The sequence below is a fragment of the Cellulosimicrobium sp. BMG9.22 genome (assembly GCF_059159975.1).
In genome coordinates, this window is sequence record NZ_JBZGBY010000010.1 from 57,396 (window position 1) to 115,066 (window position 57,671).

Annotated in this window: 45 protein-coding genes (2 of these 45 cut by a window edge); 23 read left to right on the forward strand and 22 right to left on the reverse strand. The window is 74.4% G+C overall.

Annotation, left to right across the window (positions count from 1 at the left end; genetic code table 11):
* Together AC4H2H_RS09260 and AC4H2H_RS09265 are read right to left on the reverse strand one after the other, a co-directional pair.
* On the reverse strand, nt 1-708 hold the 5' portion of the coding sequence (locus tag AC4H2H_RS09260) for a sensor histidine kinase (protein ID WP_494370518.1). It extends 624 nt beyond the left edge of the window; the window shows 708 of its 1,332 coding nt (coding positions 1-708); the start codon lies at nt 706-708; the stop codon falls past the left edge of the window.
* 41 nt (nt 709-749) lie between these two features.
* Nucleotides 750-1,433: a response regulator transcription factor gene (locus AC4H2H_RS09265; protein WP_494370519.1), complete on the reverse strand. Its 684-nt coding sequence runs from the start codon at nt 1,431-1,433 to the stop codon at nt 750-752.
* 105 nt (nt 1,434-1,538) lie between these two features.
* Here AC4H2H_RS09265 and AC4H2H_RS09270 point away from each other — a divergent pair, with 105 nt between their 5' ends.
* On the forward strand, nt 1,539-3,059 hold the full coding sequence (locus tag AC4H2H_RS09270) for a sensor histidine kinase (protein ID WP_494370520.1): 1,521 nt from the start codon (nt 1,539-1,541) through the stop codon (nt 3,057-3,059).
* 43 nt (nt 3,060-3,102) lie between these two features.
* Complete coding sequence (locus AC4H2H_RS09275; RefSeq protein ID WP_494370521.1) at nt 3,103-3,819, forward strand: response regulator; 717 nt, start codon at nt 3,103-3,105, stop codon at nt 3,817-3,819.
* Between the two features lie 149 nt (nt 3,820-3,968).
* Here the strand turns inward: AC4H2H_RS09275 and AC4H2H_RS09280 are convergent, their stop codons facing one another.
* Nucleotides 3,969-4,916 (reverse strand): hypothetical protein, encoded by a 948-nt coding sequence (locus tag AC4H2H_RS09280; RefSeq protein ID WP_494370522.1) that lies wholly within the window; start codon nt 4,914-4,916, stop codon nt 3,969-3,971.
* Between the two features lie 414 nt (nt 4,917-5,330).
* Here AC4H2H_RS09280 and AC4H2H_RS09285 point away from each other — a divergent pair, with 414 nt between their 5' ends.
* The 3 genes from AC4H2H_RS09285 (at nt 5,331) to AC4H2H_RS09295 (ending at nt 13,064) form a co-directional block, all read left to right on the forward strand.
* Complete coding sequence (locus tag AC4H2H_RS09285) at nt 5,331-6,179, forward strand: ABC transporter ATP-binding protein (protein ID WP_494370523.1); 849 nt, start codon at nt 5,331-5,333, stop codon at nt 6,177-6,179.
* On the forward strand, nt 6,179-8,737 hold the full coding sequence (locus AC4H2H_RS09290) for an ABC transporter permease (RefSeq protein ID WP_494370524.1): 2,559 nt from the start codon (nt 6,179-6,181) through the stop codon (nt 8,735-8,737). The genes AC4H2H_RS09285 and AC4H2H_RS09290 overlap by 1 nt, the downstream gene beginning before the upstream one ends.
* A 121-nt stretch (nt 8,738-8,858) precedes the next feature.
* Nucleotides 8,859-13,064 (forward strand): FtsK/SpoIIIE domain-containing protein, encoded by a 4,206-nt coding sequence (locus AC4H2H_RS09295; protein WP_494370525.1) that lies wholly within the window; start codon nt 8,859-8,861, stop codon nt 13,062-13,064.
* 16 nt (nt 13,065-13,080) lie between these two features.
* Here AC4H2H_RS09295 and AC4H2H_RS09300 read toward each other — a convergent pair whose 3' ends face one another.
* Entirely contained in the window at nt 13,081-13,542 is a 462-nt protein-coding gene (locus AC4H2H_RS09300) for a hypothetical protein (RefSeq protein ID WP_494370526.1), read from the reverse strand.
* Between the two features lie 240 nt (nt 13,543-13,782).
* Here AC4H2H_RS09300 and AC4H2H_RS09305 point away from each other — a divergent pair, with 240 nt between their 5' ends.
* Nucleotides 13,783-14,031 carry a WhiB family transcriptional regulator gene (locus AC4H2H_RS09305; RefSeq protein WP_021481972.1) on the forward strand — a complete coding sequence of 83 codons (249 nt, stop codon included), beginning with the start codon at nt 13,783-13,785 and terminating at the stop codon, nt 14,029-14,031.
* A 114-nt stretch (nt 14,032-14,145) separates the two neighbouring features.
* On the opposite strand, the gene AC4H2H_RS09310 is transcribed toward AC4H2H_RS09305, so the two are convergent.
* The gene (locus tag AC4H2H_RS09310) at nt 14,146-15,627 is read right to left on the reverse strand and encodes a sensor histidine kinase (RefSeq protein ID WP_494370562.1); all 1,482 of its coding nucleotides are present in this window, start codon (nt 15,625-15,627) and stop codon (nt 14,146-14,148) included.
* Between the two features lie 135 nt (nt 15,628-15,762).
* On the opposite strand from AC4H2H_RS09310, the gene AC4H2H_RS09315 reads away from it, so the two are divergent.
* The 6 genes from AC4H2H_RS09315 (at nt 15,763) to AC4H2H_RS09340 (ending at nt 22,716) form a co-directional block, all read left to right on the forward strand.
* Nucleotides 15,763-16,263 carry a DUF2505 domain-containing protein gene (locus AC4H2H_RS09315; RefSeq protein WP_494370527.1) on the forward strand — a complete coding sequence of 167 codons (501 nt, stop codon included), beginning with the start codon at nt 15,763-15,765 and terminating at the stop codon, nt 16,261-16,263.
* Nucleotides 16,264-16,513: 250 nt separating this feature from the next.
* Nucleotides 16,514-17,848 (forward strand): ABC transporter substrate-binding protein, encoded by a 1,335-nt coding sequence (locus AC4H2H_RS09320; RefSeq protein WP_494370528.1) that lies wholly within the window; start codon nt 16,514-16,516, stop codon nt 17,846-17,848.
* A gap of 91 nt (nt 17,849-17,939) precedes the next feature.
* Nucleotides 17,940-19,073 (forward strand): carbohydrate ABC transporter permease, encoded by a 1,134-nt coding sequence (locus AC4H2H_RS09325; RefSeq protein ID WP_494370529.1) that lies wholly within the window; start codon nt 17,940-17,942, stop codon nt 19,071-19,073.
* Nucleotides 19,070-19,990, forward strand: coding sequence for a carbohydrate ABC transporter permease (locus AC4H2H_RS09330; RefSeq protein WP_494370530.1), 921 nt, complete (start codon nt 19,070-19,072; stop codon nt 19,988-19,990). Before AC4H2H_RS09325 ends, AC4H2H_RS09330 begins: the two co-directional genes overlap by 4 nt.
* 103 nt (nt 19,991-20,093) lie before the next feature.
* Complete coding sequence (locus AC4H2H_RS09335; protein WP_494370531.1) at nt 20,094-21,641, forward strand: glycoside hydrolase family 1 protein; 1,548 nt, start codon at nt 20,094-20,096, stop codon at nt 21,639-21,641.
* A gap of 58 nt (nt 21,642-21,699) precedes the next feature.
* Nucleotides 21,700-22,716: a LacI family DNA-binding transcriptional regulator gene (locus AC4H2H_RS09340; RefSeq protein ID WP_494370532.1), complete on the forward strand. Its 1,017-nt coding sequence runs from the start codon at nt 21,700-21,702 to the stop codon at nt 22,714-22,716.
* A 137-nt stretch (nt 22,717-22,853) separates the two neighbouring features.
* On the opposite strand, the gene AC4H2H_RS09345 is transcribed toward AC4H2H_RS09340, so the two are convergent.
* Nucleotides 22,854-26,546, reverse strand: coding sequence for a proline dehydrogenase family protein (locus AC4H2H_RS09345; RefSeq protein ID WP_494370533.1), 3,693 nt, complete (start codon nt 26,544-26,546; stop codon nt 22,854-22,856).
* Between the two features lie 53 nt (nt 26,547-26,599).
* Here AC4H2H_RS09345 and AC4H2H_RS09350 point away from each other — a divergent pair, with 53 nt between their 5' ends.
* The 3 genes from AC4H2H_RS09350 (at nt 26,600) to AC4H2H_RS09360 (ending at nt 29,633) form a co-directional block, all read left to right on the forward strand.
* Entirely contained in the window at nt 26,600-27,346 is a 747-nt protein-coding gene (locus AC4H2H_RS09350) for a helix-turn-helix transcriptional regulator (RefSeq protein ID WP_494370534.1), read from the forward strand.
* A 47-nt stretch (nt 27,347-27,393) separates the two neighbouring features.
* The gene (locus tag AC4H2H_RS09355) at nt 27,394-28,209 is read left to right on the forward strand and encodes an aldo/keto reductase (protein ID WP_494370535.1); all 816 of its coding nucleotides are present in this window, start codon (nt 27,394-27,396) and stop codon (nt 28,207-28,209) included.
* 164 nt (nt 28,210-28,373) lie between these two features.
* Nucleotides 28,374-29,633, forward strand: a complete 1,260-nt coding sequence (locus tag AC4H2H_RS09360) for a Glu/Leu/Phe/Val family dehydrogenase (protein ID WP_494370563.1) — start codon at nt 28,374-28,376, stop codon at nt 29,631-29,633.
* Nucleotides 29,634-29,706: 73 nt separating this feature from the next.
* Here the strand turns inward: AC4H2H_RS09360 and AC4H2H_RS09365 are convergent, their stop codons facing one another.
* The 9 genes from AC4H2H_RS09365 to AC4H2H_RS09405 form a co-directional block, all read right to left on the reverse strand.
* Nucleotides 29,707-30,543, reverse strand: a complete 837-nt coding sequence (locus AC4H2H_RS09365) for a TspO-related membrane protein (protein ID WP_494370536.1) — start codon at nt 30,541-30,543, stop codon at nt 29,707-29,709.
* A gap of 143 nt (nt 30,544-30,686) precedes the next feature.
* Complete coding sequence (hemQ, locus tag AC4H2H_RS09370) at nt 30,687-31,421, reverse strand: hydrogen peroxide-dependent heme synthase (protein ID WP_494370537.1); 735 nt, start codon at nt 31,419-31,421, stop codon at nt 30,687-30,689.
* A gap of 31 nt (nt 31,422-31,452) precedes the next feature.
* Nucleotides 31,453-32,670, reverse strand: coding sequence for a ferrochelatase (locus AC4H2H_RS09375; RefSeq protein WP_494370538.1), 1,218 nt, complete (start codon nt 32,668-32,670; stop codon nt 31,453-31,455).
* Nucleotides 32,671-33,022: 352 nt separating this feature from the next.
* Nucleotides 33,023-34,087 (reverse strand): carbohydrate ABC transporter permease, encoded by a 1,065-nt coding sequence (locus tag AC4H2H_RS09380; protein WP_494370539.1) that lies wholly within the window; start codon nt 34,085-34,087, stop codon nt 33,023-33,025.
* The gene (locus tag AC4H2H_RS09385; RefSeq protein ID WP_494370540.1) at nt 34,084-35,049 is read right to left on the reverse strand and encodes a carbohydrate ABC transporter permease; all 966 of its coding nucleotides are present in this window, start codon (nt 35,047-35,049) and stop codon (nt 34,084-34,086) included. The genes AC4H2H_RS09380 and AC4H2H_RS09385 overlap by 4 nt, the downstream gene beginning before the upstream one ends.
* A 121-nt stretch (nt 35,050-35,170) precedes the next feature.
* Nucleotides 35,171-36,565 (reverse strand): ABC transporter substrate-binding protein, encoded by a 1,395-nt coding sequence (locus AC4H2H_RS09390; protein WP_494370541.1) that lies wholly within the window; start codon nt 36,563-36,565, stop codon nt 35,171-35,173.
* A gap of 102 nt (nt 36,566-36,667) precedes the next feature.
* Entirely contained in the window at nt 36,668-38,350 is a 1,683-nt protein-coding gene (locus tag AC4H2H_RS09395) for a glycoside hydrolase family 13 protein (RefSeq protein ID WP_494370564.1), read from the reverse strand.
* A gap of 476 nt (nt 38,351-38,826) precedes the next feature.
* On the reverse strand, nt 38,827-39,858 hold the full coding sequence (locus AC4H2H_RS09400; RefSeq protein ID WP_494370542.1) for a LacI family DNA-binding transcriptional regulator: 1,032 nt from the start codon (nt 39,856-39,858) through the stop codon (nt 38,827-38,829).
* A 66-nt stretch (nt 39,859-39,924) separates the two neighbouring features.
* On the reverse strand, nt 39,925-40,746 hold the full coding sequence (locus AC4H2H_RS09405) for a Rossmann-fold NAD(P)-binding domain-containing protein (protein WP_494370543.1): 822 nt from the start codon (nt 40,744-40,746) through the stop codon (nt 39,925-39,927).
* Nucleotides 40,747-40,828: 82 nt separating this feature from the next.
* On the opposite strand from AC4H2H_RS09405, the gene AC4H2H_RS09410 reads away from it, so the two are divergent.
* Nucleotides 40,829-41,776 carry an AraC family transcriptional regulator gene (locus AC4H2H_RS09410; protein WP_494370544.1) on the forward strand — a complete coding sequence of 316 codons (948 nt, stop codon included), beginning with the start codon at nt 40,829-40,831 and terminating at the stop codon, nt 41,774-41,776.
* 35 nt (nt 41,777-41,811) lie between these two features.
* On the opposite strand, the gene AC4H2H_RS09415 is transcribed toward AC4H2H_RS09410, so the two are convergent.
* Nucleotides 41,812-44,142: a glycoside hydrolase family 65 protein gene (locus AC4H2H_RS09415; protein WP_494370545.1), complete on the reverse strand. Its 2,331-nt coding sequence runs from the start codon at nt 44,140-44,142 to the stop codon at nt 41,812-41,814.
* 94 nt (nt 44,143-44,236) lie between these two features.
* Here AC4H2H_RS09415 and AC4H2H_RS09420 point away from each other — a divergent pair, with 94 nt between their 5' ends.
* From AC4H2H_RS09420 to AC4H2H_RS09440, 5 genes are all read left to right on the forward strand, one after another.
* The gene (locus tag AC4H2H_RS09420; RefSeq protein ID WP_494370546.1) at nt 44,237-46,237 is read left to right on the forward strand and encodes a beta-N-acetylhexosaminidase; all 2,001 of its coding nucleotides are present in this window, start codon (nt 44,237-44,239) and stop codon (nt 46,235-46,237) included.
* Nucleotides 46,234-47,898 (forward strand): N-acyl-D-amino-acid deacylase family protein, encoded by a 1,665-nt coding sequence (locus tag AC4H2H_RS09425; RefSeq protein ID WP_494370547.1) that lies wholly within the window; start codon nt 46,234-46,236, stop codon nt 47,896-47,898. Before AC4H2H_RS09420 ends, AC4H2H_RS09425 begins: the two co-directional genes overlap by 4 nt.
* Entirely contained in the window at nt 47,895-49,319 is a 1,425-nt protein-coding gene (locus tag AC4H2H_RS09430) for an alanine racemase (protein WP_494370548.1), read from the forward strand. Before AC4H2H_RS09425 ends, AC4H2H_RS09430 begins: the two co-directional genes overlap by 4 nt.
* A gap of 52 nt (nt 49,320-49,371) precedes the next feature.
* Nucleotides 49,372-49,779, forward strand: coding sequence for a RidA family protein (locus AC4H2H_RS09435; protein ID WP_494370549.1), 408 nt, complete (start codon nt 49,372-49,374; stop codon nt 49,777-49,779).
* A gap of 80 nt (nt 49,780-49,859) precedes the next feature.
* Nucleotides 49,860-51,071: an AAA family ATPase gene (locus tag AC4H2H_RS09440; RefSeq protein WP_494370550.1), complete on the forward strand. Its 1,212-nt coding sequence runs from the start codon at nt 49,860-49,862 to the stop codon at nt 51,069-51,071.
* Between the two features lie 7 nt (nt 51,072-51,078).
* On the opposite strand, the gene AC4H2H_RS09445 is transcribed toward AC4H2H_RS09440, so the two are convergent.
* Entirely contained in the window at nt 51,079-51,933 is an 855-nt protein-coding gene (locus tag AC4H2H_RS09445; RefSeq protein WP_494370551.1) for a helix-turn-helix transcriptional regulator, read from the reverse strand.
* Nucleotides 51,934-52,054: 121 nt separating this feature from the next.
* On the opposite strand from AC4H2H_RS09445, the gene AC4H2H_RS09450 reads away from it, so the two are divergent.
* Nucleotides 52,055-52,801: an SDR family NAD(P)-dependent oxidoreductase gene (locus AC4H2H_RS09450; RefSeq protein ID WP_494370552.1), complete on the forward strand. Its 747-nt coding sequence runs from the start codon at nt 52,055-52,057 to the stop codon at nt 52,799-52,801.
* 41 nt (nt 52,802-52,842) lie between these two features.
* Here the strand turns inward: AC4H2H_RS09450 and AC4H2H_RS09455 are convergent, their stop codons facing one another.
* From AC4H2H_RS09455 to AC4H2H_RS09465, 3 genes are all read right to left on the reverse strand, one after another.
* On the reverse strand, nt 52,843-54,075 hold the full coding sequence (locus tag AC4H2H_RS09455) for a glycerate kinase (RefSeq protein ID WP_494370553.1): 1,233 nt from the start codon (nt 54,073-54,075) through the stop codon (nt 52,843-52,845).
* A gap of 76 nt (nt 54,076-54,151) precedes the next feature.
* Complete coding sequence (locus tag AC4H2H_RS09460; protein WP_494370554.1) at nt 54,152-54,703, reverse strand: MarR family winged helix-turn-helix transcriptional regulator; 552 nt, start codon at nt 54,701-54,703, stop codon at nt 54,152-54,154.
* Between the two features lie 59 nt (nt 54,704-54,762).
* On the reverse strand, nt 54,763-55,524 hold the full coding sequence (locus AC4H2H_RS09465; protein ID WP_483773899.1) for an isoprenyl transferase: 762 nt from the start codon (nt 55,522-55,524) through the stop codon (nt 54,763-54,765).
* A 278-nt stretch (nt 55,525-55,802) separates the two neighbouring features.
* Here AC4H2H_RS09465 and trhA point away from each other — a divergent pair, with 278 nt between their 5' ends.
* Nucleotides 55,803-56,546, forward strand: coding sequence for a PAQR family membrane homeostasis protein TrhA (gene trhA / locus AC4H2H_RS09470; RefSeq protein ID WP_494370555.1), 744 nt, complete (start codon nt 55,803-55,805; stop codon nt 56,544-56,546).
* Between the two features lie 231 nt (nt 56,547-56,777).
* Here trhA and AC4H2H_RS09475 read toward each other — a convergent pair whose 3' ends face one another.
* Nucleotides 56,778-57,584 (reverse strand): carbon-nitrogen hydrolase family protein, encoded by an 807-nt coding sequence (locus AC4H2H_RS09475; protein ID WP_494370556.1) that lies wholly within the window; start codon nt 57,582-57,584, stop codon nt 56,778-56,780.
* A 2-nt stretch (nt 57,585-57,586) separates the two neighbouring features.
* On the reverse strand, nt 57,587-57,671 hold the 3' end of the coding sequence (locus AC4H2H_RS09480) for a hypothetical protein (RefSeq protein ID WP_494370557.1). 353 nt of this gene lie beyond the right edge of the window; only the last 85 of its 438 coding nucleotides appear in the window; the start codon falls outside the window, past its right edge — the gene reads right to left on this strand; the stop codon is at nt 57,587-57,589.

The following is a 57,671-nucleotide window of genomic DNA, read 5'->3' on the forward strand; positions in this document are numbered from 1 at the left end:
GGCCATGGAGATCTCCTCCAGGCGCATGCTCAGCGCGGTCAGCGGCGTGCGGAGCTGGTGCGACGCGTCCGACGCGAACTGGCGCTCGGCCGCGAGCCGCCCCGCGAGACGGTCGGAGCTGCGCGCGAGCTCGGCCGCGACGAGATCGATCTCCTCGACCCCGGACGGCTCGAGGCGCGGGCGCACCTGGCCCGACCCGAGCTGTTCGGCCGACGCGGCGAGGTACACGAGCGGCGCCGAGATGCGGTTCGCCTGCCACACCGCCATGGCGATCCCGGCGCCGAACGCCACCACCGAGGCGGCCACGACGAGCACCACGACCTGCGAGGCACGCAGGTAGGCGTCCCAGTACGACACCTCGAGCACGACGACCGCGCCGGACTCCGAGTGGGTGGCGCTCCGGATCTCCCGCCCGGAGATCTCGTCGCCCGCCGAGAGGGTGCTCCCGTCAGGCAGCTGCACGTACACGTGCGCGGCCGGGTCGCTCGCCCGGGGCTGCACGGCGTCCTCGATGACGTAGTCGGGGATCTCGTCCCCCGCCTCGATCCGCGCGTCGATGCTGCGCGACAGGCGGTCGACGCGCGACTGCACGTCGTCGACCTCACCCCGGAGCACGAACTGGGCGCCGTAGAAGGCGAGCGGGAAGCCGAGCAGGATGACGGCGACGGCCACCGCCGCCACCGTGGCCTGCAGCATCCGACGCCGCACGCTGCTCCTCGCTCCCCGTGCCCTGGACCCGACGGTGCCGGTCAGCCCTCGCCGGTCTCGAACCGGAAGCCCAGCCCTCGGACCGTGGAGATGTAGCGCGGCGCGTTGGCGTCGTCGCCGAGCTTGCGGCGCAGCCACGACACGTGCATGTCGAGGGTCTTCGTCGACCCCACCGGCTCCGAGCCCCACACGTCGCGCATGAGCGCGTCGCGCACGACCACGGACCCGGCGCTCGCGACGAGCACGCGCAGCAGCTCGAACTCCTTGGTGGTCAGGTGCAGCTCGCGCTCGCCCTGGAACGCGCGGTGCGCCGAGACGTCGATGCGGACGTCCTGCGCGGCCAACTCCTCCTCGTCGCCCTGCTCGCCGTGCGAGCGGCGCAGCAGCGCCCGCACACGCGCGAGCAGCTCGGCGAGGCGGAAGGGCTTGGTGACGTAGTCGTCGGCGCCCGCGTCGAGACCCACGACGAGGTCGACCTCGTCGGCCCGGGCGGTGAGCACGAGGACCGGTGTGGTGAGACCCTTGTGACGGATCTCGCGCGCCACGTCGAGCCCGTCCATGTCCGGTAGGCCCAGATCGAGCACCACGATGTCGGCCCCGCTCGCGGAGTCGATCGCTCCTTGACCAGTTCCTTGGACGACGACGTTGTAACCCTCACGTGTCAGTGCGCGGGCCAAAGGTTCGGCAATCGCCGGGTCGTCCTCCGCTAGCAGTACGTGGGTCATTCGCTCATGCTAGGGCATCACTACGACTTCGGTCCTATCGTGTCGCGCCGACTCTGCGACCGTGGTCGGACGCCCCGCGGGCGCCCTCTGCCTAGGCTGGAGCGCATGGGATGGTACGAGCGGCTCGGGCAGTGGTCCGACCAGCACCGGTTCGGTGTGGACCTCACCGTGACGCTCGTGCTCGCCGTCGTGTTCGTGCCCGCGTCGGCGGCCTTCTCCTCCGCCGGGGCGGGCGGCGTCGCGACCAGCTCGGGGTGGGCGGCGTTCTGGGCGGCGCTGGTCCTCGCGCCGCTGCCGTGGCGACGCGCGCGACCCGTCGCGTCCGCCGTCGCGGTGTACGCCGTCGCTCTTGCGCACCTGCTCGCCGGCTATCTCGTCATCTTCCCCGCCGACTTCGCCGTGCTGCTCGCCCTGTACTCCGTGACCGTCTACGGGCCCCGGTGGGCGCACCGCACCGCCATCGCGTCCTCGCTCGTCGGGGCCGTCGTGCTGGGCATCGCGCTCGGGCTGCTCTCGGGGCGGCTCGCGGACCTCGCCGTCAGCGTCTTCTTCACGTCCGCGTTCGGCGGCATGACGTTCCTCGCCGCCTGGGCGTTCGGGCTCGTCCGGCGGTCCCGGCGCGAGACGATCTCCGCGCTCGTCGACCGGGCGGAGCGCCTCGAGATCGAGCGCGACCAGCAGGCGCAGATCGCGACCGCCGCCGAGCGGGCTCGCATCGCGCGCGAGATGCACGACATCGTCGCGCACTCCCTGTCGGTCATCATCGCGCAGGCCGACGGCGGCCGGTACGCGGCGACCGCCGACCCGGACGCCGCGACGCGCGCGCTGTCGACGGTCTCCGAGACCGGCCGCGCGGCGCTCGCGGACATGCGCCGGCTGCTCGGCGTGCTGCGCTCCGAGCCCCCGCGTCAGGTGCCGCCCACCGGCGTCGACGGACCGGCTCGACCCGCTGCCACCCAGCCGCCCGGTACCGGCACGACGTCCCTCGACCCCCGGCGCACGCACCAGCCGACGACCGTGCCGAGCGGCGCCCCGGAGGTGCTCGAGCGCGCCCCGCAGCCCGACACGGCCGACCTCGAGTCGCTCGTCGCACAGGTGCGCGACAGCGGCATGCGCGTGTCCTTCGTGCGTGTCGGGCAGCCACGAGCACTGCCTCCCGGCGTCGGGCTGACGGTGTACCGCGTGTGCCAGGAGGCGCTGACGAACGTGCTCAAGCACGCCGGCCCCGGCCCGGCGGTGACCGTCTCGGTGCGGTGGGGCGCCACGACGCTGGACCTCGAGGTCGAGGACGACGGGCGCGGCGCGGCCGCGGCACCCGACTCCCGGCCCGACTCCCGTCCGTCGGGCTACGGCGTCCTCGGCATGCGGGAGCGCGCCGCGCTGTTCGGGGGCACGGTCCAGGTCGGGCCGCGCGCGGGCGGCGGGTTCCGCGTGCACCTGCGTCTCCCCGTGCCGCCCGTGCGGACCGCGCCCGCCGTCGTCGCACCGACCGCGCCCCTGCCGGCGCGCCCGCCCGGGCCGGGCACGTGGCCGGGCGGCCCGTACCCGCCCAGGCCGACCGCGCCGTCGGGCAGGATGGGGCCGGGCCGGGCACCCGGGACCACGCCGCCGCCACCACCGGCCTGACCGCGCACCACCCGCACCACGACCGCTCGACCGACGGGACACCATGACCGACGCCCTGCCCCTGCCCGCACCCGACGCCCCGGTGCGCGTCGCGCTCGTCGACGACCAGCAGCTCGTCCGCGCCGGCTTCCGCATGGTGATCGACTCCCAGCCCGACCTCACGGTCACGGTCGAGGCGGGCGACGGGCTCCAGGCCCTGCGTCTCCTCGCCGACCACCCGGTGGACGTCGTGCTCATGGACGTGCGGATGCCACACCTGGACGGCCTGCAGACGACGGCGCGCCTCACGGCCGCGGCGACGGACGGCGGGCACGTACCGAAGGTCATCGTCCTGACGACGTTCGACCTCGACGAGTACGTGCTCGAGGCGATCCGCTCGGGCGCGAGCGGCTTCCTCCTCAAGGACGCGCCGCCCGAGGAGATGCTCGCGGCGATCCGCACCGTGCACCGGGGTGACGCCGTCATCGCGCCGTCGTCGACGCGGCGCCTGCTCGAGCACCTCGTCACGGCGCTGCCGCCGGAACAGGTCGCGGACTCCCCCGCCCACGCCGCGGTCGCGGCCCTGACCGAGCGCGAGCGCGAGGTGCTCGTGCTCATGGCGCGCGGCCGGTCCAACACGGAGATCGGCAGCGACCTGTTCGTCGCGGAGGCGACGGTCAAGACCCACGTCGGGCGCATCCTCGCCAAGCTGGGCGCGCGCGACCGCGTCCAGGCCGTCGTCACGGCGTACGAGACGGGCCTGGTCCGCCCGGGTTCCTAGGGCCACCGAAAGTTGTCAGCGCGCGACGGCTCCCAGCATCCGCTCAGTGCTGACAGCTCTGCGCGGCCGAGAGTTGTCAGCACTCCACGGGGCTCCACGTCAGTCCAGCGCTGACAGCTCCCGACGTTGCCCGACGGCGGACGCGGGAGTCAGGCCGCGAGCGCCAGTTCCGCGAGGTGACGCCGGACGATCGCGAGCACACGCTCCGGGTCCTGCCGCGCCGCCATCGCGGGGAGCCGGAGCCGGACCGTCCGTGAGTCGGCGCCGAGCTCGGCGTCGCGCAGCAAGTCGTCGTACCACCGCCTGCTCTCCAGGTGTCCCACGCCGTCGATCTCGACGACGAGCCGCCGCCCGTTCGGCAGGCGCCACTCGACGTCGAGGAAGCGCCACCGCCCTCGCGCGTCGCGCCGTCGTGCCTGACGTACGGGTTCCGGCAGGCCGGCCGCCCGGCACAGGCGGACGAAGTCGATCTCGGCGAGCGAGTCGGCTCCGCCGACGATGTCGACGAGGGCGTGCTGCAGCGTCCTTCGATGCCGCACGGCGCCCACCTCGTCGAGCTTCTCGAGCAGACGCTCCGGGGTCGTCAGGCGTTGCTGCACGACCGCCGAGACGAGACCCGCCGCCGTCCGCCACGACGGCTGCCACGCCGCGGCGTCGACCGCCGCTCGCTCGACACAGTGGACCGGCAGCCCGACGAGCGCGCCGACGTCGTCCGTCGCCGCCCGCCGCGACTCGTGCACGACCAGCCACGGGTGCCGGGCGGCGCGCTCCCCCCTCGCGATGACGAGGTGCACAGGGTCCCTGGACCAGCCCTCCAGCCCGTGCAGCTCGAGCGCGGTCCACGCCCCGATCGCCGCGTGCGGTGGCGCGCCGAGCACAGCGACCCAGCACCGGGCGGACCGGGTGAGCGGACCGCGGTGGAGCACGAGCACGTCCCGGCTCACCCGAGCCCAGCGGCGTGCTCGCACCTGGTTGTCGACGGCGTCGCTCGTCACACCGAGAAGCGTGAGCTGGCGGCGCGCGACGACACCGTGCTGCCTCGTGGCCTGGGTCCGCAGCCCGACCACCGCGTCCAGGAAGTCTGCCCGTCCGGTCATGCGCCGAGGGTGCCGGGAGCCGACCGCGGGGTCGATCGGCGGGTCCCGTGCTGTGGACGTGACCACCCGGGGTCGGTCCTGTGGACGGCGAGAACCCGTGCGTCGCCGTCGTCCCGGAGCAGTTGTCAGCACTCCACGGACCTGAGGACTCGTCGGATGCTGACAACTCTGGACCCGTGAGAGCTGTCAGCGGCCCAGGGGCCTCGGGGTCCGTGGGGTGCTGACACGTCAGCCCGGGGCGCGGGGCGGCTACGACCACGGGATGACCCGCTCGGCGCACAGGACCCGACCGTCGCCGGACGCGGCGGGGCCGTGTCGCTCCGTAGCGTCGTCCATGATCCCTCGGCACGCCCCGGCCCACCGAAGCGCGCCGCACGACTCCCGATGACGAACCGATGACGAACCGGAGATGACGTGGACACGACCGTGTACCGACCCACCGACCCAGCGCCCGACGGCGGCACCCCCGCCGGACCGCCCGCGGTGCGGGCCCGCTCGCTGCGCAAGACCTACGGCAAGGGCGAGGCCGCGGTGCACGCCCTGGACGGCGTGGACGTCGACTTCGAGCGCGGGCACTTCACCGCGATCATGGGGCCGTCGGGCTCGGGGAAGTCGACGCTCATGCACCTGCTCGCCGGTCTGGACACCGCGACGAGCGGGCACGCCTTCATCGGCGAGACCGAGGTCACGGGGCTGGACGACAACGCCCTCACGCAGCTCCGCCGCGACCGCGTGGGCTTCGTGTTCCAGTCCTTCAACCTGCTGCCCATGTTCACCGCGGAGCAGAACATCACGCTGCCCGTCGAGCTCGCGGGCGGCACCGTCGACCGTGCATGGTTCGACACGCTCGTGAACACCCTCGGGCTCGAGGCGCGCCTGACCCACCGGCCGAGCGAGCTGTCGGGCGGCCAGCAGCAGCGCGTCGCGATCGCGCGCGCCCTCATCGCCGGGCCGGAGGTCGTCTTCGCGGACGAGCCCACGGGCAACCTCGACTCGCGCTCGGGCGCCGAGGTGCTGAGCTTCCTGCGCCGCTCCGTCCGGGAGCTGGGCCGCACGATCATCATGGTCACGCACGACCCGACGGCCGCCGCGTACGCGGACCGCGTCGTGCTCATCGCCGACGGTCGCATCGCGGGCGACATCGCCGACCCGACGCCCGAGTCGGTGCTCGCCGGCCTCGACGCGCTGCGCACGCTCGAGACGCCGGGCGCGGACGACACCGCGTCGGCCGCGGGTGCGGCGTCCGGGCAGGTGCGCGCCTGATGCTCCGTCTCACCCTGGCGCAGATGCGCCGCAGCATCGGCCGCCTCGTCGCGGCCGGCGTCGCGATCGTCATCGGGACGGCGTTCGTCACGGCGACGCTCATCGCGGGCAACGTCATCACCCAGACCACCAACGACTCGATCGCCGCGCAGTTCGCGGACGCGGACCTCGTCGTGTCCGCCCCGGACGAGCTCACGGCCACCGACGTCGACGCCCTGCGCGAGGTCCCGGGCGTCGACGCGGTCGACGCGGTCCAGTTCACCTACCTCGACCTCTCGCACGGCGCGAAGCGCGTGTTCCAGATGGGCATCCCCGCGCCGTCCGACCCACGTTTCGAGGCGCTCGAGGTCGTCGAGGGCGCGATGCCGTCGGCACCCGGGCAGGTCTCCCTCCCGACGGCCGTGGCCGAGCGGCTCGGCGTCGGGACCGGCGACACGGTGACGAGCTCGCGCAACGTGTGGGACGACTCCGCACCCGACGGCGGCGCGTACGAGGAGGTCCGCGACGAGCTGACGGTCGTCGGCACGACCGACGACCCGTACGGCGCCTACGCCCAGATGGGCGGGGCCGTCGTCGTGACGGCCGAGGACGTCGCCGCCTGGGAGGCCGCGCAGGCGACGCCGGACGACCCCGGCAGCACGTACTCGGCGGCGATGGTCGGGCTCGCGCCGGGCACCGACCTCGAGACGGCACGCACGGAGCTCGTCGCCGTGTCGCCGGACGAGGCGCAGGCGGTGACCCCGGACGAGCACGCCCAGGCACAGGCCCAGAGGATGACCGGCGGCCAGGACGTCTTCACGTACGTCATCCTGGGCTTCGCCGCGGTCGCGCTCCTCGTCGCCGCGCTCGTCATCGCGAACACGTTCCAGGTCCTGGTCGCCCAGCGCACGCGCACGCTCGCCCTGCTGCGCGCCGTGGGAGCGAGCAAGAGCCAGCTCTCGCGGTCGGTACTCTCCGAGGCGACCATCCTCGGCGTCACGGCGTCCGTCGGCGGCGTCCTCCTCGGCGGTCTCCTCACGCAGCTCGCGCTCCTCGTCGCCCGGGGCGCCGACCTCGGCGTGCCGGTCCCGGCGACCATCACCGTGACGCCCGCGGTCGTCGCGGTGCCGCTGCTCGTCGGCACGCTCGTCACCGTCGTCGCGTCGCTCGCCCCGGCGCGCGCCGCGACCCGGGTCGCGCCGCTCGAGGCCCTGCGCCCCGCGGACGCGCCGAGCGTCGCGCGCGGCGGCGGTCGCGTCCGCCTCGTGCTCGCGACCCTGCTCACCGTGGGCGGCGTGGCGCTGCTCGCCGGCGGCATCCTCCTGGGCGCGAACGGGAGCCCGGAGGTCGGGCTCCTCGCCGGGGTCGCGGGCGGTGGCCTGTCCTTCGTGGGCGTCCTGGTCGGCGCGGTCTTCTGGCTGCCGGCGGTGGTCGCGCTGGTCGGGCGCCTGCTCGCAGGCTCGGGCTCGACGGCGCGGCTCGCGACCGCGAACACCCTGCGCAACCCGCGCCGCACCACCGCGACGAGCACCGCGCTGCTCATCGGCGTCACGCTCGTCGCGATGATGTCGACCGGTGCCGCGAGCGCCCGCACGAGCCTCGACTCCGCGCTCGACGACCAGTACCCGGTCGACGTCCTCGTCGCGACGGACACCTTCGGGTCGACGGGCGACGCAGTGCCCGGGGACGTCGTGCGCGCCGTGTCGGGGACGGAGGGCGTGGCACGTGTCGTGGAGCTCTCCGCCGTGCCCGTGACGCTGCCCGACGGCGCCGAGATCACGGCGCACGGCGTCGACCCCGACCAGGCGCGCGACGTCGTGCGCTCGCCGGAGATCCTGGAGCCGTTCACGACGGGCACGGTCATGGTGCCCGAGCTCGACGCCGAGAGCTGGGGCGTCGCCGAGGGAGAGACCCTCGAGCTCACGGGGCCGGACGGCGCGACGATCGAGGTCACCGCGCACGTCGGTGCCATCGGCGACGGCTGGCTCCTCGCCGTGGACGACACCCGGACGCTCGCGCCCGGGGCCGCCGTGTCCCGGCTGTGGGTCGGGCTCGACGACACGGGCGACGCCACGCAGGTCGTCCCGGCCATCCAGGACGCGATCGTCGAGTCGGACACGCCCGTCGAGGTGGCCGGCATCGCGGTCGAGCGCGCGGCGATGCAGAGCGTCATCGACACGATCCTCGGCGTGATCGTGGGCCTCCTGGCGGTCGCGGTGGTCATCGCGCTGATCGGCGTGGCGAACACGCTGTCGCTGTCGGTGATCGAGCGGCGCCGCGAGTCGGCGACGCTGCGCGCGATCGGCCTCAGCCGGTCGCAGCTGCGGTGGATGCTCGCGATCGAGGGCATGCTCATCGCGGGCGTGGGCGCGGTCCTCGGCATCGTGCTCGGCGTGCTGTACGGGTGGGCCGGCGCTGCGACGGCGCTGAGCATCATGGGCGACGTCTCGCTCGCGGTGCCCTGGCGGGACGTGGCGCTCGTGCTGGTCGTCGCGCTCGTCGCGGGGCTCGTAGCGTCGGTCGTCCCGGGCCGGACGGCGGCGCGCACGTCCCCGGTCGAGGCGCTGGCCGTCGACTGAGACGAACGACGCCAGGCGGGAGACCGCCGGACGCGTGACGGCGCCCCTGTGGACACGACGTTGTCCACAGGGGCGCCGTCGTCTCGTGCGCCCGACGTCCGCCGTCGGGCAGGATCGCCGCGTGCCGCCCGCGCCGTCGTCCCCCGCCCCCGTCCTCGCCGGACCCGTCCTCCCCGCGCCCGTCCTCCCCGCGCCCGGGGCCGTGCCCGGGGCCGTGCGCGGGGCCGTGCGCGTGACGCTCCATCCGGGCACCGACGTCCTGCTCGACGCCGGCACGCGCCTCGGCGACGTGCGCGCGGCGCTCGCGGAGCTCGCGTGCCGGCCGGAGCTCCTCACCGTCCCGCTCCTCGTCGACGGTGTCCCGGTCGACGACGACCACCGGTGCGGCACCCGGCCGATCCTTCCCGGCGCGACGATCGCGGCGGCCTCGCCCGGCCGCCGCCGACCCGGCGCCGACGTGCTCGCCGCCCCGTGGCACGTCGCGGTCGTCTCCGGACCCGACGCCGGGAGGCTCGTCCCGGTGCCGGGTGCGGACGACCCACGCGCCCCGACGTCGCGCACGGCGTGGTCAGGGTCGAGGGCGCACGGCCGGATCGCCGTCGACGACCTCGACGTCCGCCGGGTCCGCACCCGTCGTGGGTCGAGGTTCCTGGTCCGTGCCCCGCGCGGCACCCGGCGCGTGCGCGAGGAGGGCGCCCGGGTCGCGGGGCGGCGCGGACGCCGCGTCGCGTCGTGGCGCCCGGTCCGGTGGCGCCCCGGGCGCACCCTCGTCACCCCGGACGCGGCGTACGTGCTGCGTCCGCGTCCGGCGCTCGAGCACGCCCCGCGCCCGCAGCACCACGCCGGCCCGGCGCGTACCACCGCGGCGGACGATCCCGGCCGGTCGTGGACGACCCAGGTCACGACGGCGCTCATGCCCGCGGTCGCGTCGCTCGCGCTCGCCGTGACGTTCCGTCAGCCCTTGTACGCGCTGCTCGCGCTCACGGGGCCGCTCGCCCTGCTCGTCCCCGCGCTCGTCGAGGCGCGACGGCGGCGCGCGGCCCGGCGGTCCGCGGAGCGCTCCGGGGGCAGGAGGGGCAGCACCGCCTCCGGCGTCGACACCGGCGATCCCGGCGGAGCGGGCGGCGCGACGGCCGGCGAGGCGGGCGACGCACCCGCGGACCCGCTGCACCCGCGGCCCGTCGACGTCCTCACCTGGGCGACGGTGGCGCATCGCGCTCCGGCCCCGCGCCGGGCGCAGGCGGACCCGCGCTCGGGACCGCGAGCGGGCGCGTCGGCGCTCGTCGACGACGCCGCACCGGTCGGGGTGCCGCTCCCGGACGGGTGCGTGGCCGTCGTCGGACCGCGTCCGGCGGCCCTCGGCGCGGCCCGCGCGGTGCTCGCGGAGCTGCTCGTCGAGGGCGCGACGGTCACGGTCCGCCACGCCCCGTCCGCTGCGGCGGAGTGGTCGTGGTGCCGCTGGCTCCCCGGTTCCGGGACCGTGCAGCGGATCGGCGCCGAGGAACCGGCACGTGCCGACGCGGACGTGCTCGTCGTCGACGGCGAGACGGCGCCCGGCGAGCTGGCGGGCGCGTGGGAGCGGCTCGGCCCGGCCGGGACGCGCCTCGTCCTCGTGACCGACGACCGGGCCCGTGTGCCGGCGTGGTGCCGCACGGTGCTCGACGTCTCGGGCCCGACGGCGGTGCTCACGGGCGCGGACGGCGTGCGCACGTCGCGCCCGCACGTCGGCGTGAGCACCGTGTGGGCGGACGGGCTCGCGCGTCACCTGGCAGCGGCCGCGCACCTCGGTCGCCTGGGTGGACGCGCCCGGACCGACCCGGACCCGGCGGACCCGACCACGCCGACGCTGCCCGCCGACGTGTCGCTCGGCGCGCTGCTCGGAACCCCCGACGAGGACGTCGCCGACTGGGTGGCCGCGCGCTGGGGCGACGCCGCACGCCGCGACGGTCGTGCGCTGCGCTGCCCGCTCGGCGTCGGCGCCGACGGCACGACCGTCACCGTCGACCTCGTCGCCGACGGGCCGCACGTGCTCGTCGCGGGCACCACCGGCGCCGGGAAGTCCGAGCTCCTGCAGACCCTCGTGACGGGGCTCGCGCTCGGCCGGTCACCCACCGAGCTCACGTTCGCGCTCGTCGACTTCAAGGGCGGGGCGAGCTTCGGCGCGTGCGGCGACCTGCCGCACGTCGTCGGCCAGGTGACCGACCTCGACCCGGGCCTCGCCGGGCGCGCGCTCGCCGGGCTGCGCGCCGAGCTGCACCGGCGCGAGCGCGTCCTCGCCGGTCTCGGCGCGGCGAGCGTGGTCGACCTCCCCGCAGGTCGGCTGCCGCGCCTCGTCGTCGTGGTCGACGAGTTCCGCGCGCTCGCGGACGACCTGCCCGAATTCCTCCCGGGCCTGCTGCGGATCGCCGCGCAGGGCCGGTCGCTCGGAGTCCACCTCGTCCTCGCGACACAGCGGCCGACCGGCGCCGTGAGCGCCGACGTGCGCGCCAACATCACCCTGCGGCTCGCGCTGCGGGTCGTCGACGTCGCGGACTCGCGCGACGTCGTCGAGTCCCCGCACGCCGCCCTCGTCCCGGCCTCGACGCCCGGCCGGCTCGTCCTGCGCCGCGGCGCCGAGCCGCCTGTCGCGCTGCAGTGTGCGCGGGCCTCGGCGCCCGCCCCGGACCGCGCGGCGGGCGTCCGTCTCGCCCCCGCGTGGGGCAGCGCGCCCCGCGCTGCCGACGCGCCGCCCCGCCCCGACCGGACGGGCGACGCCCTCGCGCGGGTCGTGGCCGCCGCCCGCGAGGTCGCCGAGCGGTCGGGGCTGCCGCGCCTCGCGCCACCGTGGCTGCCGGCGCTGCCCACACAGGTCTCACCGGACGACCTCCCGGACACCGACGACGGCTCGGCCCTGCCCGTCGCCCTCGGCGACGTGCCCGCGGACCAGCGCCGCGTCGTCGTGCGCTGGGACCCCCGCGACGGGCACCTCGCCGTCCTCGGCCGCGCACGCTCGGGGCGCACGACGGCGCTGCGCACGGTCGCGCACGCCGCCCTCGCGCGGGGCTGGACCGTGCACGCCGTCGGTCCCGGGCTCGCCGGTCTCGCCGCGCACCCCGGCACGGGAACCGTGGTCGATCGCGCGGACCCTCGTCGCCTCGCACGCCTCCTGCGCCTCCTGGCGGGGCACGACGACGGTCAGGAGCGACCCGACGGCCTCGGGACCGGGCCCCGGACGCTCGTCGTCGTGGACGACGTCGAGGCCGTGCGCGGCGCGCTCGCCGCGCTCGCGGGAGGCGCCGGCGCGGACCTGCTGGCCGACGCGCTCGCCGACTCCGGTGCCGCGTTCGCGGTCGCGGGCAGCGGCCCGACGGTCGCCGGGCTGGCCTCGCTGGTGGGGGTGCGCGCGGTGCTGACGTCGCGCGACCGTCACGACGACGTGTCGCTCGGGGTACCGACGGCGCTCGCCGGGCAGGGCGGCCCCGCCGGTCGCGCGGTGTGGCTCGGCCCCGACGAACCGGTCGTGTGCCAGGTCGCGCTCGCCGAGAGGCTGCCGCCGGGTGTGCCGAGAGCGGACGCGCGAGACGCGGAGAGCGGTGCGGGGCACGGCCGCTTCCCGGTCCGGCTCGTCCGCCTGCCCGACCGCGTCGACGCGGACGCGCCGGACCCGGACGACGGCCGGGCCGCACGGTCCCCTGGCCTGTTGGTCGCCGTCGGCCGCGGCGGGGACCACGCCGGGATCCTGACGCTCGACGTGTCGCGGGGAGCGCTCGTCGCCGGGCCGCCGGGCAGCGGACGGACGAACGCGCTCACCGTGCTCGCCCGCCACGCCGCCGCGGCGGGCGTGCTGCGCGGCGTCGTGGCCCGGGACGACGCGCTCGTCGCGCTGGCCGGTCCGGGCGTCAGCATCGTCACCCGGCACTCGCCCGTCGAGGTCGGGGCGTTCCTCGAGGCGCTCGCGGCGCGGCCGGGGGCGCCCCCGGCCGGGCCCGCGCACCGGACCGAGGGCCCGGACCGACCCGACCGGACGGACGTCGTCGTCGTGGACGACCTCGACCTGCTCGGCCAGCTGTGCGTGCTCGAGTCCGACCGGCTGGGCGCGCTGTGCCGCGACGGGCTGGTCCTCCTCGCCGCCGCGACGACCGCGGCGGCGGCGATGGCGCTGCGCGGACCGCTCGCCGACCTGCGCGGGGCGCGGGCGGGAGTCGTCCTGGCACCGGGAGAGCGCGGCAGCTCCGAGGTGTTCGGGCACGGCCTCGGGTGGCTCACGGACCCGGGCCGGCCACGGCCGGGACGAGGCGTCGTCGTCCAGGGTGGGCGGATCGCGCCCGTGCAGGTCACCGCCGGGTGAGCCCCCTGAGCGCGCGTCAGCCCGGCGAGCGGGAGTCGCGCGTCGTCGCCTCGACCACGGGACGCAGCATGAGCAGGACGAGGACCACGACGGCGAGGACCAGGCCCACCACCACCCACGGCGTCACGCCGACCTGGAGCGAGCTGATCGCCACGACCCCCTGGAGCACCTGCCACGTCGCGACGGGCGAGCGCGACCAACGCTGCCCTCGCACCAGGCCGCGCAGGCTCGCCACGAGGATCGCGGCGACGCCGAGCGCGAACACGACGAGGAAGAGGCTCACACCGAGCGACTGCGACCCCCCGGACACGAGCTCGGCGAGGATCACGACGGCTCCCGCCACGAGCGCGACGACCTCGAGCCCGACCCCGATCAGGAGGGCCGTGAGGGCGGTCGGGCGCGGGGACGCGCCGGAGGTCCCGGGTGTGGGCTCGGACGGGGTTCCGGAGGGCGCTCCGGACGGCTCTGCGGGGGGCACGATCCCCCAGCGTACGCGCCGACCTGCGGGTTCACACCCTTGTGACGAACACCTCACGATTCATCTGGAGGAAACTTCCTCGTAACCCCTTGTGCTGGGCTTCACGAGGTGTGAACCTGGTTCAAGCATCAATTACCCCCGCTCCAGCCTGGTCACGGTCGGCCCCCGTTCTGCGGCGCCGCGTCACGGAGACTCATCCTCTCGAGACCAGGCTCCTCTCATGCCTAGGAGATGACGAACATGGACTGGCGCCACCGCGCAGCGTGCCTGGACGAAGACCCCGAGCTGTTCTTCCCCATCGGCAACACGGGCCCCGCGCTCCTGCAGATCGAGGAGGCGAAGGCCGTCTGCCGTCGGTGCGACGTCGTGGACACGTGCCTCAAGTGGGCCATCGAGTCCGGACAGGACGCCGGTGTCTGGGGCGGCCTCTCCGAGGACGAGCGTCGCGCGCTCAAGCGCCGCACGGCCCGCGCGCGCCGGGCCGGCTGACCGCTCGACCCGCGGCACCCACGGGCGCCCACTGATCGCCCGACGGGCCGTCACCCTCCTCCGGTGGCGGCCCGTCGTCGTGCGGCGGAGCGACCACGAACCAGCCGCGCACCGCTACGGCTGACTCTTCCCGTCGCGCAGGACCAGCTCGAGCACGACCTGTGTCCCGCCACCGGGCCGCGGCGACCACTCGATCGTGCCGCCGAGCTCGTTCGTCACGAGAGTGCGCACGATCTGCGTGCCGAGACCGCTCTTCGAGGTCTTCCCCGCACGAGTGACGTCGCCCTCGGGCATGCCCTTGCCGTCGTCCGACACGACGATGCGCACCGCCGACCCGTCGCGCTCGGCCGAGACCTCGACCGTCCCGGTCTCCCGCTTCGCGAGACCGTGCTCGACGGCGTTCGTCACGAGCTCCGTGAGGATGAGCGCGAGCGGCGTCGCGTCCTCCGCAGGCACGAGCCCGAACGTCCCGGTCGCCACGGTGCGGACGCTGGTGTCCGCCGATGCGACGTCGGCCGCGAGCCGCAGCGCCCTGCCGACCATGTCGTCGAACTCGACCTCCTCGTCGAGCGTCTGGGACAGGCTCTCGTGCACGAGGGCGATGGTCGCGACGCGCCGCATCGCCTCCTCGAGCGCCGCACGTGCCTCGGGGACGTCCATGCGCCGGGCCTGCAGCCGCAGGAGCGCGGCGACGGTCTGGAGGTTGTTCTTCACGCGGTGGTGGATCTCGCGGATCGTCGCGTCCTTGGTGATGAGCTCACGCTCGCGCCGCCGCAGCTCCGAGACGTCGCGGCACAGCAGGACCGCGCCGATGCGCTGCCCCGACTCCGTGAGCGGCAGCGCGCGCAGCGACAGCGCGACGCGCTGCGCCTCGATCTCCGTGCGCCACGGCGCCCGGCCCATGACGACGAGCGGCAGCGACTCGTCCACCGGCGTCCGGTGCTCGACGAGGTCGGCCGTCACCTCGGCGAGCGACCGGCCGACGAGCGGGCCGATCACACCGAGACGGTGGAAACAGCTCAGGGCGTTCGGGCTCGCGTAGAGGACCTCGCCCTCGGAGTTGAGGCGGATGAGCCCGTCGCCGACGCGCGGCGCGCCGCGGCGCGGACCGGTCGCCGCGTCGGGGAACGGGAACTCGCCGCGCGAGATCATCGCGATGAGGTCGTCGGCGGCCTCGACGTAGTTGAGCTCCAGCCTGCTCGGCGTCCGGCCGCTGCCGAGGTTGGTCTGCCGGGCGACGACGGCGATCGCGCGACCCTCGTGGACGACCGGGATGGCCTCCTCGCGCACCGCGTACGCACCGAACCAGCGCGGCTCGCGCGAGCGCTGCGAGCGCGCCTCCGTGAGCGCGCGCTCGAGCTGCGGGCGCTGGCCCTCCGGGGCGAACGAACCGACGATGTCGTCGTAGTGGACGGTGGCACCGGTCGACGGACGGCACTGCGACACGGCGACGAAGTTCCCGTCGGTGGTGGGCAGCCACAGCACGAGGTCGGCGAACGCGAGGTCGGAGATCACCTGCCAGTCCCCCACCAGGAGGTGGAGCCACTCGTTGTCCGCCGCACCGAGCTCGGCGTGGCGGGAGATGAGGTCACTCATGGCAGACACGGACCCCAGACTAGAGGGGTCCGGCCGGTAGAGTCCCACTGAGCGTCCCTGCGCTCGCCGTCGCCCTGAACCGTCGACCGGACGTCGGCCGACCGTCGAAGGGCCTGTGGAGGCCGAGGAGGTCCCGTGCACCTGAGCGTCGTGCTGCGCTACCCCGCTCCCGTCCACGCCGTCGGCGCCCTGCTCGCGGACGAGGAGTTCGTGCGGTGGCGCGCGGCGCGTTCCGGGGGTGCCGGTGCGCGCGTCGAGCAGGTCGACGTCACGGGCAACGAGGACGAGGGCTTCGTCGTGGTGGTGCGCCGCACCCTGCCGACGGCGCAGATCCCTGCGCACGTGCGGTCCTTCGTCGGCGGGGAGCTCGAGATCCGCCAGGCGGAGGCCTGGGAGCAGGAGCGCGACGGCGAGCGCGCGGGCACCGTGTCGCTCGAGATCACGGGTGCGCCGGTGCGGCTGACCGGCACGGTGTCGCTCGCTCCCGACGGTTCCGGCACCGCGCAGACGTACACCGGCGAGGTCAAGGCGACAGTCCCCCTGTTCGGCCGTGCGATCGAGGAGGCTGCGGTCGGGGCGGTCCGCTCGGCCCTCGCCGCGGAGCAGGCGGCGACCGTGGAGTGGCTCGCGCGCTGACCGCTCGGCGAGGTCTCGCAGCGGTCTCGAACCGGTAACGATTTTGAGACCGGCGCCGGGGTTCATCTCCACCAGCATGCGCCTGGCCTGCGACGATGCCTGGATGGGAGCGCGACCACACCTGCGCGCGCCGCCGTGGCGCTTGACACCGGTTCACCTGGGCGGCCACGATCGCCTCGTTGCGTGGAAGCGCTACCACTCTGACGTGGGAGCGCTGCCACAACCCCGCCCCACCGACAAGGGAGTCACTGTGCTGAGCAGCACTCGTACGACCCGCCGCCCCCGCAAGGCGATCGCCGCCGTCGCGGGCCTCGCGGCCTTCACCCTCACCCTCACCGCGTGCTCGAGCGGCTCCGGCTCGGACGACGAGTCGGGCTCGGGCTCGGGCGACGAGGAGATCACCCTCACCGTCGCCACGTTCAACGACTTCGGCTACTCGGACGAGCTTCTCGCGGCCTACACCGAGGAGCACCCGAACGTCACCGTCAAGCAGACGAAGGCGGCCAAGTCCGAGGACGCGCGCACCAACCTCACGACCAAGCTCGCCGCCGGCGGCGAGGGCCTCGCGGACATCGAGGCCATCGAGGTCGACTGGCTCCCCGAGCTCATGGAGTTCCCCGACCTCTTCACCGACCTCACCGACGACTCGCTCGACGGGCGCTGGGTGGACTGGAAGGTCCAGCAGGCCACGACGCCCGACGGCCAGCTCCTCGGGTACGGCACGGACATCGGGCCGAGCGCGATCTGCTACCGCCAGGACCTCTTCGAGGCCGCGGGCCTGCCGACCGACCCCGCCGAGGTGGCGGAGCTGCTCGGCGGCGAGGACGCGACGTGGGACGACTACTTCGCCGCCGGTGCGACGTTCACCGCCGCGAGCGACGCCGCCTGGTACGACTCGGCGATGGCCGTCTCGCAGGCGATGGTCAACCAGATCGACAACGCGTACGAGGAGTCCGACGGCACGCCCAAGGACCTCGCGACCAACCAGGAGATCGAGGACATCTACAACACGGTCCTCGAGCAGTCCACGACGAACGGGCTGTCCGCCGGCCTCGAGCAGTGGTCCGGCGACTGGGACGCCGCGTTCCAGAACGACGGCTTCGCGACGATGATCTGCCCGGCCTGGATGACCGGTCCGATCGAGGAGCGCGCCGGTGGCGTCACCGGCTGGAACGTCGCCGACGTCTTCCCCGGCGGCGGCCTCAACTGGGGCGGCTCGTTCCTCACGGTCCCGGCCTCGGGCCCGAACGCCGAGGCGGCCAAGGAGCTCGCGGCGTGGCTGACCGACCCGGCCCAGCAGACGACGGCGTTCGAGAACGCCGGCACGTTCCCCTCGCAGATCGAGGCGCAGGAGTCGGACGCGGTCCAGTCCTTCACGAACGAGTTCTTCAACGCCGCCCCGGTCGGTGAGGTCTTCGTGAACCGTGCGCTCGCCATCGACGGCGCACCGTTCAAGGGCGCGAACTACTTCTCGATCCACACGGCCGTGCAGGACGGCATCAAGCGCGTGGACGTCGAGAAGACCGACGACGCCGCGTCGTCGTGGCAGAAGACGCTCCAGTCCTTCGAGGACCTGGGCCTGTGACCTGACGGGGCCGGGCCGGTGCACACGCGCCGGCCCGGCCCCGCTCGTGTCGCCACCACCCGGTCCAGACCCAGCAGCCCAGGAATCCCACATGGCCGTCCTCTCGCCCACCCAGCCCTCCCCCGGGCTCCGCGGGCCGACCGAGCGCACGCCGCGCCGCGTCGGCTTCTCCCAGCGCCTCGGGCGCTGGGACGTCAAGCTCTCGCCGTACCTCTACATCTCGCCGTTCTTCATCCTGTTCGCCATCACCGGCCTCTTCCCGCTGATCTACACCGCGGTCGTCTCGGTGTACGACTGGAACCTGCTGGGCGGCCAGGGCGACTTCGTCGGGCTGCAGAACTACAGCGACGTCCTCGCGCAGCCGACGTTCTGGAAGTCGCTGCGCAACACCGCCTCGATCTTCCTGCTCTCGTCCGTGCCGCAGGTCATCGCCGCGATCGCGATCGCCGCGCTGCTCGACCAGAACCTGCGCGCCGCGACGTTCTGGCGCATGGGCGTCCTGCTGCCCTACGTCGTCGCGCCCGTCGCGGTGTCGATGATCTTCGGCCGCCTCTTCGCCGACCAGTACGGCCTCATCAACGAGATCCTCGGCGTCGTCGGCATCGACCCGATCCGCTGGCACGCCGACGCCTTCGCGAGCCACACCGCGATCGCGTCGATGGTGAACTTCCGCTGGACCGGCTACAACGCGCTGATCTTCCTCGCCGCGATGCAGGCCGTGCCGCGCGAGCTCTACGAGGCCGCGATCATCGACGGCGCGGGGCGGGTGCGCCAGTTCTTCTCCGTGACCGTCCCGCAGATCCGCGCCACGATCATCTTCGTCGTCATCACGTCGACGATCGGCGGGCTGCAGATCTTCGACGAGCCGCGCATGTACGACGCCCAGGGCCTCGGCGGCGCCGACCGCCAGTGGATGACCACGGTCCTCTACCTCTACGACGTCGCGTGGGGCAACCAGAAGAACTTCGGCCGCGCGGCCGCCATCGCCTGGCTGCTCTTCCTCCTCATCATCGTCATCGGGATGGTCAACTTCCTCATCACCCGGCGGATCGCCACGTCGAGCGCGGAGCCCAAGCCACCCCGGTGGGTCAAGCGGCGCCGAGAGGCCCAGAAGCGCGTGCGCGCAGAGCGCGCCATGGTCGCCCAGCGGTCGGCCGCCGGCGACACCGCGACCGTCCCCGCTGCAGACGCGGCACCCAGCACGACCGACCGGAGGAAGCGATGAGCTCCGTCCCCGTCATCGCCCAGACCGCCGGGCCGGCCGCGGCACGCGCCGCCGCCCGCCGTCGTGGCCCCGGCAAGTACGTCGGCGGCACGCAGCGGCGACCGCGCTGGGTCACCTACACGATCCTCGGCGTCGTCCTGCTGGTCTCGGTGTTCCCGATCTACTTCACCCTGATCCTCGGGTCCTCGACCCCGGAGGCGATCTCGCAGAGCGGGCTGCCGCAGCTCCTGCCGGACGCGAGCCTGTTCGCCCGGTTCGCGGACGTCATGGGCTCGGACGCGATCAACTTCTGGAAGGCCGCCTGGAACTCGGTGGTCATCGCGGTCCTCACGTCGCTGTCCGTCGTGCTGTTCTCGACCCTCGCCGGCTTCTCGTTCGCGAAGCTGCGCTTCCGCGGCCGCGGCCCCCTGCTGGTGTTCGTCATCGCGACCATGGCGGTGCCGACCCAGCTCGGCGTCATCCCGATGTACATCCTCATGTCGGACATCGGCTGGATCGGCAAGCTCCAGGCGGTCATCGTCCCGGCGCTCGTCACGGCGTTCGGCGTGTTCTGGATGACCCAGTACCTCGGCGAGGCGCTGCCGTACGAGCTCATCGAGGCGGCCCGCGTCGATGGCGCGTCGATGTTCCGCACGTTCTGGTCGATCGCCCTCCCGGCGGCCCGGCCTGCGGCGGCGATGCTCGGCCTGTTCACGTTCGTCCAGCAGTGGACGAACTTCTTCTGGCCGTCGATCGTGCTGAACCAGAACAACCCGACGCTGCCGCTCGTGGTGCGATCGCTGCAGTCGAACTTCTTCACCGACTACTCGCTCGTCATGGCGGGGGTCTTCCTGGTGACGCTGCCGCTGATCGTGATCTTCCTCTTCACCGGCCGCCAGCTCGTGGCGGGCATCATGCAGGGCGCCGTCAAGGGCTGAGCTGCCCGCACCGCCCGCGACACCCGCCGCGCGGGCGGGTCCGGCTCTGCCTGCCGGGCCCGCCCGCGCGCCACTCCTCGACCTTCCGAAGGACAATCGACCCATGAGCCTCTTCGTCCCGTCCGTGCCCCTCCAGCCGAACCCGGCCACCGCGACCGGTCGCGTCGAGATGCCGCAGGGTTTCCTCTGGGGTGCGGCGACCGCCGCGTTCCAGATCGAGGGCGCGGGGCACACCGACGGCCGCACGGACTCCGTCTGGGACGCGTTCGCGCGCGTGCCGGGCGCCGTCGTGGACGGCGACGACGGCATGGTCGCGTGCGACCACTACCACCGGTACCGCGAGGACGTCGCGCTCCTGCGTGGGCTGAACCTCGGGGCGTACCGCTTCTCGACGTCGTGGGCGCGCGTGCGTCCCGACGGCGGCGCGGTGAACCCGGCCGGCCTCGCGTTCTACGACCGTCTCGTCGACGAGCTGCTCGAGGCCGACATCATGCCGTGGCTCACGCTCTACCACTGGGACCTCCCGCAGGCGATCGAGGAGAAGGGCGGCTGGACGTCGCGCGACACCGCCTACCTCTTCGCGGAGTACGCGGTGACGATGCACGAGGCGCTCGGCGACCGGGTGGGCGTGTGGACGACGCTCAACGAGCCGTGGTGCTCGGCGTTCCTCGGGTACACCGCGGGCGTGCACGCCCCGGGTCGACAGTCGCGCGAGGACGGCCTCGCCGCCGCGCACCACCTCTTGCTCGGTCACGGCCTCGCGGTGCAGGCGCTGCGCGAGCGCGCTCCCGAGGCGAACCTGGGCCTCACCCTGAACTTCACGGTCTCCGACCCGGTCGACCCCGACGACCCGGCCGACGTCGACGCCGCACGGCGCATCGACGGGCAGTTCAACCGGATCTTCCTCGACCCCGTCTTCCACGGCGAGTACCCCGCGGACGTGCTCGACGACGTCGCGCAGTACGGGCTGCTCGACCACGTCAAGGACGGCGACCTCGAGATCATCTCCACCCCGATCGACACGCTCGGCGTGAACTACTACAACGGCGGTTCCGTCTCGGGCCACCCGGAGACGGCGGAGCCGGGCACCACCGGCGGTGGGACCCGCCCCGAGGGCGTGCGCGACGACGCGGCCGACGGCGGCGCACCCGTGCGCCCGACGTCGTCCCCGTTCCCCGCGGCGGACGAGGCGCACGACCGCTCGCGCGGCCTGCCCCGCACCGACATGGGCTGGGAGGTCCAGCCGGAGGGCCTGACGCGCCTGCTCACGCGGTTGCAGTCCGACTTCACGGGCCCGCGCGGCGTCGCGATGTACATCACCGAGAACGGCGCCGCCTACCCCGACCAGGTCGGCCCTGACGGCACAGTCGACGACCAGGACCGCCTCGAGTTCATCGACGCCCACCTGCGCGCGACGCGCGACGCGATCGACGCCGGCGCCGACGTGCGCGGCTACTTCGCGTGGTCGCTCATGGACAACTTCGAGTGGGCGCTCGGCTACTCGAAGCGGTTCGGCATCGTCCACGTCGACTACGCGACGCAGGAGCGGACGGTCAAGGCGAGCGGCCGCTGGTACGCGGGCGTCGCGCGCGACAACGCGGTCCCCGCGCGCGACGGCGCCACCGCCCCGGGCACCTCGACCGAGGCCTGAGATCGTGACGGCGGGCGGGACGGTGCGGTCCACGGACGTGAGGCGCGATACTGTGCTGATGAACAGCCTGCGTTCCGCGCCGACACTGGACGAGGTGGCCCAGACGGCAGGAGTCTCGCGCTCGACCGCCTCGCGTGCGATCAACGGAGGGTTGCGGGTCTCGCCCGAGGCGCAGGCCGCCGTCGACGCCGCGGTCGCCGAGCTCGGCTACACGCCCAACCGCGCCGCCCGCTCGCTCGTCACGCGTCGCACGGACTCGATCGCGCTCGTCGTGCCCGAACCCGACGACCGCATCCTCACCGACCCGTTCCTCGCGGGCACGATGCGCGGCGTGAGCGCGGCGCTCGGCGGGACCGACCTGCAGCTCGTCCTGCTCTTCGCGCGGCCCGACGAGCAACCCGGACGGATCGTGCGGTACCTGAGCAGCGGACACGTGGACGGCGCCATCGTCGCGTCGCACCACCGCGACGACGAGCTCGAGGAGGCCCTCCTCGCCGCACGCCTGCCCGCGGTGTTCGTCGGTCGACCGTTCCACCCGACGCCGGACCTGCTCTACGTCGACGTCGACAACGTGGAGGGCGGTCGCCTCGCGGCGCGCCGGCTCGTCGAGGCGGGCCGTACGCGCATCGCCACCATCGCGGGCCCGCAGGACATGACCGCCGGGGTCGACCGGCTCACCGGGTGGCGCGAGGTGCTGCACGAGGCGGGCCTGCCCGACGACGCGGTCGAGGTCGGCGACTTCGCGGCCTCGGGCGGCGCGGCGGCGATGGAGAGCATCCTCGAGAGCCACCCGGACGTCGACGGCCTGTTCGTCGCGTCCGACCTCATGGCCGAGGGAGCGCTCCGCGTGCTCGCCGCCCACGGCCGTCGCGTGCCGCAGGACGTGTCGATCGTCGGCTTCGACAACCTCACGAACGCGGCGAGCACGTCGCCCCCGCTCACGACGATCCAGAACCCGATGGTCGAGATGGTGCGCGGCGCGACGGACCTCCTGCTCGACCTCGTCTCGGGCCGCACCGAACGCGTCGCGTCGCACGTGCTCGCCCCCGAGCTCGTCGAGCGCGACTCCGTCTGACCTCGCGCGGCGGGTGTCCGGTCCGCCGGACGAGCGCCTGCGCGCCTTTCGCGACGCGGCGTCGGTCACGGTCGCCCCCGCCTCGCCGAAGTAGTACTCCGGTCCGCCGAGGTAGAGCCCTGGTTCGCCCGCGGCGATCAGTGCTTCACATGACCGTAGCGGTGCGTCGTGCGGCTGACGGCCTGCTCGCGGAGCACCGTGAGCAGCTCACGACGACCGCTCGCGACGACGGGGTGGTCGAGGATCGTCACGTCGCCGACCCGATCGGCCGCCGCCTCGTGCAGGCCCGGTACGGACCCGACGACGCGGATCCGCCCTCGCACCGCGCCCGACGCCACGCGCCGTGCAAACTCCTCGTCGTCGACCGCGGTCCCCGTCGTGCCGCCGTCGCTCGGTCGACCCGACCCGACGGGCGATCCGGGCGCCGGGACGACGACGGCCGGCACCCCCGCCGTGCGCGCCGCGTGCAGCACGCGCTCGACCTCGACCGCCGAGGCGTCGGCGCCGACGCGGACCGTGAGCAGGTCGACCGGCCGGTACCGGAACACGTTCGACTCGACGTGCAGGCCCGACGGGTCGTGACCGGGCGAGAACTCGCTCGCCCACCAGCGTGCGTCGTCGGCCCTCGCCCACGCGAGCCACGCCGCGGGCGACGTCTCGCGCGCGGGCGGCGCGGCGTCGTCGGGCACCGTCCGCCCGGACGCCGTGGCGTCCGACGGCGGACGCGCGCCCTGGTCTGCCCCCTCGCCCGTCGCGTCGGTCCAGCGGCCGAGCTGGGCGACGTAGTTCGGCCCACCGGCCTTGGCGCCCGGCCCGACGGCCGACTGCTTCCAGCCGCCGAACGACTGGCGCTGCACGATCGCGCCGGTGATGTGGCGGTTGACGTACGCGTTGCCGACCTGGACGGCGTCGAGCCAGCGCTCGAGCTCGTCGTCGTCGAGGCTGTGGATGCCGCCGGTGAGGCCGAACGGCACGGCGTTCTGCAGCGCGATCGCGTCGTCGAGCGTCGCGGCGGTCATGATGCCGAGCACGGGCCCGAAGTACTCGGTGAGGTGGAACGGGGACCCGGGCGCGACGCCCTCCTTGAGGCCGGGGGTCCAGAGGCGGCCCTCCGCGTCCGCCCCGCCGTCGAGCAGCCGGGGCCGCACGAGCCACGACTCCCCCGGCTCGAGCGTGGTCAGCGCGTGCAGGAGCTTGCCCGACGCCGGTTCGGTGAGCGGGCCCATCGTCGTGGCGACGTCGGTCGCGGGCCCGACCGCGAGCGAGCGGACGGCGTCGACGAGCTGGCGGCGCACCCGCCGACCGGTCTCGGTGCGCGGGTCTCCCGCGGACCCGACGAGGATCGCGAGCGAGGCGGCCGAGCACTTCTGCCCCGCGTGCCCGAACGCCGAGCGCACCAGGTCCGCGACGGCGAGGTCGAGGTCGGCCGACGGCGTGATGACCAGGGCGTTCTTGCCCGACGTCTCCGCGAGCACGGGCCGCTCGGGCTTCCACCGCGCGAAGAGCTGCGCGGTCTCGATGGACCCGGTGAGCACGACGCGCGCGACGTCGTCGTGCGTGACGAGGCGCGTGCCGAGCTCGTCGTCGGGGACGCGGACGTACTGCACGACGTCGGCTATCGAGCGCTCGTCGAGGCCGCCGAACGCCTCGGGCGTGGCCGCCACGGCGTCGCGCAGGCCCGCGTGGATCGCGTCGACCGCGACCTCGAGGCAGCGCGGCGTGGGCGGCGCGGGCTTGGCGAGGACGGCCGACCCGGCCGCGAGCGCCGCGAGGACCCCGCCGGCGGGGATCGCGACGGGGAAGTTCCATGGCGGCGTGACGAGCGTGACGCCGTCGGGCGTGAACCGCGCGCCGGGTACCCGGTCCAGCTCCTCGGCGGACCGCGCGTAGTAGGCCGCGAAGTCGACGGCCTCGCTCACCTCGGGGTCGGCCTCGGCGACGGTCTTGCCGGGCTCGTGCACCATCGCGGCGACGAGGTCGGTGCGGGCCTCCTCGAGCCGGCGTGCGACGGCGCGCAGGGCGGCGGCGCGGGCGGTCGGCGCGACCTGCGACCAGGCGGCGGTCGCGCGCACGGCGGTCGCGACGGCGTCGTCCACCTGGGCTGTGGACGTGAGCTCGGGCGTGCGGACGGGCACGTACCCGGAGTCGGGACCGGTCACGAGCCGCGCCCAGTCGCGCGACGCCGCGACGGCGGGGTCGGTGTCGGCGGCGTTGGCGAACCCCCGCCCGTCGCCGAACCCGGGGTTACGGGTGGGTTCGGCGTCGTTCTGGCCCGTAACCCCGGGTTCGGCGGGCTGGTGCGGCCCGACGGCGGTTGGGGCCTCCGCGCGCGGGCCGCGGCGGGGCGTCACGTCGGCGTCGGCGTAGTGCACGCCGTGGCGCACGGACGCGCGGAACGCGGCCTCCTGGCGGTCCATCGGGCTGCCCGCGGGCTGCCCGTCGGGCGCGAACATGGCGTGCAGGAAGTTCTGCTCGGCCGCGTTCTCCTCGAGGCGGCGCACGAGGTAGGAGATCGCGACGTCGAAGTCCTCGTCGCGCACCACGGGCGTGTACAGCACCACGCGGCCACCGCGACCGGCGTGCGGCCCGTCGGTGACCCGGTCGCGCGCGACCTCGTCGCGCACCGCGCGGGCCTCCCCCGGCGCCATGCCCTGCAGCATCTCGACGTCGAGCGCGTGGCTCACGCCGCGGGCGCGGCCGAGCAGCACGGCGAGCGCGACGTGGAAGAGGTTGTGGCTCGCGACGCCGAGGCGCACCGCGTCGGTGCGCGGTGCGCGCAGCGCATGGTCGAGGAGGCGGACGTAGTTGGCGTCGACGTCGGGCTTGGTCGGGTACGGCGCCTGCGCCCACCCGTGCAGCTCGGCCTCGACGGCCTCCATGGCGAGGTTCGCGCCCTTGACGAGGCGCACCTTGATCGGCGCTCCCCCGGCGGCGACACGCTCGGTCGCGAACCGCGTGAGACCGTCGAGCGCGCCGAGCGCGTCGGGCAGGTACGCCTGGAGCACGATCCCGGCCTCGAGGTCGTGCAGGTCCTCGTGCCCGAGGACCTCGCGGAAGACCGCCGTCGTCAGGGCGAGGTCCTTGTACTCCTCCATGTCGAGGTTGAGGAAGACGCCGTGGTCGCGCGCCGCCCGGTACAGCGGCAGGAGCCGCTCGACGACGCGCGCGCACGACCCGTCGAGGTCCCACGTGACGAGCTGCGACGCGACGGACGACACCTTGACCGACACGTAGTCCACGTCCGGCCGCCGCACGAGCGCGAGCGTGCGCTCGAGCCGCGCGTCGGCCTCTGCCTCGCCGAGCACCGCCTCGCCGAGGAGGTTGACGTTGAGCGCGTAGCCCTCGGCCCGGGTCCGGGCGAGGTGGGGGCCGAGGCCGCGACCGGCGTCGGCCACGAGGTGCCCGACGAGCTGACGCAGCCGCACGCGCGCGGCCGGCACGACGACGCGCGGCAGCACGGGTGCGACACCCGCCCCGAGGCGCAGCAGCGTCCGGTCGACGGGGCCGAGGAACGAGCCGGCGCTGCCGGCGAGCTCGCCGAGGCGGCCGAGCGCCCGGGCGGCGACGTGCACGTCCTGCGGTCGGGCGACGTCGTCGACGAACCGGACCGCGAGCTCGAGGCCCGTCGGGTCGGAGACGAGCGCGCCGAGCCGCTCGGCGGTCTTCCGGGCGCGGGCGTCGCCCGACCCTGTGCCGGTTCGCGAGCTCGCGGCCAGCCAGCGGCGGGCCAGGGCGGCGGCCTCCACGACGAGGTCCTCCGGGGAGGTGAGGCTCGTGTCGCCGACGGCTCCGGGGGTGGGGAGCGGCCGGACGGGCGCGTCGTTGCTCATCTCTCCAGGGTGCCCCCGATCGTCCGGGCTCGTCTTGTACGATCCGGGGCGACATGGCACCCGTTCGCGACAACTGGCCCGAGGGCGCGGCGCTGCTCGTGGCGCTCAGCCCGGCGATGGTCGCGCTCATGGACGAGCTGCCCGACACGATGTTCTGCGCCAAGGACGTCACCGGCCGGTACGTCGCGGTGAACCCCGTCTTCGTCGCGCGCACGAACGAGCGCTCGCGCCGCGCGGTCCTGGGCCGTCGCGCACGCGACCTGTTCGTCCCCCAGCTCGCGGAGCGCTACGAGCAGCAGGACGCCGAGGTCCTGCGCGGGCGTGCGCTGCGGGGCGAGCTCGAGCGCATCCGCCGGCTCGGCGGCACGTCCGGCTGGTTCCTCACCTCCAAGCTCCCCGTGCACGACGACGCGGGTCGCCTCGTCGGGATCGTGTCCGTCTCGCACGACCTGCGCGCGGGCGCGGCCGACGACGCGACGATGGACGCGATGTCGGCGCTCGTCGCGGCCGTCGAGACCGACCTCGGAGCGCGCTGGACGACGGCGCGGCTCGCCGAGGCGGCCGGGTCCACCACCGCGGTGCTCGACCGGCGAGTCCGGCGCGTGTACGGCGTCACCCCGCGACAGCTCGTGCTGCGCACGCGGGTCGACCACGCGACGCGGCTGCTCGCGGGGACGTCGGTGTCCATCGGCGACGTCGCGGCGGCGAGCGGGTTCTACGACCAGCCGTCGTTCACGCGTACGTTCGCGCGGCTCACGGGCGAGACCCCCGCCCAGTACCGTCGCCGCACCCGCCGCTGACGTCCCCGCGGTGGCGAGCGACGGCGTCGGGCACCGAGACTGGCGACATGACCTCCACCGACAGCTCCCCCGGCACGTCCCCGAGCCACGTCCCGACCGTCGACCTGCCCGGCGGCGCGATGCCGCTGCTCGGCCTCGGCACGTGGCAGTCCGAGGGCGACGACGCCTACCGCGCCGTCCGTCACGCGCTCGACGTCGGTTACCAGCATGTCGACACCGCGACCGGCTACGGCAACGAGTCGCGGGTCGGGCGCGCGCTCGCCGACTCGTCCGTCGACCGGGCCGACGTCTTCGTCACGACGAAGCTCCCGCCGGACGCCGCGGGCCGCGAGCGCGAGACGGTCGAGGCGTCGCTGCGCGACCTCGGCACGGACTACGTCGACCTGTGGCTCATCCACTGGCCGCCGTCGGGCGAGGCGTCGCCGTGGGTGTGGGAGCGGTTCGTCGAGCTGCGGAACGAGGGCAAGGTCCGCTCGATCGGCGTGAGCAACTACTCGGTCGAGCAGGTCGACATCCTCTCCGAGCAGGTCGGCGAGACGCCCGCCGTCGACCAGATCCCCTGGAGCCCTGCCGACTACGACCACCGCCTCGCCCACGAGCTGGAGCAGCGCGGCGTCGTGCTCGAGGGGTACAGCCCGTTCAAGCGCACCGATCTCGACGCGCCGGTGCTCGCCGAGGTCGCGGCGGCGCACGGTGTCACGCCCGCGCAGGTCGTGCTGCGGTGGCACCTCGACCACGGGTTCGTCGTCATCCCGAAGTCGGTGACGCCGTCGCGCATCGAGGCGAACTTCCAGGTCACCGGGTTCTCCCTCACGCCCGACGAGCTCGCGGCCGTCGACGCGCTGGGGCGGCGTCGCGGCTGACGGCCCGGTGGACCGGCGAGCGGCCGGTCCCGGAGTAGCGTGACCCTCGGTGCCGCACACCCCCGCGGCACCGAGGAGAACCTCGACCCGGAGGAACCGTGACGACGACGTCCGTGCCGCCCACCACGCGCGGCGAGACCACCGATCCCACCACCCGCACCATCCTGCCCGGCGGCGACCGCCCGGCGTCCTCGCTCGACACCGCGCACGCACAGCTCGCCGGCGCGGTCGACTTCCTCGGCTACGACGACGGCCTGCACGAGATGCTGGCCACGCCGCGCCGCGAGGTGAACGTCGCCGTCCCGCTGCGCCGCGACGACGGCCGCACCGTCCTCTTCCACGGCTACCGCGTGCAGCACAACGTCTCCCGCGGCCCCGGCAAGGGCGGCCTGCGGTACGCGCCGAGCGTCGACATCGACGAGGTGCGCGCGCTCGCGATGTGGATGACGTGGAAGTGCGCCCTGGTCGACCTGCCGTACGGCGGTGCGAAGGGCGGCGTCGCGATCGACCCGCGCTGCTACTCCGACGCCGAGCTCGAGCGCGTCACGCGCCGCTACACGTCGGAGATCATGCCGGTCATCGGGCCGGAGCGGGACATCATGGCGCCCGACATGGGCACGAGCGAGCAGACCATGGCGTGGGTCATGGACACCTACTCGGTCAACCAGGGCTACACGATCCCGGCCGTCGTGACGGGCAAGCCCATCACCGTGGGCGGGTCGCTCGGGCGCACGACGGCGACCAGCGCGGGCGTCGTGCACGTCACGGCCGCGGCGCTCGACGAGGCGGGCGTGCCGCTGTCGGACGTGCGGATCGCGATCCAGGGCTTCGGCAAGGTCGGCTCGCACGCGGCCGCGCTGTTCGCGGCGCGCGGGGCGCGCGTCGTCGCGGTCTCCGACCAGTACGGGGGCGTGCACGCGCCCGACGGCCTCGACGTGCGCGGCCTGGTCGAGCACGTCGCCGCGACCGGCAGCGTGGTCGGTCTCGACCGTGCCGAAGCGATCGACAACACCGCGCTGCTCGCGCTCGACGTCGACGTCCTCGTCCCCGCGGCCGTGGAGGGCGTCCTCGACGGGGACACCGCGCGCTCGGTCCGCGCCCGCTGGGTCGTGGAGGGCGCGAACGGCCCGACGACCGCCGAGGGCGACCGGATGCTGGCCAAGAACGGCGTGACGGTCGTGCCGGACGTCCTCGCGAACTCGGGCGGCGTCGTCGTGTCCTACTTCGAGTGGGTGCAGGCCAACCAGGCGTACTGGTGGACCGCGGAGGAGATCGGCGAGAAGCTCGAGCACCGCATGCTGCACGCGTACCACGAGGTGGCGGGGCTCGCGCGCCGCGAGGACCTGAGCCTGCGCGACGCCGCGCTCGTCATCGGCGTGCAGCGTGTCGCCGAGGCGCACCAGATCCGCGGCCTGTACCCCTGACGAACCTCGAGCACGGGGTTGGCGACCGGAACTCGGCTGAGGCGGTCGTCAACCCCGTGCTCGCCGGGTGTGGTCAGCCGCGTGCCGGGCGGGCCGCGGCGACGACGGCCGCGACGAGCGCCACCGCGGAGGCCCCCGCCGCGGTCCAGGCCACGGCTGTGTCGACGAGCGGGCCCTGGAACCGCGCGACGGCGATCCACGCGAGGCCCCAGGCCATCGCCAGCCCGATGCCGAGCGCGAGCGGGCGGCGCCCGGCGGCGAACGACGCCCACGCCACGGACAGCGCCGCCGCGAGCACCACGAGTACCACCGACCAGCCCGTGGCGCCGAGCCCGAGGTCCCCGACTCCGGAGTCGGCGAGCGCCGCAGCGACGTTCGCGAGCGTCGCGACGCTCACCCAGCCGGTGTAGAGGCCGACGGTGCCGTCGAGCACGACCGCCTGCGCCGTCGACTCGGGCGCGTGCCGCACGAGCCGGACGACGAGCACCGCGAGGACGGCGAGCAGCGCGGCGATGACGACGACGCTCACCGGCACCCAGCCCGCCTGCACGACACCGATCCAGGCCGCGTTGAGCACCATCGATGCGAGCACCCACCAGGCGGTCAGGCGTAGGCGAGGGCTCGTCGCGTGCCGTGGGAGCACCTGGTAGACCGCGAAGACGAAGAGCCCGAGGTAGATCACGGACCAGATGCGGAACGCCGGGTTGTCGGGGGCGACGGGCGTCGCCTCGGCGGAGAGCGCGCCGCCGGCGGTCTGCTCGACGGAGGTCCCGCCGAACGCGCCGGCACCGTACGCCGCCGCTCCCGCGGCGACGAGGGAGCCGACGAGCACCACCACCTGGCGGACGCGGTCGGACGGGGCCGGCGCGGAGGTGGCGCCGGCGGGGACGGAGGCAGCGGCACTGGTCATGTCTCCACCGTCGCACTGCTCAGCATGCTGAGCATCTTGGGAAGGGTCGCGCGAGAACGCCGCTGCGCTCGGTCGAGAACGACGTTGGTGCTGTTGTCCCCCGGATAACGGCACCAACGTCGTGTTCGGCGCTGCGCGGGAGGTCAGGCCAGGGGCTGGCGGTCCGCCCAGGCGGTGAGGGTCGTGCGCGGGCCGGTGAAGAACGGGACCTCCTCGCGCACGTGGCGGCGCGCCTCGGTGGCGCGCAGCTCGCGCATGAGATCGACGATGCGGTGGAGCTCGTCGGCCTCGAACGCGAGGATCCACTCGTAGTCGCCGAGCGCGAACGACGCGACCGTGTTGGCCCGCACGTCCGGGTAGTCCTTCGCAGCGAGCCCGTGGTCCCGCAGCATGGTGCGGCGCTCGGCGTCGGGCAGCAGGTACCAGTCGTACGACCGCACGAACGGGTACACGCTCAGGTAGCCGCGCGGCGCCTCGCCCGCGAGGAACGCGGGTACGTGGCCGCGGTTGAACTCGGCCGGGCGGTGCAGCGCGACGTTCGACCACACGGGCTCGAGGTGCGCGCCGAGCCCGCTCTGGCGCAGCCGCTGGTAGGCGCCCTGGACCGACTCGACCGTCGGACCGTGCCACCACACCATGAGGTCGGCGTCGGAGCGCAGGCCCGCGACGTCGTACCAGCCACGCACGACGAGGTCGCCGTCCGTCGCGGCCGGGTCGTCCCCGCCGCCGACGGCGTCGAGCGCCCGGGTCACGAGCGCGGCCCGCTCGTCCGCATCGGCAGGCAGGGGCGCCGCCGTCGCGAACACGGACCACATCGCGTAGCGGATGGTCTCGTTGATCTGGTCGTGGTCCGCGGGGACGCGCGCGGCGTCGTTCATCGGGGTTCCTCTCGGTTCTCGGCCGTAGGGCTCAGCTGTGGAGGTCCGTGCTGCACAGCGCGGGGACGCCGCTCGGCTCGCCGTCGCGACGCAGGCAGCACCCCGGCGCGCACGCCGACCGGAACGCGGGCAGCTCGCCCACCGTGACTTCCTCGACCTCGTCGCCGCGCGCGATCGCGGCGCGCTCGACGAGCAGGTCGACCAGACCGCGCACGAACGGCTCGCGCGTCCCCACCGTACCGGCGCGCACGGCGGTCATCCCCAGACCGGTGGCCGTCTCCATCGCCTCGGTGTCGAGGTCGTAGGCGACCTCCATGTGGTCCGAGACGAAGCCGATCGGCGAGAGCACGACGTCGCGCGCGCCCTCCTGGGCGAGGGCCTCGAGGTGGTCGTTGACGTCCGGCTCGAGCCACGGCTGGCTCGGCGGGCCGGAGCGCGAGCAGTACGCGAGGTCCCACGCGACGTCGTGGCCCAGGCGCGCCGACACCTCGGCGACGATCACGCGCGCGAGGTCGAGGTGCTGCTCGGAGTACGTGGCGTACGAGATGCGCGACGCCGCCTCCATCGTGTCCGGGATGGAGTGCGTGACGAACACGAGGCGGGCCGCCGCGCCGTCCCCGCCCTTGTCCGCGAGCGCCGCGTAGCCGTCGAGCACCGCGTCGACGTTGGCCTGCGCGAAGCCCGGGTGGTTGAAGTAGGAGCGCACCTTGTCGAACTGCACGCCCGTCGAGCCGCCGGGCCCGAGCTGGCCGCGGCCGTCCAGCACGACCGCGAGGTCCTCGCGGTACTGGCGGCAGCCCGAGTACGACGAGTACGCGGACGTCACGAGCGCGACGGCGTTGCGCGCGCCCATCGCCTCGAGCTCGTCGATCGCGTCGGTCGTGTACGGCTCCCAGTTGCGGTTGCCCCACACGACGGGCAGCTCGACGCCGCGACGTTCGAGCTCGGCCTCGATCGCGGCCTTGAGCGCGAGGTTCTGCTCGTTGATCGGGCTCTTGCCGCCGAAGCCGTAGTAGTGCTCGCCCACCTCCTCGAGGCGCGAGTCCGGGATGCCCTTGCCCGCGGTGACGTTGCGCAGGAAGGGGACGACGTCCTCGGGCTTGTTCGGTCCGCCGAACGAGTAGAGGAGGAGCGCGTCGTAGGGGCGGAGGTCCGGGGTCGCACCAGGGGCGTCGGCGCGGGGCGAGGAGACGCCGGCGGGGGCGGCAGCGGCGTCCTGGGGGGAGAACGGGGGCATGGTCTCGATCATGGCACCTGGAACCAGCCCCGCCCGGCGAGACGGTGGCACGACGGACGTGACATTGACCGGACACCGTGTCACCTCGAGCCGCCGAAGGACCCGGGCCGCGATGCTGCCTCCCGCCCGTGCAGCAGTTCCTTCGGGTCCGCACCCAGGTTGCCAGTGCCCCGCCCGTGCCTAGCGTGGGCAGGATCCGGCGGCACCGACGCCGTCGGGCCCGACCCGCGATCCCGCCGTCGGGCACGGCGGGCCGAGACACCCTGCGCGCGGCCGAGCACGACCCTGCACGCGGCCGAACACGACGTTGGTGTCGTCATCCCGTGGATAACGACACCAACGTCGTGTTCGGCACGGAGCCGGGTCAGCCCTTGACCGCTCCCCCGAGGCCGGCGCCCTGGAGGAACATGCGCTGGAACACGAGGAACAGCGCGACGGGGATGATCGTCGAGATCGCGAGCGCCGCGAGGAAGACCCCGAGGTCGGTGGACGCCTCGATCGACGGCAGCCGCACCGACAGCGGCTGGATCGCCGGGTCCTTGAGGACGAGCAGCGGCCAGAGGAAGTCCTTCCACGCCGCGATGATCGCGAACACGGACACCACGCCGACGATCGGCTTCGACATCGGCAGGACGATCGACCAGAAGAGCCGGTACGGCCCCGCGCCGTCGACGCGCGCCGCCTCGAACACCTCGCGCGGCAGGCTGTCGAAGAACCGCTGGACGAGCAGCACGTTGAACGCGCTCGCGCCCGCCGGCAGCCAGACCGCCCAGAAGCTGTTGATGAGCGACTGCCCCAGCAGCGGCGGGTCGAGGATCGTCAGGTACAGCGGGACGAGCAGCACGATCGCCGGGACGAACATCGTCGACAGGACGAGCGCCTGCACGACCTTCCCGTACCGGGGCCGCAGGACCGACAGCGCGTACCCGCCCGTCGTCGCGACGATGATCTGCGACGCCCAGGAACCGACGGCGAGCCAGATCGTGTTGAGGAAGTACCGGCTGACCTGGACGTCGTTCCAGGCCTTGTCGAGGTTGTCCCACGCGATGCCGTTCGGGAAGATCGCCATCGGCGTGCGCAGGATGTCCTGCGTCGGCGTGACCGCGAACTTCGCGAGCAGGAGCATCGGGCCCAGCCCCGCGACCACGAGGACCACGAGCAGCAGGACGTGGGTCGAGCCCATGCCCCAGAAGATGCCCGGCCGGCGCCAGTCGGCCGGGGACAGCGCCCCGCGGTCCTCGACGCCGTCGAGCGCCTTGCTGCGGCGCGAGCGCGCCCGGCGGCGCTCCGCCTCGCGGCGGTTGCGGCTCACCTCGGCGGCGGCCGCCGCGGTGCCGACCGCGCCCGCGGCCACGCCGTCGGCGGTGGTCGTCGCGTCCTGCGAGACGACGCCGATCTCGCTCGGGTTGTCGGTGGGCGAGAGTGTCATGACGTGCTCCAGGACCGGGTGAGCCGGAAGTAGATCAGCGAGAAGACCGCCAGGACGGCCGCGAGCATGAGCGACAGCGCGGTCGCGGCGCCGTAGTCGCCGCCGAGGCTGTTCTGGAAGGCGTAGCGGTAGATGAGCAGCAGAACGGTGAGCGTCGCGTTGTTCGGCCCACCGCCGGTGAACAGGTACGGCTCGAGGAACACCTGCGCGGTGCCGATGACCTGCAGGATGAGCGTGATGAACAGGACGCCGCGCAGCTGCGGGAGCGTGACGTGCCAGATCTTGCGCCACAGCCCCGCGCCGTCGACCTCCGAGGCGTCGTAGAGCTCGGGGGGCACGCTCGTGAGGGCGGCGAGGTAGATGATGATCGTCCCGCCCGCACCCGCCCAGGTCGCCGCGAGGACGAGCGAGGGCATGGCGGTCGACGCGTCCTGGAGCCAGGGGTACGGGCCGAGGCCGACCCAGCCGAGGATCGTGTTGAACACGCCCGTCGGGCTGCCGTTGTAGAAGAACTTCCACAGCAGCACCGCGACGACCGGCGGCACGACGACCGGCAGGTACGCGAGCGCCGAGTACAGGCCCTTGGCCCGGCGCACCTCACGCATGAGGACCGCCGCGACGAGCGGGATCGGGTACCCGATGAGCAGCGCGAGGAACGCGAAGTACAGCGTGTTGCGCACGGCCTTCCACAGCAGCGGGTCCTCGAGCACCTGGCGGAAGTTGTCCAGCCCGACGAACGTCGGCGCGCTCACCAGGTTCGTCTCCTGGAAGCTCATGATCACCGCACGCACGATCGGGAACCACGAGAAGACCCCGAAGATCAGGATGAGCGGGAGCAGGAAGACGAGGTTGCTCAGGCCGCCGCCGCGGAACCACGTCACGGGGCTGCGGCGTCTGCCGTCTCGGTCGGTCCGCGCGTGGGAGGCGGGTCCCCGCCGCGGCGGGGCGGTGGTGGCGGTCACGTCTGGTCCTTCGCTTCGGTGGAAGGTGCCCGACGGCGCGAGGTGCGTCGCGCCGTCGGGCACCGGCGGGGTGCGGGCCGGCCGGCAGGGGGCGCTGCCGGCCGGCCCGGGACTACGGGGCTCAGCCCTGGTCGAGCAGGGCCTGCGCCTCGGTGTTCGCCTGCTCGAGCAGGGCGTCGATGTCGGCGTTCTCGTCCGTGAGGACCGCCTGGACCACCGAGTCGAGCAGGGCGTAGATCTCCTGCGTCTTCTGCGACGGCTCACCCACGAGCGGGAGGTCGAACATCGTGTCCGTGTAGCCCGTCATCTGGTCGAGCGGCACGTTGATGAGGTCGGCGATCCACTCCTGGTTCTGCTGGTACTGCTCCTTCGAGAACATCGGCAGGACGGGCGTGCCCACCGGCTGGTCGTTCGCGACGAGCGTCTCGGCGTCCGCGACGGCGCGGTCCTCGTCGACGAGCTTGGCGAGGTAGAAGAAGTCGATCCACTTGATCGCCGCGTCCTTCTTCGCCTCGTCCACGTCCGCCGGCATCGCGGCGAGCGTGCCGCCGGTGAGGACACCGGCGTCGTCACCCTCGAGCGGGAGCGCGGCCAGGCCGTAGGTGGCCGGGTCGACGGCGTTCGTCTGCACGAGCGAGGTGAAGACGTCCGAGCCCGACGTGTACATCGCGACCTGGCCGGCGGCGAACGCCTGGTTCATCGTGCCCCAGTCGAGGAGGAAGTTGGCCCCGAGGGAGTTGTCCTCCCAGCGCATGGCCTTGAGCCACTCGAGCGCTTCCTTGGTGCCGGCGTTGTCGAGCGTCGAGGTGCCCTTGCCGTCCTCGGCGACCTCCTGCGTGCGTCCGCCGCGCGCGAACGTGTTGACGGTGAGCTGCCAACCGCCCGTGTTGTTCTGCGACATCTGCATGTAGCCCGCGACGCCGGGGTTGGCGTCCGCGATCTTCTTCGCGTACTCGCGGACCTCGTCCCACGTGGTCGGCGGCGCGTCGGGGTCGAGCCCGGCCGACTCGAACAGGGCCCGGTTGTAGTGCAGGCCGACGCCGTAGACGTTCTTCGCGGGGATCGCGTAGACGTGCCCGTCGGAACCCGTGCCGGCCTCGATGATGGCCGGGTTGAACTTGTCGGCGTACGGCAGCTCACGGAACTGCGCGTCGAGGTCGGCGAGCTGGCCGTTCTCGACGAGCGTCTTCGCGTCGGTGAACGGGATCTCGAAGACGTCGGGCAGCGTGCCGCCGGCGAGCTGGGGGGCGAACGTCGTCGCCTTCCACTCGTACTCCTCCGGCACGATGTCGATGTCGGGGTTGGCCGCCTCGAACTCCTCGACCTGGGCGTTGAAGGCGTCGATCGCCTCCTGCTCGGAGCCGGGCAGGAGCGAGACCACCTTGAGGGTGACCTTCCCGTCGGCGCCGTCGCCGCCGTCGTCGTCGCCCGAGCCGCTGCTCGAGCACGCGGCGAGCGTGCTGAACGCGAGCGCCCCCGCGAGGGTGAGGGCGATCGTCTGACGTGTGGACTTCATCGTCACTCCTGTGTTCCGGTGGTGCTGGGTGTGCTGGATGGTGTGCTGGGTTGCCGGGCCGACCGGCTCGCGGCCCGGGGTCTGAGGGTCAGGCGGCCGAGCTCACGCTCGGAGCCAGACCGCGGTGTCGGTGGCGAGGCGCGTCGGTGGCTCCGACGCGTCCGTACCGTGAGGGGTGCCGCTGTGGAGGAGGACCTCGGCGTCCGCGGGGAGCGGCACGTCCTCGGCCCCGAGGTTGACGACGCACGTGACCGCGTCAGGTACGTCGCCACGGGTGAAGGCGAGCACGTCGTCCCCGAGGGCAGCGCCGTCGAGGGAGTCGAGCCAGCGGAACGTCTCGCCGTGCAGCGCGGGCTCTGTGCGCCGCGTCGCGAGGACGCGGCGGTAGAGCGCGAGCATCGAGGCGTCGTCGTCCGCCTGGGCCTCGACCGACACCTCACCCCAGCCGGCCGGCTGGGGAAGCCAGGGCTCCGCGCCGCCGTCGGGCCCGAAGCCGTGGCTCGAGCCGTCCCGGGTCCACGGGATCGGGACCCGGCAGCCGTCGCGGCCGGGGTCGACGCCCTCGGAGCGGAAGTGCATGGGGTCCTGGATCGCCTCGCGCGGCAGGTCCTCGACCTCGGGCAGGCCGAGCTCGTCGCCCTGGTAGAGGTACAGCGAGCCCGGGAGCGCGGCGGACAGCAGCGCGGCGGCCCGTGCCCGACGGCGCCCCGTCTCCAGGTCCGTCGGCGTGCCGAAGCGCTTGGTCGTGAACGCGAACGAGCTGTCCTCGCGCCCGTACCGGGTCACCGGGCGCGTGACGTCGTGGTTCGACAGGACCCACGTCGCCGGCGCCGCAACGGGCGCGTGCGCGTCGAGCGTCGTCTGGACCGACTCGCGCAGCGCCTTCGCGTCCCACGGCCGCGCCATGAAGTCGAAGTTGAACGCGGTGTGCATCTCGTCGGGACGCAGGTACTGCGCGAACCGCGCGCGGTCCGCGAGCCACACCTCGCCGACGAGGACGCGGGGCTCGGCGTACGAGTCGGCGACGGCGCGCCAGCCGCGGTAGATGTCGTGCAGCTCGTCGCGGTCGACGTGCGGGTGCTCCCCCGGTCCCGGGTGCGCGGGGACCTCCGGCAGCGCCGGGTCCTTGACGAGCTGGGCCGCGGAGTCGATGCGGATGCCCGCGGCGCCGCGGTCGAACCAGAACCGCAGGATGTCCTCGTGCTCGCGGCGCACGTCCGGGTGGCTCCAGTTGAGGTCCGGCTGCTCGGGGGCGAACACGTGCAGGTACCACTCGCCGGGCGTGCCGTCGGGGTTCGTCGTGCGCGTCCACGTGCTGCCCTGGAACTCGGAGACCCAGCGCGTGGGGATCTCGGCGCCGTCCTCGCCCTTGCCGGGGTGGAACCAGAAACGCTCGCGCTCCGGGGACCCAGGACCGGCCGTGAGGGCGGCCTTGAACCACTCGTGCTCGGACGAGACGTGGTTCGGGACGACGTCGATGATCGTCCGGATGCCGAGCTCGCGCGCCTCGGCGATGAGCTGCTCCGACTCGGCGAGCGTGCCGAACTGGGGGTCGATCGCGCGGTAGTCGGCGACGTCGTAGCCGCCGTCGGCGAGGGGGGACACGTACCAGGGGGTGAACCAGATCGCGTCGACACCGAGGTCGCGCAGGTACGGCAGCCGGGAGCGGACGCCCGCGAGGTCACCCGTCCCGTCGCCGTTCCCGTCCGCGAAGCTGCGCACGTACACCTGGTAGATCACGGCACTGCGCCACCAGTCGTCCGGCGCGCCCGCCGGCTGCCGCACCGCCTGCGCGACGGTCGCGTCGGGGGTGTGTTCGCCGTCGGCGACTCGGGGGTGATCGTTGCTCACCGCGTCCTCTTCCGTGAGTTCGTGTGCCGTGCGTGCCGGGCACGCTCGCCTGCTGCGCACTGCGTTCGTCGCCCGGGTCGTTCCGGGGGGGTCGTCGTGGTCGTCGACTGCGTCGTCGGGCACGACTGTAACTAGACGACAGGTTGCGCGCAAGAACCCGACAGCGTCGTTACCGAAACGCTATCTCTTGATGTCGAGAGACCTACGCCCGTTTGCGGTGGAACCACGTGTGCCGGGCGGGGCTCGGTGTCGCACGGTGTCCCGCCGAGCCCCGGGATGTCGGCGGGCTGGCCACCAGTTGTGCCGACAACCCCGGGTTCGGGCGTGCGCGGGGACGGCGACGACCCCGGGTCGGGCGCGTCGTGCGCCAGACCCGGGGTCGTGGGTGGTGGTACTGCTCGGTGCTCCCGTTATGGGGCGACGGCCTCGCGGCCCGTGGCGTGCGCCGCGGCGGTGGAGCCGCGCACGACGAGCTCGGGCTCGAAGAGCAGCTCGTCGCGCGAGACGTCGGCGCCCGCGATCATGCTCGCGAGCAGGTCGACGGCGGCCCGGCCCATCGGCTCGATGGGCTGGCGCACGGTCGTCAGCGCGGGGTCCGTGGAGTTCATGAGGTTCGAGTCGTCGTAGCCGACGACGGAGACGTCGGTCGGCACGTCGAGACCTGCACGGCGCACCGCGCGGATCGCGCCCAGGGCGAGCGGGTCGCTCGCGCACACGATCGCCGTCGCGCCGGCCTCGAGCAGCCGGTTCGCCGCGGCCTGCCCGCTCTCGAGGGAGTACTGGCTGTGCACGACGAGCGCCGGGTCGAGCGCGTGCCCGTGCCGCTCGACGAACACCTGGGCCGCGGCGAGCTTGCGTTCCGACGGCACGTGGTCGGCGGGGCCGAGCAGGAGCCCGACCTTCTCGTGGCCGAGCGAGAGCACGTGCCCGAGCGCCTGGTTCGTCGCGACGAGGTCGTCGCACGACACGCGGGGGAAGTCGAGGTCCTCGATCGACGCGTTCATGAGCACGACCGGCAGCCCGAGCTTCTCGATCCGCCGGAAGTGGGCGTGGTCGGCGAGCCGCTCGGCGTAGAACCCGCCGGCGAAGATGACGCCCGAGACGTGCTGACCCAGGAGCAGGTCGATGTACTCGGCCTCGGTGACGCCTCCCGCGGTCCGCGTGCACAGCACGGGCGTGAAGCCCTGCTGCGCGAGCGCGCCGCCGATGACCTCGGCGAACGCCGGAAAGATGGGGTTGACCAGCTCCGGCAGCACCAGGCCGACGAGACGACCGCGCTCCCCGCGCAGCTTCGTCGGTCGCTCGTACCCGAGGACGTCGAGAGCGGTGAGCACCGCGTCGCGCGTCGCCTGGGAGACCCCCGGCTTCCCGTTGAGCACGCGACTCACGGTGGCCTCGCTGACCCCGACCTTCTTGGCGACCTCCGCCAGACGTCTCGACATGCCGCCGACTATACGCCGACGCGCAAGCGGCTTGCGCGAGTTGCGACACCTCGACGAATCCTTGCGTCAGTCCCCGACGCTGCGCGCGAAGTCGGCGAACGCCCGGGGCGGTCGGCCCAGGGCCTGCTCGACGCCGTCGGTCGGGTCGGTGTCCCGGCCGTCGCGGAGCGTGGCGAAGACGTCGTCCAGCACCGCGACCACGTCGCCCGGCACACCTCCGGCGGACAGGCCGGCGACGAACTCCTCGCCGGAGATCGCGTCGTACCGGAGCCGTCGGCCCGTCGCCCGGGCGATGAGCTCCGTCGCCGTCGCGAACGTGACGGGCCGCGGTCCGGTCAGCTCGTAGACCCGGCCGTCGTGACCCTCGTCGGTCAGGGCGGCGGCCGCGACCTCGGCGAGGTCCTCGACGTCCACGAACGGCACCGCCGCGGCCGCGGCCGGCACGGCGAGGACGCCGTCGGTCACCAGGTCGGCCAGGAACCCCTCGTCGAAGTTCTGCGCGAACCAGGTCGAGCGCAGGATCGTCCACCGCGCACCCGACCCGCGGACTGCCGCCTCGGCCGGAGCGTGCTCGTGCTGGCCACGACCCGAGAGCAGCACGAGACGATCCGCCCCGTGGTCGACCGCCGCCGCGGCGAGGGCCGCCACGTGGTCCGCGGCGCCCGGCAGGCCCAGGTCGGTGGGGTACGTGACGTAGACGGCGCCGACGCCGCGCAGCGCGGGCTCCCACGTCGCCGGCTCGTCCCAGTCGAACGCCGGGCTGCCGGAGCGGGACCCGACCCGGACCGGGCGGCCCCTCGCGGTGAGTCGTGCGGCCACCCGGCGACCGGTGATGCCCGTGCCGCCGAGGACCAGTGTGGTCGTCGTGCTGGAGAGTGTCGTCGTCATGCCTCGAGCCAACCGGCTCGCCCCACGACCGGGAATGGTGGAGCGTCCCGGCCGGATGAGCATCCGTCCTAGTCTGGCGGACGTGGACGCACTGGCGAACCTCCTCGACGGACCGCGCGGCCGCGGCGCGTTCCTGCTGCGCACGATCATGTCCGCGCCGTGGTCGGTCCGCATGGACGACGACGCGCCGCTCGGGCTCGTCGCCGTCGTGTCGGGCACGGCGTGGATCGTCCCCGCCGTCGGCGAGGCGCGGGAGCTGCGGGCCGGGTCGGTGGCGGTCGTGAAGGGCCCGGCCCCGGTGGTCCTCGCGAGCGACCCTGCGCTGGAGCCCCAGGTCGTGTGCGGGCGCGGCGGTCGCCGGACGACACCCGCGGGCGCCGACCTCGGCGACAGCATGCGGCTCGGGCCGCGCACGTGGGGAAACGACCCGGACGGTCCCACCGTGGTGCTCATGGGCTGCTACCAGCTCCGCGGCGAGATCAGCCGTCGGGTCCTCGACGCCCTGCCCGCGGCGTTCGCCCTCGAGCCGGAGGCCTGGAGCTCGCCGCTCGTGCCGCTGCTCGCCGACGAGACCGGTGCCGACGCACCCGGCCAGGCCGCGGTCCTCGACCGGCTCTTCGACCTCCTGCTCGTCTCCGTCGTCCGAGCCTGGTTCAACCGACCCGACGCCGAGGCGCCGTGGTGGTACAGCGCCCACCTGGACCCGGTGGTCGGCCCCGCGCTGCGGCTCCTGCAGGAGCATCCCGCCCGTCCCTGGACCGTCGCGACCCTGGCCGACGATGCCCGTACGTCCCGCTCCGTGCTGGCGCGCCGCTTCACGGAGGTCGTCGGGGTGCCCCCGATGGCGTACCTCAAGGAGTGGCGGCTCGCGCGCGCCGCAGACCTCCTCCTCGAACCCGACCTGACGCTCGACGCGATCGCCCGGCGCGTCGGCTACAGCGACGGGTCGACGCTCAGCAGCCTCTTCAAGACCGCTCGCGGCATCAGCCCGCAGGGGTACCGCCAGACCGTCGGGAGCACCCTGGCGTGAACGGCGTGCCGACGCCCGCGAGCGTCGGCCTGCTGCTAGGAGGCCGAGAAGAGCGGGGCGCGGCCCGGCGGCTGCGCGGGCGGCGCCGCCGTCGCCTGCCGGGCCGCTCGCTCCAGCACCGGTTGCTCCGGGGAGAGGGCGAACTCCTCGCCGTCGTGCACGAGCCGCAGCTTCTCGCCGGCCAGCAGACGGTACGTCACCGTGGCCCGCCGCACCTCGACGCGAGCGCTCGCACCCTGATGGCGGACCGTGAACGCGAGCCCGGTCAGGCGTGCGGGTAGGCACGGTGCGAGGTGGAGGGCGCCGTCGTCCCGCCGCATCCCGCCGAGCCCTTCGACGAGGGCGGTCCACGCCCCGGCGAGGGATCCGAGGTGCAGCCCGCCGTCGGTCGAGGCGCGCAGGTCGCACAGGTCGATGAGCGCGCACTCGCGCGCGTAGTCGTAGGCGAGGTCGAGGTAGCCGATCTCGGCCGCGACGACGGCCTGCGCGGGCGCTGAGAGCGAGGAGTCGCGCACGGTGAGGGGCTCGTAGTAGTCGAAGTCGCGGCGCCGCTGCTCGGGGGTGAACTCCTCGCGCGCGGTGTGCAGCGCCAGCACGAGGTCGGCCTGCTTGACGACCTGCCGACGGTAGAGCTCGACGTAGTGCACGTGGTCGTCGAGCGGGAACCGGGCCGTGCCCCGGGCCTCGAAGTCCCAGTGCGCGTGCCGCGTGAAGTCCTGCGACTGCTCGGTGACCCGCAGCTCGGCACAGTACGGCACGACCATCCGGTCGGCCGCCCGGACCCACTCCGCGCGCTCGTCGGCGGTGACCCCGAGCCCGGCCGCGCGCTCCGGGTACCGCTCGCACAGCTCGGCGGCCGCCCGCAAGTTCTTGCGCGCCATGAGGTTGGTGTAGGTGTTGTTGTCCATGACCGCGGTGTACTCGTCCGGGCCGGTCACGCCGTCGATGCGGAAGCCCGACGCCGTGTGGTGCCCCCGGCCGGCCCACAGCCGCGCCGTCTCGACCACCAGGTCGACGGCCACGTCGCGGGCGAAGCCCTCGTCTGCGGTGGCGGCGACGTGCCGCACGGCCGCGAGCGCGACCGCGGCGTTGACATGGAAGGCGGCCGTGCCCGCAGGCCAGTAGCCCGACGCCTCGCGCCCGCTGATCGTGCGCCACGGGAACGTGGCGCCGGGCAGGCCCAGCTCGGCCGCCCGCTCGTGCGCCGCCGGCAAGCTGGCGTGCCGCCAGCGCAGGTGGGCCGCCGCCGCGGCGGGCAGCACGTGGTCGAGCACGGGGAGCACGAAGGTCTCCGAGTCCCAGAAGGCGTGGCCTCCGTAGCCGGTGCCCGTCAGCCCTTTGGCCCGGACGCCGACGCCCTCCACGCGCGCGGAGGCCTGCACCACCTGGAACAGCGAGTGGCGCACGGCCTGCTGCATCTCGTCGTCGCCCTCGACCTCGACGTCGCCACGATCCCAGACGTCGTCGAGGAGCTCGGCCTGCTCGTGCTGCAGCTCGTCCCACCCGGCCGCCAGGGCGCCGACCAGCACCTCGTGGGCGTGCGTGGGCAGCGCGTCCGCGTCGGGCCCGCCCACGTACGCCGCGACGACGAGCACGGTGAGCCACTGGCCCACCCGGAGGTCGACGCTCAGGTCGACTCCGCCCCCGCGGTGGTGCCACACCGGCGTCACGCCGTCCGCGTGCTCGACGACGTGCGCGGCCTCGACGGCGACCCCTCGCCCCGAGCGCACGGTGCGCTGGTGCACGGACGAGCCCTCGGCGTCGTGCCGGCACGACGCCGTCACGAGCCCGGGCGCGGACGCCCCCTCGCCGTCGGTCACGCCGTGGTCGCACCCGGGCGCGGGACGTACGGTCACCGTGGCGTCGTCGTGCGCACGCACGTGCCACCGGGACGCGACGACCTCGCGCCGGGCGAGCGAGACGAGACGCCGGTTGCTCAGCGTCACGGTCCCGCCGGACGGCGCGGTCCAGCGCAGCTCGCGGTCGAGGACGCCGCGGCGCAGGTCGAGGACACGGTCGTGCGCCTCGACCGACCCGTCCGGCTCCGCCGACCCGGCCGTCGAGCCGACCAGGACGTCGACCGGCGCGCCGTCCACGGACCAGCCGAGGCGCCACGCGTCCACCACCGGGACGAGCCGTTCCTCGACCTCGGGGTAGGCGTAGGCCCGCTCGGCGTACGTCTGGTCGAACTCCTCGAAGACGGACGCGACGAGGGTGGCCGGGTCGGCGTCGGCGTCCCGCTCGTCCAGCACACCGCGCACACCGACGTACCCGTTGGCCAGGGCAAGGACCGAGGCGGCGGTGTCGGGGCCGTCGAGATCGAGGTCCGACTCCCGGACCGACCAGAGGCTGAGGTTGTGCGTCACCCGAGCCACCCCATCACGACCCGCGCGAGCACACCCGTCGAACGGCGAGCACTGACCAGTGCGTCGCCGTTGCCCGCCCGGGTAGGCTCGTTCGGTGTCCTTCCAAACCTGGTCCGGGCTCGTCCCGGCACCCGTGGCACTGACGCCCGGTGACGGCCTGACGATGCTCGTCGACGGGATCCACGTGGTCACCGACCCCGCCCTGCGCCCCGCCGCCCGCTGGTGGCGCCGCGTCACCGAGGAGGCCTTCGGCCTCGACCTCCACCTCACGACGACGCCCGTCCACCCCGACACCCGGGCCACGGTCACGTTCGCGCTCGACGGCGACCTGCCGCCGTCGGGCTACCGCCTCACCGTGGACGAGGGAGGCGTTCAGGTCGACGCCGCCGACCTCGACGGCGCCCACGCCGCCGCCCAGACCCTCCGCCAGCTCGCAGGCCCGCCCGCCTTTCGCCGCGCCCCCGTCCCGGCGACGACCGCCCCCGCACCACGACCGACGCCCCCCACCGCGGCGACGGATGACGCCCCCCCGACCCCGGTGAGCGACCCACCCGCAGACCAGGCGAGCGACGGCCCCGCGCACCAGGTGAGCGGCCCACCGAGGGCGGTGGCGGACGAGGAGCGCGCGCGGGTCGTGGCGGGCCTGGCGGGAGCGCCGAGGAACGAGGCGCGGAGGGGAGACCCGCGCGCGCTCCTCGGGAGCCACCGCCCGGACCCACGCCCCGGAACGCTGACTCTCCCCCACGGAACCCTCACCGACCACCCCCGCTTCCCCTGGCGCGGCGTGCTGCTCGACGTCGCACGCCACTTCCTGCCGAAGTCCGACGTGCTGCGGTTCGTCGACCTCGCCGCGGCGCACAAGCTCAACGTCGTCCAGCTCCACCTCACGGACGACCAGGGCTGGCGCGTCGAGATCGAGCGCTACCCCCGCCTCACCGAGGTCGGTGCGTGGCGGCACGAGTCCGGACTCGGCACGTGGCGCGCGGGTGTCTTCGACGGCCGCCCGCACGGCGGCTTCTACACGAAGGACGACCTGCGCGAGATCGTCGCGTACGCACGTGAGCGTGGGGTGACGGTGGTCCCGGAGATCGACGTGCCGGGCCACGTCGAGGCCGCCGTCGCGGCATACCCGGAGCTCGGGACGCGCAAGCGGCCGCACGAGGTGCGCACGACGTGGGGCGTGAGCACCGAGGTGCTCGACCCGTCGGAGGAGTCGCTGGCGTTCTTCCGGCATGTGCTCGACGAGGTGCTCGACGTCTTCGACGCACCGTTCGTCGCGATCGGCGGCGACGAGGTCCCGACGACGCTCTGGCGCGACAACCCGGCGATCGCGGCGCGCGCCGAGGCGCTCGGGCTCGCCGACGTCGGTGAGCTGCACGGCTGGTTCCTCGCGCGCCTCGCGGAGCACGTCGCCTCGCGCGGACGGCGCGCGATCGTGTGGGACGAGGCGTTCGGGCCGGCGCTCCCCCGCGACGTCGTCGTGACGTCGTGGCGCGGCTGGGCCGTCGGGGCGGACGCGCTGGCCGCCGGACACGACGTCGTCATGGCGCCCGAGCAGGTCGTGTACCTCGACCACCGCGGCGGCGACACCCCGGACGAGCCCGTCCCCGTCGGCTTCCTCACCTCGCTCGACGACGTGTACGCGTTCGAGCCGCTGCCCGCGGGCCTCGCGGTCCCGCGGACGGGCGCCCGGAGGGACATCCGGATGGACACGGACCCCGCCCGTCCCGGGCGGCTGCTCGGCGGCCAGGCCGAGCTGTGGTCGGAGCACCTGGATTCCGCGCGCCGCGTCGACTACGCGGCGTTCCCGCGCCTCGCGGCCTTCGCGGAGGTGATGTGGTCACCGGCCGTCGACCGCTCCCCCGGCTCGCCCGCGTCGCGCGCGTTCCGCGAGCGCCTCGAGGCGCACCACCTGCCGCGCCTCGACGCGTACGGGGTCGAGTACCGCCCGCTCGACGGGCCGCACCCGTGGCAGACCCGGCCCGGCGTCGCGGGCTGGCCGCGCGACCGCGCGGCCGAGCTCGACGCAGGAGGGCTGCGCGGCGTCGGCGGCTGGGTCGAGGGCCGCGACGAGGGCGCCGGGGGCCCGGCGTGAGCGCGCTGGTGGTCCGCGGCGCCCGGCTCGTCGAGCCCGACGGCGGCGCGTCCTCCCCCGTCGACGTCACGGTGCGTGCGGGCCGGGTCGAGTCCGTCACGCCCGCCGCGGGGAGCGCAGCACTGCCCGACGGCGCCACGCACCTCGACGCGGGCGGGCGCCTGCTGCTGCCCGGCTTCGTCGACGCGCACGTGCACGGCGAGGCCGCGGTGCTGGACGAGGACGTGCAGCTCGCGATGCTGCGCCAAGGGGTGACGAGCGTCGTGGTCGGTCAGGACGGGGTGTCGTACGCACCCTCGCCGGGACCGAGCGCCGCGGCGTGGGCGAGCGGGTACTTCGCCGCGATCAACGGCGAGCACCCCACGTTCCGCGGCGGGTCCGTCGCGGACCTGCTCGCCACCTACGACGGCACGACGCGCGTCAACGTCGGGTACCTCGCCCCGCACGGCACGATCCGGTACGCCGTCCTCGGGGCCTCCGCGCGTGCCGCGGCGCCCGCCGAGACGGACCGGATGCTCGACCTGCTCACCGCCGCGCTCGACGACGGCGCCCTCGGCATGTCGACCGGTCTGGAGTACGTCCCCGCGGCGTACGCCGACGAGGCCGAGCTCGTCGCGCTCGCCCGGGCGCTCGCCGCGCGCGGGCTGCCGCACGTCTCCCACATGCGCGGCTACGAGGACCGGGCCGGGCCGGCGTTCGCCGAGCTTGTCCGCGTCGCGCGGGCGTCCGGCGTCGCGACCCACGTCTCGCACTACCACGGGCCGGCGGCCGAGCTCCTGGGCTACGTCGACGACGCGCTCGCCGACGGCCTCGACGTCACGTTCGACTCCTACCCCTACCTGCGCGGCTGCTCGATCCTGTCGATGGTGTCCCTGCCGACCTGGCTGCCGATCGCTGACGTCGACGCGACTCTCACCGCCCTGCGCGACCCGGTCGTCCTGGAGCACCTGCACCGCGAGCACTTCCCCGCGCTGGCCGACCTGTGGCCGCGCGTGACGATGGCCGCAGTACCCACGGGAGCCCGGGTCGGCACCGCGGCCGAGCCACCTCCCGCTGAGCGCGCCGAGGACCTCGCCTGGGCGGAGGGCCTGACCCTGCCCGACGTCGCCGCGCGCCTCGGCCTGTCCCCCGCCGAGGCCGCCGTGCGCCTGCTCGTCGCGACGCGCCTGCGCGCGTCGTGCGTGTTCGCCCAGCCCTCGACGAGCTCGCCCGGGTCCGTGCGCGCCCTGCTGCGCCACCGGGCGCACGTCGGCGGCTCCGACGCCATCTACGCCGGCGGGCGGCCGCACCCGCGCGGCTGGGGCGCCTTCGCGCGCTTCCTCGCCGAGCACGTGCGTACCCTCGGTGACTGGACGTGGCACGACGCCGTCACGCACCTGTCCACGCGGCCGGCGCAGCGCTTCGCCCTCGCGGGACGCGGCGTGGTGGCGCCCGGCGTGGTAGGGGACCTCGCGCTCGTCGATCCTGGGAGGGTGCAGGACGAGGCGACGTACGAGGCTCCCCGCCGACCGGCGGCGGGCATCGACGACGTGCTCGTCGCCGGCGTGCCCGTCCTGCGCGACGGCCGGCTCACCGACGTCCTGCCGGGCCGGCCCCTGCGCCCCGAACCCACGACCCACGCGCCGTGGGCACGAGCAGCCTCACCGAGGAGGACCGCATGACCGGCTCCGACCGCACGCGTGGCACCGACACCGCGCCCCGCGTACCCGACCCCGACCCCGACCGGCCGTGGGCCGGCGACGTCGTCGGGCCCCGGACCAAGGGGCTCCGGCTCGACATGGCGACCACGGTCGCCGACGTCCTGGCGGGCGCGCCGCGCATCACCGACGCCGCGTTCTCGTGGCCGCTGCTCACGCTCGACGACGCGACGCTCGACCACAACGTGGGGGTCGTCGCGCGCGTGTGCGCGGAGCGCGGCGTCGAGCACGCCCCGCACGTGAAGACGACGATGTCGCGCGCGCTGTACGCGCGCCAGGCCGCCGCCGGGGCGTGGGGCGCGACGGTCGCGACGCCGTCCCAGCTCCGGACCGTGCGCGACTGGGGCGTGCCGCGCGTGCTCCTCGCGAACGAGCTGCTCGACCCGCGCGACCTCGCGTGGGTGCGCGACGACCTCGCCCGCGCGCCCGGCAGCGGGCCCGAGGACGGCGGCGCGGCGGCGGACGAGGTGTGGCTGTACGTGGACTCGACCCACGGCGTCGACCTCCTGTCGCGGGCGTTCGGGGACGCCCCAGCGGCCGTGCGCGCACGGCTGGGCGTCCTCGTCGAGCTCGGCGTCCCGGGCGGGCGCACGGGCGTGCGCAGCACCGCCGCCGCGCTCGACCTCGCGCGCGCGGTGCGGGCCCGCGGCCTGCGGCTCGTCGGCGTCGCCGGGTACGAGGGGTCGGTCGCGGGCGGCACGTCCGACGACGAGCTCGCCGCGGTCACCGCGTGGTGCCGCGACCTGCGCGCGCTGGGCGCCGCCTTCGCCCGCGAAGGGCTCGCGGGTGTCGACGAGCCGCTCGTGCTCTCGGCGGGCGGCAGCTCGTTCCTCGACGTCGTGCTCGCCGAGCTGCCCGGGCCGCTCGCCGTCCCCGGCGCCGGGTCCGTGCCGGGTGGCGACCCCCGCGAGGTGGCCGTGCGCGTCGTCGTGCGCTCCGGTGCGTACGTCACGCACGACCACGGCTTCTACTCGCGCACCGACCCGTGGAGCCGGATCCCCGGAGCGGAGCCGCTGCGTGGCGCCGCGACCGTCTGGGGGCAGGTGCTGTCCGTGCCCGAGCCGGGGCTCGCGGTCTGCGGGGTCGGGCGGCGCGACGTGTCGTTCGACATCGACCTGCCCGTCGCGCTGTGGCTGCGTCACCAGTCCGACGACGGCTGGCACCCCCCGCGCGAGCTCGCCGGCACGCGCGTCGCGGCGCTCAACGACCAGCACCTGTACCTCGCCCTGGACCCCGCGACGGACTCGCCCACGACCGCCGAGGTCCGCCCCGGCGACGTCGTCGGGTTCGGTATCTCCCACCCGTGCACGACGTTCGACCGGTGGCGCGTGGCCGCCGTCGTGCGCGGCGACGAGGTCGTGGACCTCGCGACGATCGACCTGTGACCGCCCGGCCGCACACGCGCCGGCAACCGCACCAGCACCGAGAGGGACAGCCATGACCAGCGAGAAGACCGCGATCTCGACCCCCGACGCCCCGGCACCGGCCCACACGTTCCACCAGGGCGTGCGCAAGGGACCGTTCGTCCAGGTCTCCGGCCAGGGTCCCGTCGACCCCGCCACGAACGAGTACCTCCACCCCGGGGACGTCGCGGCGCAGACCACGCGCACGCTCGAGAACGTGAAGGCGATCGTCGAGGCGTCGGGCGCGACGTTCGACGACGTCGTCATGCTGCGCGTCTACCTCACGAAGCGCGAGGACTTCCCGGTCATGAACGAGGCCTACGGCGCGTTCGTCGCCACGCACACGACGAACGGCGTCCTCCCCAGCCGCACGACCGTCTTCACCGGCCTGCCCCGCGAGGAGATGCTCGTCGAGATCGACGCCTTCGCCATCACCGCCTGACCCGCCCCTCGGGCGCGCGTCCCTGGTGTGGGTGCGCGCGCCTAGCCTCGCGGGCATGACAAGCACATGAGGAGCACAGCATGATCGCGACGGTCGCCGTCGAGTCGTACCGCTCGCTGCGCAGTCTCGTGCTGCCGCTCGGACGGCTCACGGTGGTCACGGGGGCGAACGGCACGGGCAAGTCGAGCCTCTACCGAGCGCTGCGGCTGCTCGCCGAGTGCGCGCTCGGCGGGGCGGTCGGCGCCGTCGCGCGCGAGGGTGGGCTGCGCTCGACCCTGTGGGCCGGGCCCGAGCAGGTCGGGCGTGCCGTGCGCGACGGCGACCATCCCGTCCAGGGCACGCGGCGCACCGCGCCCGTCGCGCTGCGGCTCGGGTTCGCCGGCCAGGCACCGGGCGACCTCGGGTACGCGGTGGACCTCGGCCTGCCGCAGCACCCCGGCTCGGCCTTCGGCCTCGACCCCGAGATCAAGGTCGAGTCGGTGTGGTCGGGGCCGACGCCGCGGCCCGCGACGCTCCAGGTCGAGCGGCGCGGCCCCGCGGTCCGCGTGCGCGACGACGCCGGCCGCTGGGTCTCCTCCCCGGCGCGCCTGCGGTCGTTCGACAGCATGCTCACCGAGCTCGTCGACCCCGTCGGAGCGCCCGAGGTCGTCGCGGTGCGCGAGCGCCTGCGGTCGTGGCGCTTCTACGACCAGTTCCGGACCGACCCGCACGCACCCGCGCGCGCTCCGCAGGTCGGGACGCGCACGCCCGTGCTCGCGCACGACGGCTCCGACCTCGCCGCGGCGCTCGAGACCGTGCGCGACCTCGGCCGCGGGGACGAGCTCGACCGCGCCGTCTCGCGCGCGTTCCCCGGCGGCCGCGTCGACGTGCGCGCCGACGACGGCCGGTTCGAGCTCGCGTTCCACCAGGACGGGCTGCTCCGCCCGCTCACCGGCGCCGAGCTGAGCGACGGCACGCTGCGCTTCCTCCTGCTCGTCGCGGCGCTGCTCTCGCCTCGCCCGCCCGAGCTGCTCGTGCTCAACGAGCCCGAGACGAGCCTGCACCCCGACCTGCTGCCCGCCCTCGGCCCGCTCGTGCACGCCGCCGGGCGCGAGACGCAGGTCGTGGTCGTGACCCACTCGTCGGCGCTCGTCGGGGCGCTCCGGGAGGCAACGGCGTCGGGCACCGCGGACCTGCCCGGTCCGGACGACCTGCTCGAGGTCGAGCTCGTGCGTACCGCGTTCGGGGAGACGACGGTCGCGGGGCGTGAGGGCCCGCTGGACCAGCCCGCGTGGACCTGGCCGAAGCGCTGACGGCGGGTCACACCGGCGTCATGCGTTCCGTCCCGACGACCCGCAGCAGCGCCAGCGCGTCGGCCTCGCGCGTCCCCGGCGCGGCCGAGTAGATGATTACGGACTGGTCGGCGTCCGGGACGTGCAGGGTGTCGCAGTCGAGGGTGACGGTGCCGAGGACATCGTGCTCGATCGTCTTGCGCTGCACGCCCCAGTGGCCGGCCGTGCTGTGGCGCCACAGCCGCTCGAAGTCCGCGCTCCGGGACCGGAGCTCCGCGACGAGCTGCGCGAGGCCGGGGTCGCGGGGGTAGCGGGCCGCCGTCGCACGGAGGCTCGCCACGGACTGCGCGTCCGTCGCCGCGCGCTCCTCGTCCGTCATCGCGACGTGGCCACGGCGCGGCACGCTGCACCCCAGGAACCGCATGCGCACGATGTTGCGCTCACGAGGGGGCAGCTCCGTCCAGTCGCCGAGCAGGGCCGAGCTCATCGCGTTCCACGCCAGGACGTCGCCCTTGGCGCTGAGGACCAGGGTCGGCAGGTCGGCGAACCGGTCGAGCAGCCGCTGGACGCTCGGGCGCACGGCGAGCGGGATCGTGCCCGGACCGGGAGGCGCGCTCCCGGCGAGGTGGAAGACGGCGGCGCGCTCGTCGTCGTCGAGCCGCAGCGCCCGCGTCAGGGCGCCCAGGACCTGCACCGACGGTCTGCTCCCCCGCCCCTGCTCGAGCCGGACGACGTAGTCGACGCTCACGCCCGCGAGCTGGGCGACCTCCTCGCGCCGCAGCCCGGGCGTCCGCCGTCGTGTCCCCGCCGGGAGCCCGACGTCCTGGGGCGCGAGGCGCTCGCGCGCGCGGCGCAGGGTCGTGCCCAGCTCGTTCCGCTCCATCGGCCCATCGTGCCCGACGCCGTCACCCGGGCCGCACGGTCCTCTCCGGCCAGCCTGGTACGGGCGCTCCCAGGATGCCCCCGCCCTGGAGCGCGCGACCGGCCGCGGCGATCGTGAAGCCATGACCACCGACACGCAGAACACCGCCACCAGCACCATCGCCCTCGTCACCGGCGCGACGCGAGGCATCGGCCGCGAGAGCGTCCGCCGCCTGGCCGAGCTCGGCTGGACCGTCTGGCTCGGCGCGCGCGACGTCGAGGAGGGTCGGGCCGTCGCCCGGGAGATCACCGCGGAGCTGCCGTCGGCCGACGTGCGCGCCGTGGCCCTGGACGTCACCGACGACGCGTCGGTGACGTCCGCCGCGGACCGGGTCGCCGCAGAGTCCGGGCGGCTCGACGTCCTCGTGAACAACGCCGGGGTCGGGGGCACCCGGCGGCCGCCCCGCGAGACGACGCCCGCGGACTTCCTCCCCGTCTACGGGGTGAACGTCCTCGGCCCCGTCCGCACGACCCTCGCGTTCCTCCCCCTCCTCGACCGGTCCGCGCAGCCGCGCGTCGTCATGGTCTCGAGCGGGATCGGGTCGTTCGGCGTGACGACCGACCCGGACCGGCTCGAGTCGACGCTCGTCGGCCTCGTCTACCCGTCGTCGAAGACCGCGCTCAACATGATCACGACCCAGTACGCCAAGGGCCTGCCGGGCTACCAGGTGCTGGCCGTCGACCCGGGGTACACCGCGACCGGGCTGAACGGCTTCTCGGGCACCCAGAGCGTCGAGGAGGGGGCCGCGTCGACCGTGCTCGCGGCGACCGTCGCGCCGGGCACCCCGAGCGGCACGTTCACGCACCAGGGCGAGCTGCTGCCCTGGTGATCGTCGCGCGCGACCGCCCGGCCGGAAAGCCCGGCCGGCGGTCAGCGGCGCGAGGCCACGTGGAGGCTCGTCACCGTCGCGGCGAGGTCGACGAGGCGCGACGCCGTGCGGTCGAGCAGGTCGTCGAGCTCGATCGGCCCGGGGGCGATGCTGAAGGCCGCGGCGATCCCCGCGTCGCGCGCCTGGTGCGCGGGCAGCAGCACACGCCCGGCGAGCACGACGACGGGCGGGCGGTGCAGGGCCTCCGCGGCGAGCGCGCCGATCGCGTCGGCGACCTTGCCGTTCACCGACTGCGAGTCGAACGAGCCCTCGCCCGTGAAGACCAGGTCGGCGCGGTAGATCTCGTCGGGCAGCCCGATCGCCTCGGCGACGAGCCCCGCGCCCGGCTCGAGCTCCGCGCCGAGGACGCCGACCATCCCCGCCGGGACCCCACCCGCCGCGCCCGCGCCCGCGAGCTCCGACACGTCGAAGCCCGCCTCCTGAGCGAGCACGCCCGCCCAGCGGCGCAGCGCGGCGTCGAGGAACGCGACGTCGGCTTCGCGGGCTCCCTTCTGCGGGCCGAACACGTGCGCCGCGCCGCGCTCGCCGTGCAGGGGGTTCGTCACGTCGACCGCGAGCCGCCACCGCACCTCGCGCGCACGCGGGTGCAGGCCGGACAGGTCGAGGCGCGCGACCTGCGCGAGGCCCTCGCCGCCGTCGGGCACCTGCTGGCCGCTCTCGTCGAGGAGCCGCGCCCCGAGGCCGGTGAGGATCCCCGCGCCGCCGTCGGTGGACGCCGAGCCGCCGAGGCACACGATCACCTCGCCCACCCCCGCGTCGAGCACCGCCGCCGCGGCGGCGCCCGTGCCGAGGGTGTGCGCGTGGAGCGGTTGGAGCGCGACGTCGCTCACCTGCGGCAGGCCGCTCGCCTCCGCGAGCTCGACCACACCGAGCCGGCCGTCGCGCGAGACGCCGTACCGGGCCGTGCGGGGCCGGCCGATCGCGTCGACCGTCTCGACCTCTCGCGCCGGGACGCCCCACACGGCGAGGAGCGCGTCGAGGGTGCCCTCGCCGCCGTCGGCCATGGGCAGCTCGACGACCTGCGCATCGGGGACGACGCTGCGCACCCCCGTGGCGACGGAGTGCGCGACCTCCGCAGCGCTCAGGCTGCCCTTGAACGAGTCGGGCGCGACGACCACGCGCAGCGGGTCACGGAGACCCGGCTCTCCGGACGGGGACGGCTCCGGGCGCGACTGCTCGGGACGGGACGGAATGGTGCTCGGCGTTGAGGACACGCTCAGATACTAGGCAGCGGGACGCACGGCCGTCCGCGGGGAACGGACGGAGCGGACGTGTTCCGCGCCACAGCGCTCACGCACGCCCCGACCGGCTCGGCGCTCCGTCCGTCGCGGGTTCCGGCGTCTCGTGCGGCGCCGCGTCGGGGATCGCCGACTGCGCGGCCCGCAGGCGGTCGAGGAGATGGGCGAGGGCCGCAAGCTCGTCGTCGCCCAGCGCGCCGCCCACGTAGGCCGCTATGGCCTGGGCGTGCGCGCGGCCGATCCTCCGCTGGAGGTCGTGCCCCGCCGGGGTGAGGCGCACGAGCGTGCCGCGGGCGTCGTCGGGCGCGGCGGTCCGCTCCACGAGGCCGCGCGCCGCGAGCCGGTCGACCATGCGGCTCAGCGACGGCTGGCTGAGGAGGATGTACGCGTTGAGGTCGCGCAGGCGCAGACCCTCGGGCGGGCCCTTCGTGAGCGAGAACAGCACGTCATACTCACGCATCGTCAGCTCGTCCCAGACCGGGTCGGACCGGAGCCGGCGCATGATCGCCACCTGGGTGCGGAAGAGGGACTCCCAGGTCTCGACGGCGAGGCGCGCGCTCCCGTGGCCTGACGGCACACGGCCGCCGCGGTCCTGCTCCGCCATGTCGCCTCCGGTTGACGATCGATGCGTTCGCATCGACCTTACCCGCTGGCCGTGCCGGTTCAGCGCCCGAGGCGCCGCTCCCGCTGCGAGTACGCGCGCAGCGCACGCAGGTAGTCGACCCGGCGGAAGTCCGGCCAGTACGCCTCGCAGAAGTAGAACTCCGAGTGGGCGCTCTGCCATAGGAGGAACCCGCCCAGGCGCTGCTCGCCCGACGTCCTGATGACGAGCTCGGGGTCCGGCTGGCCCTTGGTATAGAGGTGCTCCTCGATGTGCTCGACGTCGAGGTTCTCGGCGAGGTCCTCCAGCCGCGCGCCGGCGTCGGCCTGCTCGCGCAGGTACGAGCGCACGGCGTCGGCGATCTCGTGCCGACCGCCGTAGCCGATGGCCACGTTGACCTGCAGCCCGTCGGTCGCGGCGGTGCGCTGCTGCGCCTCGCGCAGCGCTGCGGCCAGACGCTCCGGGAGCAGGTCGAGCCTGCCCATGACGCGCAGGCGCCACCGGCCCGAGTCGGCGAGGTCGCGCACCGCGTCCTCGATGATGTCGAGGAGCGCGGAGAGCTCCTCCTGCGAGCGGGACAGGTTGTCGGTCGAGAGCATCCACAGCGTGACGACCTCGACGCCCTGGTCCTCGCTCCACCCCAGGAACTCGGTGATCTTGTCCGCGCCGCGACGGTGGCCGGTCGCCGTCGACTCCCCGAACGAGCGCGCCCAGCGCCGGTTCCCGTCGAGGATCACGCCCACGTGGCGCGGGACGCTCTCGTGCGAGAGCGACGCCGCGAGGCGACGCTCGTAGAGTCCGTAGACAGGACGGGGTAGACGCACGACGGTTCCTCGACGACGGTGGACGGGTAGGAGTCCGGCGATCGCTCGCCTGGCGGGCACGCGCGTCGAACCGGACTCGCACACGCTACCGCCCGGCGGCACCGCGACCGGGCGGCGTCGCGACCCCCGGGTCGCCCTGCCCAGGATCTTCACACCCCGGACCGCATCCCGTAGATCAACCTACGCTGCCGTAACCTACGATGGCGTAGGTTGATTCGGCAGACCTGCCCGACCACCGCACGAGCCGCCGACCGGCCCCACCCCCACGAGGAGCACCCGTGGCCCGACCGACCCCCGAACCCGACCACGCGCCAGGTCCAGGCACAGGTCACGGCTCGACCGTGCGCGAGAGCGTCGGAGAGGCCGTCGAGAAGGTCGCCGACGCGGTCAAGCCGCGACTGCGCGGTTGGATCCACGCCGGCACGTTCCCCTTCGTGCTCGTCGCGAGCATCGTGCTCGTCGTCGTCGCGCCGCCCGTCGCCGGCAAGGTCGCGTGCGCGATCTTCGGCCTCAGCGCGTGCCTGCTCTTCGGCACGAGCGCCGTCTACCACCGCGGCACCTGGTCACCACGCGTCGCCGGGATCCTCCGGCGGGCGGACCACTCGAACATCTTCCTCATCATCGCCGGCACCTACACGCCCCTGGCCGTGCTCCTGCTCCCCCAGCGCACCGCCACCATCCTGCTCGTGATCGTCTGGAGCGGCGCCGTCCTGGGCCTGCTCGCCCGGATCCTGTGGCTCGACGCGCCCCGCTGGGTGTACGTCCCGATCTACGTCGCGCTCGGCTGGGTCGCCGTCGGCTACATGCCGCAGTTCTGGACCACGACGAACGGTCCCGCGATCGTGTGGCTCGTCGCCGTGGGCGGCCTCGCCTACACGCTCGGCGCCGTCGTCTACGGCATCAAGAGGCCCAACCCCAGCCCGCGCTGGTTCGGGTTCCACGAGATCTTCCACGTGCTCACCGTCGTCGGGTTCACGTGCCACTACGCCGCGATCATGCTGGCGGCGGTCGCCGCGCGCTGACGTTTGCTGGTTGGGCGACGCGGTGTCGGTCGGGGCGGTGCCGGACGAGGGGCGGCGGCGGGTCTACCATCCGCCCGCTCGTGCCTCGCGGGCTCCCGCCAGGCCCTCCACGACCCGCCGCCGCCCCTCGTCCGGCCCCACCCCTCGCAGGCGGGTGGCACTTCCGTTCGGGTCAGGCTGCGGCGGTTTCCTCGCGCGGCTCGGCTGGGCGGTACAGGTCGGTGGTCCGGGTCAGTTGCGCGGGACGACGGCGTAGCGGCGGTTCGCGAGCGACGGGTTGCGCTCGCGGGCGCTCGCGAGGGCGTCCGGGTCGAGGTCGGCCGTGCGCAGCTCGGCGCGCTCGCCGAGCTCGAGGCCGACCTGGCCGTCCGGGCCGACGAGGAGCGAACGGCCGGTGACCCCCTTGCCCGCCTGGCCGACGGCGACCACGACCGCCGTGTTCTCGATCGCCCGCGCGCGGACGAGGGTGCGCCAGTGGTCGGCCTTGAGCTCGCCCGCCGCCCAGGCCGCCGGGACGACGAGGACGTCGGCGCCGGCGTCGACGAGACGGCGTGCGCTCTCGGGGAAGCGCAGGTCGTAGCACGTCATGACACCGAACGTGAGGTCCCCGACCGGGAGGACGAGCGGAGGGGCTGCCGGGTCTCCCGGCTCGAGCCGGTCCGACTCCCGGTGCCCGAACGCGTCGTAGAGGTGCACCTTGCGGTAGGTGCCCACGAGCTCGCCGGAGGCGTCCACGGCGACGACGGCGTTGACCGCCATGCCCGGTGCGGAGCCGGGCAGCAGCGTCCCCGCGACCACCGCCACGCCGTGCTCGCGCGCGAGGCGCCGCAGGCCTCGGACGAACGGGCCGTCGAGCGGCTCAGCGTGCTCCGGTCCCGTGCCGCGCGGGTCGAACCCCGCCGCGTACTCGGGGAGCACGAGAAGGTGGGCGTGCACGCGCGCGGCCTCCCGGAACGCAGCGCCGACGCTCTCGAGGTTCGCCGCGTGGTCGGTCGAGACCTCGAGCTGGCCGATCGTGACGCGCGCACCGGTGGCCACGGTCAGTCCCGTCGGTCCGCGTCGTCGCCGGGCTCGTCGCCCGGTCCGTCCGTCCCGGGGGCGCCGGACGCGCTACCGCCTCGGGCG

Excerpts from the sequence above, each read along its gene's own strand:
- AC4H2H_RS09430 (WP_494370548.1), top strand. The coding sequence starts at position 47,895 with ATGACCGGCTCCGACCGCACGCGTGGCACCGACACCGCGCCCCGCGTA.
- AC4H2H_RS09375 (WP_494370538.1), bottom strand. The coding sequence starts at position 32,670 with ATGATCGAGACCATGCCCCCGTTCTCCCCCCAGGACGCCGCTGCCGCC.
- AC4H2H_RS09310 (WP_494370562.1), bottom strand. The coding sequence starts at position 15,627 with ATGAGTGACCTCATCTCCCGCCACGCCGAGCTCGGTGCGGCGGACAAC.
- AC4H2H_RS09445 (WP_494370551.1), bottom strand. The coding sequence starts at position 51,933 with ATGGAGCGGAACGAGCTGGGCACGACCCTGCGCCGCGCGCGCGAGCGC.
- AC4H2H_RS09355 (WP_494370535.1), top strand. The coding sequence starts at position 27,394 with ATGACCTCCACCGACAGCTCCCCCGGCACGTCCCCGAGCCACGTCCCG.
- AC4H2H_RS09345 (WP_494370533.1), bottom strand. The coding sequence starts at position 26,546 with ATGAGCAACGACGCGCCCGTCCGGCCGCTCCCCACCCCCGGAGCCGTC.
- AC4H2H_RS09290 (WP_494370524.1), top strand. The coding sequence starts at position 6,179 with ATGCTCCGTCTCACCCTGGCGCAGATGCGCCGCAGCATCGGCCGCCTC.
- AC4H2H_RS09270 (WP_494370520.1), top strand. The coding sequence starts at position 1,539 with ATGGGATGGTACGAGCGGCTCGGGCAGTGGTCCGACCAGCACCGGTTC.
- AC4H2H_RS09350 (WP_494370534.1), top strand. The coding sequence starts at position 26,600 with ATGGCACCCGTTCGCGACAACTGGCCCGAGGGCGCGGCGCTGCTCGTG.
- AC4H2H_RS09440 (WP_494370550.1), top strand. The coding sequence starts at position 49,860 with ATGATCGCGACGGTCGCCGTCGAGTCGTACCGCTCGCTGCGCAGTCTC.
- AC4H2H_RS09325 (WP_494370529.1), top strand. The coding sequence starts at position 17,940 with ATGGCCGTCCTCTCGCCCACCCAGCCCTCCCCCGGGCTCCGCGGGCCG.
- hemQ (WP_494370537.1), bottom strand. The coding sequence starts at position 31,421 with ATGAACGACGCCGCGCGCGTCCCCGCGGACCACGACCAGATCAACGAG.
- AC4H2H_RS09365 (WP_494370536.1), bottom strand. The coding sequence starts at position 30,543 with ATGACCAGTGCCGCTGCCTCCGTCCCCGCCGGCGCCACCTCCGCGCCG.
- AC4H2H_RS09435 (WP_494370549.1), top strand. The coding sequence starts at position 49,372 with ATGACCAGCGAGAAGACCGCGATCTCGACCCCCGACGCCCCGGCACCG.
- AC4H2H_RS09305 (WP_021481972.1), top strand. The coding sequence starts at position 13,783 with ATGGACTGGCGCCACCGCGCAGCGTGCCTGGACGAAGACCCCGAGCTG.
- AC4H2H_RS09405 (WP_494370543.1), bottom strand. The coding sequence starts at position 40,746 with ATGACGACGACACTCTCCAGCACGACGACCACACTGGTCCTCGGCGGC.
- AC4H2H_RS09380 (WP_494370539.1), bottom strand. The coding sequence starts at position 34,087 with ATGACACTCTCGCCCACCGACAACCCGAGCGAGATCGGCGTCGTCTCG.
- AC4H2H_RS09400 (WP_494370542.1), bottom strand. The coding sequence starts at position 39,858 with ATGTCGAGACGTCTGGCGGAGGTCGCCAAGAAGGTCGGGGTCAGCGAG.
- AC4H2H_RS09330 (WP_494370530.1), top strand. The coding sequence starts at position 19,070 with ATGAGCTCCGTCCCCGTCATCGCCCAGACCGCCGGGCCGGCCGCGGCA.
- AC4H2H_RS09335 (WP_494370531.1), top strand. The coding sequence starts at position 20,094 with ATGAGCCTCTTCGTCCCGTCCGTGCCCCTCCAGCCGAACCCGGCCACC.
- AC4H2H_RS09275 (WP_494370521.1), top strand. The coding sequence starts at position 3,103 with ATGACCGACGCCCTGCCCCTGCCCGCACCCGACGCCCCGGTGCGCGTC.
- AC4H2H_RS09450 (WP_494370552.1), top strand. The coding sequence starts at position 52,055 with ATGACCACCGACACGCAGAACACCGCCACCAGCACCATCGCCCTCGTC.
- AC4H2H_RS09340 (WP_494370532.1), top strand. The coding sequence starts at position 21,700 with ATGAACAGCCTGCGTTCCGCGCCGACACTGGACGAGGTGGCCCAGACG.
- AC4H2H_RS09390 (WP_494370541.1), bottom strand. The coding sequence starts at position 36,565 with ATGAAGTCCACACGTCAGACGATCGCCCTCACCCTCGCGGGGGCGCTC.
- AC4H2H_RS09265 (WP_494370519.1), bottom strand. The coding sequence starts at position 1,433 with ATGACCCACGTACTGCTAGCGGAGGACGACCCGGCGATTGCCGAACCT.
- AC4H2H_RS09280 (WP_494370522.1), bottom strand. The coding sequence starts at position 4,916 with ATGACCGGACGGGCAGACTTCCTGGACGCGGTGGTCGGGCTGCGGACC.
- AC4H2H_RS09460 (WP_494370554.1), bottom strand. The coding sequence starts at position 54,703 with ATGGCGGAGCAGGACCGCGGCGGCCGTGTGCCGTCAGGCCACGGGAGC.